The organism is Lentisphaera araneosa HTCC2155, from assembly GCF_000170755.1.
Lineage (GTDB): Bacteria > Verrucomicrobiota > Lentisphaeria > Lentisphaerales > Lentisphaeraceae > Lentisphaera > Lentisphaera araneosa.
Genome location: NZ_ABCK01000006.1, coordinates 57,672 through 115,342 on the forward strand (window position 1 = coordinate 57,672; position 57,671 = coordinate 115,342).

Here is a 57,671-nt window from a genome sequence, read left to right on the forward strand (position 1 = left end):
TGTGCTCAGGAGAGAATACGCATTGAATATATTTTGGTTGCAGAATTTTTAGCATTAGGTGCGACAGTTTTTTGTGGCTTATATCGTTTAAAACAGTGTTTGAAAAAGCCAGGGTCTGTAGAAAAATCTCTTATACCAGCACGACGCGTATTAAAGTTGGCAAGCCCCGTTTGGTTTAATGGTTTATTGCGTTCATTAATGTTGCAATATACCGAAGTTTTTGTTTTAGCATATTGCTTCATGCCGGCGGTTGCGGGTTTCTATGAGTTGGGATATAGCCTTCCGCTCTTAGCTATTACATTTATCCCCATGGCCCTACAAACTTTGTTTTCCTCTGCCTTTGCCGAGGCATATCAAAGAGATAAAAAACTGTTACCAAAAATGGTAAGTTCGATGTTCAAAGTCTTAATTCTCTTATCAGTACCTCTTGCAGCTACAGGCTTTTTATTTTCCGAAGCCTTAGTTCAAAAATTATATGGAGAAGATATGCAAGCGGCAGGAGTTGTTGCGAAGTATTTCAGTTTAATACATATATTACCATTAATATCTATGCCTTTATCTATGGCTGTTACCACATTAGAAAAAAATTCTCGTACAGTGGGCCTTCTTATCTTACAAGTGACCGTAAATATTGCTTTAGATATTATTTTAATTCCACAATATGGACTAATGGGTGCAGTGTCAGCAGTATTCCTAACTTTTATCCTAACAATACCTATTAGATTGAGTGTTATTCGCCGATTAATTGGTGGCATTTGGTTTCCTATGAAGTTTTTTACTAAGGTTATTCTTGTGGTTACAACTTTAACTTATTTAGCTTCTTTATTACCGAGTCATTCCAGCTTATGGGCTAGTTTTGCCCTCGCGTTATTATTTGTAGTGAGTAATTGGTTGGTACTTTGGCGCTTTAATTTACTTGGGCCTTTATTGGAAATGATTAGGAAAAAAGCAAAATCATCTACAGAAAAACAGTGTAACTAAAAAGTGAATTGTGTGTGAATTAGTGCACAATTAATGGTTTTCCAAGCTTCTTATATTTATATATATATTTAATTATTAAGTACTTATGTATTTAATACTAGGCTTTGCACGCGGTCTTATATAATTCCCCTACAAACAATGAATCAAAGAAATAAAGGGAAATTATAAAATGATACTAACATGTACAGATATTTTTGGGATCCCGGTTTCGACTTTAGGTCATAAAGAAACCGTTAAAATCCTTCCGGAACTTCTCAGACGTTATAAGAAAGATAATAAGTCACAATATATAGCGACACTTAACATGGATTTTTTATCCAATTGTTTTCACACTTTTAGCCTGAAAGTTAAAAATAATGAACTCTATGATACTTTAAAAAATGCTGATCTTGTAACTGCAGACGGTATGCCAATCATTTGGTTTGGTAAAATGAATAATTCTAGAATTCATGAGCGTGTTACCGGGGCGGATATGATTTTTGATGTGGCGCGTTATGCGTCTCTTTTAGGACACAAAGTTTATTATATTGGAGAGAGTACACAACTCTGCCGCAAAGCGCATAATAAGTTAAAAACTATTTATCCTCGCTTAAAGTCAGCGGGTTATGCATCACCTATGGTGTCTAATGAGGGGGAAATACTAGATGACGATGAATTACTAAGTAAAATTAATAATTCTGGAGCTAAAATTTTACTTCTTGGACTTGGTAACCCAAAACAAGAAATGTTTTTTAGACGTTACAAAGATCAGTTGGAAATACCGATCACTATTGGTATTGGGGGCACATATAATTTTGTTACGGGTCATGTTAATAGAGCCCCAAAATTACTACAGAAAGTTGGTATGGAATGGGTGTATCGCCTGTGTAGAGAGCCAGGGAAACTATGGAAAAGATATTTTCGTCAAATACTTTTGATGTCATCATTTGCACTTCATGGCCGCTTAAATATAATGCAATATTTGTCCTACAAAGTATTTGGCTTGACGGATCAGTGGGAAGGTTTAAAGGGATCAATTAAAATCATGGGGCGATTCAATGAAAAAATGTTGAATCAAGTTAATCGTTTAGTCAATGAAACATCTTTTAGTCAACTTGATATTAAAGATGTTACAGTGGCAGAAGGAAGGACTTTAGCCGTATTGAAAAAGACTTGTCAGATTCACCAAATTCCCTTGATAAGCAATGACTTAAATGCTGAAAAACAAAAACCAACTCAATGGCTTAGAAGAACGAAGTCAATGATTACTAGACTTATGTAGGTTTCAGTCGTCATGGAATTTAGAAAAAACAATATTGATCGTCCTGTTCAAAAGTCATTAAGCTTCAATAGTTTAATTAAATCTAAGGGACATGACGATTCCCATGAAGGCAGTGTGGTTGATAAAGGTTTAAATATTCCTAGAACTCAACACACTGACATGGGTATGAACTCTACAAAAGATATTTTGACAGATATTTCAGGTCGTCATCCTTTTCAAGATAAAGTGTTTAAGGGTTTCGATAGAAAAAATATTTTTGCCAACTTTGATTGGATGAGCATTCTCATAGATATCAAAAAAAGACTTCCTTACTTGATCGTCTTTATCATTATGATGACTGGGGTAGCAATTTATTTTACTTATACAAAATGGGGAAGTAAACAGGTTTATGTTGCGCATAGTAAAATGCTGTATAAAGAGATTAAATTTGAGAGTAAGCAGGTTCTACCTACTAGTACGAGCTTAGCTATGCTTCAACATAAAGAACTTCTTAAAAATGCACTTATACGTTTGCCGGAATATAAAACAATTAGTGAGTTAAAAGCCGCGATCAATGTAATTTTTGATAAGAAATCAAAACTCATCAATATTGAAGTGACAAGCCGCAATGAAGGTCAAGCTATTAATACGGCGAATATTTTGGCTGAGCTAGGTATTGCATCAAGTAAAAACTACTACTATCGCCACTTTCAAGAAAAATACAGCAATCTCTCTAATCAGGTTAAGCTAACTGAACAAGACATGATTGTACAAGATCGACTGATTGCTCAGGCAATGAAAAAAAATGGAGCACTTAATACGCGTGGTCAATACCGTATTATTATGGAAGCAATGAGCTTACAAGAGCGCAACCTACTCGAAGCAAAAATTGATTATAAGAAGCAACAAGTTCAATTGGAAGTTTTGAAAGCTGAATATGCAAAAATGCCAGATGAAGTGGTACGTAATTCCTATGAAGATAACCCATTAAAAGCCCAATTAACTAATACAAAAATGTCTTTGTTTAATGCGCAATCAATCTACGGTGAAGGCAATCCTAAAATCCTTGCCATTCAAGAAAAAATTGAAGGTCTCAAAAAACAATTGGCCTCCCAGGATATTAAATCGACACTTCAAAAAGTTTATATGCCTAATACCCGCAAACAAGAAGTTTATATGGAAATTGCAAGATCCGAGGGACAGTTGAAATCAGCAATGAATCGCATCGAATCAATTCAGCTAAATTTAGAGCAACAGAAAAAAGAACTCTACGCGGTACCTGAAAAAGAAATGAAACTCGACGATACCCTTCGCAAAAGAGAAGCGACTGCACAACTTTTAGATGTTTTGCGTAAAAAGCAACAAGATGTTGAGATTATGATGAAAAGTGAGATTAAAGATTTAACTCTTTATGAATTTTCAGATCAAGCTTCGTTAATTCAGCCGATAAAGCTTCTTGCCTTGGTGCCAGGAACAGTAGTTTTAACTTGCCTCATCAGCTTTATGTATCTTCTCATTAATTGCGTTTTAGATCAATCGATCAAAACAAAGAAGCAACTAGACATTAATTTCAATATTCCCTGTGTCATGCAATTAACCGAAAGTCATAACTTAGAAAAAAATATGTTCAAAGAATTTGCCAAATTAGTAGGGATGAATAATCCACAGTCTCTTAATAACGTGATCTGCCTTCAATCTCAAACTGATTGTGATGCATCAGAAAACTTGGTGAAGTTTTTGACAGCAAAAAACAAATCAGTATTGATGATCACTTACAGCCATAATTTTGAGGCAAGTGACCGTACGCCTTCATGGGATCTCGCAATGGATTCTAACGAGGAGTCTTTGATTGACACGGCACACATCACCAGCGAAGGACAAGTCTTGTTCACTGGCCTGCTGGACCGTTTAAAGAAATTGAGTTATGACTATGATTTTATCATTGTTTCTTTGACGACCGAAGAAATTGATAAAGCCCAATTAGGAATTATTAACTTTGCAGATTGGTACTTCTATGTGGTCGATGCTTGCCATACTAAGCGTGCAAATTTACTTCAAAAACTTAAAGAAATGGAATTTAAGGGCATCTGCCCAGAAGGCTTCATTTTGGATAAAGTTAAAGAACCATTATTGCAGGTATAAGATGAAAATTATTATGCTCATAGGGACTCTATGTTTTATGTTTTCTTGTACCACACATAGAAAGCCAATCAAGATCACGGGTTATCCTAAACTCCAACAAGAAACAACTATCAAGCGTAAAGCGATTGACCCAAAATTTTTCTCTCCATATAAGACAGAAAGAAATCTAGTAGAAATAGGAGATGCGCTGGAAATTTCGATCTTCGGACAAAGTAACACACTTAGCACTGTGACGGTCGCTCCCGATGGTAAGGTTTATTACCTCTTCGGAGTCACGGTTCAAGGAGAAGGATTGTATGTTGAAGAAATTTCTGAACAAATTAAAAGCAAGGTTTTAAAGTTATTCAATAATCCCGAGGTTTCAGTTCTCCCAGTAAAAAGTACTAGTAGTAGCTTCTCAATTATAGGTAAAGTGAAGTCGCCAGGGCAGTATAATTTATTGAGTTCACTTACTTTAAGACAAGCGGTCACTCAGGCAGGAGGCTTGATGGACGGCGTTTTTCGAGGCACGACCATTCAAGTCGCGTCGCTTAAAAAATCATTTATTATCCGTGAGGGAGAGGCAATCCCCGTAGATTTCCATGCCCTTATTGAAAAAGGTGATGCGAGCCAAAATATATACGTTCATCCAGGTGATTATATTTATATTGCTTCGGGGCTATCTCAAGAAGTCTACATCTTAGGTGCAGTGAATGCGGCTTACCCAGCGGCTTACAACGACGAAATGACAATCATAAGTCTACTTTCTGAAAGTGGTCGTGGCTTGAATAAAGACGCTTATTTAAAACAGGTTTTGATTATTCGTGGCGACCTTCAAGATCCTGAAGTTTATGAGGTAAACCTTGAGGCCATTTTATCGGGAGAAGAACATGATCTTTACCTTCAGCCAGGCGATATCATTTTTGTTCCTGAGAAGCCTTACAAATTCCTTGCGGAACTCACACGCTTGGCCTGCAATGTATTCGCCTCATCATTTGGCCGACGCTTGGGACGTGATTTTTCTGAAGATGTACTTGGTTTGGAGGATGATAGATGAGGCAGTTTTTATTAATAATTTTCAGCTTAGTATTTGTGAGCCTTGCAGCAGAAACAAATACAGAAAAAGTTGAGGCTACTAGTCAGCAACAAGAAGAAATCGCAGGCGAGCAAAAGGCTCAGAAGTCAGAACCAAAGAATCCAAAAGAAGCGGCTCAAACTCAAGAGTATGTCCTTGGCAATGGCGACACCATCAAAGTAAGTATTTACGGTAACTTTCAGGCGGAGAGAAACCTAATCATTGACTCTCGTGGTTACATTTCATTCTTGTTGACTGGACCAGTGAAAGCAAGTGGGAAAACCATCATGCAACTTCGTGAAGAAATTCAAGCCATCATTCAGAAAAAAAGGAAACACATCATTGTTAGCGTTGTGCCCCTTTCCTTTAATAGCCAAAGTTACACAATCGGCGGACAGATTAAATTTCCTGGTAAAAAAGTTTTAAATGGTAATGTGTCCATCTTAGAAGCGATCGCCAATGCAGGTGGATTCAAGAGTGGTGAGTTTCGTAACTCTACAGTAGATTTAGCCGATCTCGAACACGCCTTTCTGATGCGCGATGGTGCACAACTTACAGTGGATTTTAATGCGCTCGTTTTAAAAGGAAAAACAGAGTTTGATTTAACACTCAAAAATGGTGATTACCTCCATATCCCCAGCGCGCTATCGAAGAAAATTTATACATTGGGCGAGGTGAACTACCCAAGGCAGATTATGTACCTTAATAGCCTGACACTTATCCAAGCCATTACTGAGTCAAGAGGGATTAAAGAATATGCCTCTCCCAATGTGGTGGTTATTCGCGGCTCTTTAAGTAAACCCGAAAAATTAGTTTTTAATATAAACGATATTTTACATGGAGATAGCCCCGATGTGCTGCTTAAGCCCGGTGATATCGTTTATGTCCCAGAAGATTCAACTGCAGATCTAGAACGTTTAGCGAAGGTCGCAATCCGAGCCTTTGTCCAAACGGTCGCCTCATCTGCAGCAGCTAATACAATCGATGATAATTATTAATAAAAACTGGAGTAAATAAAATGAAAATATTATTAGGCGGAGTTCCTTTTGGTAGAAACAACATTGGTGATGAAGCAATCCTAGAAGGTATTGTGACAATGGTACGCGAAATTAAACCTGAGGCAGAGATATGCGTAAGCACAGATGACGGAGTTGAAACTCAGAAGCTTTTGAAGGTAAAGACATGCCCTCTCTTTGGTTTTAGTCACGTCAACTATGACCGCCAAAAAGCACAGGATACGATCAAGGATCATGACCTATTTATTTGGAGTGGTGCTACGGGTCTTTCCGATTATCCTGATGATGCCATGGAAATTTTGAGTATGTGCAAAAACGCCAATACACCTTATGTCGTTTTTGGAACGGGAATGAATTCTGAGCTTAACCCCGCAAAATTCACACTGCAGCCAGGAAGAAAGAAAAATCTCTTATCAAACTTAAGTAAACTTACCGCCCATACACTCGATTTTACCGGCCTCTATGAAAATCACCAAGTTAAGAAAATGCATAGCAAAATGCATAGCATGCTCGCAGGCGCCGAGCTGATTGCACTGCGTAATCAGGATAGCTGCAATAACTTAAGCCGTACATGCCCAGGATTAAATATTGCTCGTGGTGCAGACCTAGCTTTACAATTGAGCTCTTCTCAAGGTGCTTTAAGTAGACTTGATGAAACAAGTCGCTTTTTACTTGGTCAAAAACGCAAAAAAATTGCGGTTTGCATCTCCGCTCAACGCTGTGTCAATAATCTCTTAGACCTAGCAAAAAAAATGGATAGCTGGATAGAAAAATTCTCTGCCAACATCTTTTTTATTCCTATGAACCCAATAAGTGATGCTGAATTAATGACTCAGATTAAAGGTCTGATGAATCACAAAGAAAATTGCACTGTGGTAAAGGGATGTAATCAAGCTTCAGAAGTGGTGACTTTGGCCGCTGAAATGGATACAATTATTAGTAGCCGTCTGCATTTACTCATCCTCGGGTCCATTAACCATGTGCCTCTCATAGGCATCAGTCGCGGAAGTAAAGTTGACACTTTTCTAGAACGTTACGATTTGCGCTCATGTGGATCCGTGGAACATGTAGATCTTAATTTGATGGAAGAACAATTAAAAACCTTCTTGAAAAATAAGGCCGATTTTGGGCTTAAAAGTCAAAAAGTTCGTGCAAATATGACCAAAGATTTAAAACTGGCATTGGATATGCTTCACTCTGTTATTGAACTAACAGAGGAGAAACTCCATGCCCGCTCAGCTTGATAGCGTATACCATATTGCCCGACGATTTGTCTTAGACAAATGGGGAGGGACTGAAGCCGTCGTTTATAATTATTGTTCGCAAATGATGAAGAATGGCATCAGTAACCATATTTACACCACGGATATTTTTTGCGATAAAAAAGAAGAGGATTTAGATGGTGTAAAAGTCCATCGTTTTTCCTATATTTTTCCTTGGTTATTTCTAAGCCGTGAAGCCAAAGAAAAATTAAAACTCAAGGGAGGAAGCCCACTCTCTTTACCAATGTTCTTCAGATTACTATTGGGAAAGCGTCCTTCAGTTATTCACACACATGTTCAGCACCGTTTAGGAGGAATAGCTAGGACAGTGGCAAAGTTCAAAAAGATCCCATATGTCGTGAGTTTACATGGAAATTACCTGACGCTTCCAAAATCAGAAGCCACAAAAATGATGAGCCCCTTTGAAGGTAAATTAGAATGGGGCAAGGCTTTTGGTTGGCTTCTGGGCTCTAGAAAAACGGTGTCAGGCGCGGATGCGGTAATTTGCGTTGATCGCAATGAATACCTCAAACTAAAAGAACTTTACCCAAAGAATAAAATTGTCTATTTTCCCAATGGTGTTGAACTCGATAAGTTCGCTAACAAGACGGCCGATGCCTTTAGAAATAAATTTGGTATTGCGGATGACGAAAAATATATCCTCTGCTTATCCAGAATTGATTTTCAAAAAAATCAGCGACTCTTGGTGAAATCTTTCGCGAAGTATAGTCAGACTCATCCCAATTATAAATTAGTGATTGCGGGTCCTATAACAGTCGAAGATTACCACGAAGAAATTTTGCAGGACATCCAAAACTACGATTTAGAAGACAAGGTCATAATTATACCTGGCTTTGAACCTCAAGATACGATGATTGCAGAAGCTTATGCGGGAGCAGATTTTTTTGTATTGCCCTCGCAGCACGAGCCTTTTGGTATTGTGATACTCGAGGCTTGGGCGGCGGGAACACCTGTCATCGCGTCACGCCTCCCGGGCATTCAAGCTTTTAGTCATGACCAGCAGGATATTCTTCATTTCACTGCGAATGATCAAGAAGACCTCTTAGAAAAAATGTGTCAGCTCGATGACGAAAAACTTAAATCTCAACTAAAGACTCAGGCTTCCATTGAAGTAAAAAAATACAGTTGGCAGGCCCTAGTTCAAAACCTGCAAAATCTTTATTGTGAACTCATAGAAAAAAAAGGAGATGTAAAATGAATGTAGCCCTATCATCATTTGTCCTACAAGGCGGACGCAGCGGAGTGGCCAGATACATTATCGACTTAGTAAAAGCTATGGGTGATGTCAAACAAGTTGAAACACTTAAAATGCTTTTGCCCGAAAACGATAGTCACTTAATTGCGAAAAACGACCATTTGAAATTCAATATTTCTACATCGCTCTTTTCGAATCCAGTCTTAAGTATTTTATGGCATAATAGTTATTTGCCCTTATCAGGAGTCTTAAAGAATATTGATTTATTGCACGTTCCGAGTTATCGCAGAATTCCCTATGTGAAAAAGTGTCCACTCATTGCCACAGTTCACGATCTAGCCACATTTAATATTGATGGCAAATACGATAAAATGAGAATGTTTTACAATAGGAAAATCGTCCCATCTTTAATCAAACGCTGTGATAGAATTATTACTGTGAGTGAGTTTTCCAAAAAAGATATTGTGAAATTCATCGGTTATGATGAAGATAAGATTGATGTGATTTACTCGGGGATCAATCAAAATTTATTTTATCCACGCATCAAAGAATATGCAAAGCAACAAGTAAAAGAAGAGTTTGGCATAGATTCTCCTTTCTTGTGTTATGTTTCCAGAATTGAACCCAAAGGGAAAAACCATTTTCGTTTACTCGAAGCTTTTGAGAAATTTAAAAAGCTTCACCCCAGCGACTATAAGCTTCTCTTAGTTGGATCAGACTGGAATGGGGCAGCGGAATTTTATCAACGCGTTGATGAATCACCAGTGAAAGACGATGTGGTTTTTACAGGATTTACCGCGAGCGCAATGCTCCCAGTTATCTACTCGGCAGCAGAGCTTTGTGTTTATCCATCTTTATTTGAGGGTTTTGGTTTCCCAGTGATAGAGGCCATGGCTTGCGGCGCCCCTGTGATTTGTTCGAACACGAGCTCCTTGCTCGAGATCTCTGAAGGTAGAACTCCAAATTTTGATCCTTACAGCGTTGAAGATATTTACTCATGTATCACCAAAACTCTTGAGAGTTCTCATTATCTCCAAGATATTGAGAAGAATTTTGATTATGCTAATAGTTTTTGCTGGGATCGCACAGCGAAAAATGTGTACGCATCATATGAAAAATGTCTTGCGGGACTATAAGGAGAAATCGATGACTGAGAGTATTAAATATCGCCTTAAGTTTTATCTAAACTTTGTCCAAGTCTTCTGTGATCTTTTTCGCCAAGTTCTTTATGATTGGAGTCGTTTCAGAAAATTTTCCTCCTACGCGATTTCTATCTTTTATTTAAAATCTAATGGGAGGGTGAAAACGAGTTATCAATTGTTGGCTCTTATCCAAGCCGATGCACACAAGGTGGAAAAAGCACTCGCCATTACAAAACCGCGACCAGGTTTTGGTGTGGCGGTAGTGAAAAGACTTATTGCTAATGTTGAAGAATACTATCAGCGCTTTGGCTTCAATTCACGTCTAGATATTGCTTATTGCGTCATGCAAAAATATGTCGATTTCAACGTAAAAAATGATAGTTTGGATAAAGATTTAGAAAACTTACTAGAGGATTTGGGGAATACTGTTTTTGAATTTAAAAATTCAAAAAACGAAGCTGCAGGTGTGATCCATTATACTAAAGAAGAATATTTATTTAAAACAAAAATGGACTTGGAAGATTTTTTTATGGGGCGATATTCCATGCGTCAATTCTCCGAGCAAGCCTTAAATCTTAAAGATCTTCAAAAAGCGATTTATCTTGCCTCAAAAACACCAAGCGTTTGTAATCGTCAATGTTATCATGCCTTTATTGCTCAAGGAAAAGAGAAAGCGAGCAGTGTTTTATCCTACCAGTTAGGGAATAGAGGTTTTGGCGATCAGGTTGACTCAGTCATTACGGTTACAGCGGACTTGTCATGTTTCTTTTCTTCATCGGAGAGAAATCAAGCTTGGATTGATGGTGGTCTCTATGCAATGAGTGTAATTTATGCCTTGCATTCACTTGGGATTGCAAGTTGTCCCTTAAATTGGAGCGTCAACCCAAAACGAGATTTAGCTCTGAAAAATGCAAGTGGCATTCCTCATTCTCATTCAATCATAATGATGATTGCCTGTGGTAATCTCAAAGACGAATTTTCCGTTGCTCAATCAAAGAGAAAACCCATGGATGAACTCTGTACCATTATGGATAAACCTCTAAGCCAGTGTGGATTATAATTTGAATGGAGAGTGGTTTTGTGTCGCTTTATGACGCAAATTAATAGATAATTATAAAGCTGACTAAATATTGAGTATGATGATGCTTATGAAGCCAAAAAGGCATATATTACTGCAATTATAGATTCAGATAATAATTCCAGTCAGTCCAAGTAGCACATTTTGATTCTAATTTTGTATTCAATTTATGTATGCTTTCTTCAAACTCTTCATTATCTGTAGTATCGGAAGATATATCTATATACCATTTATAATATTTGCCCTCGATATCGTCCCCACCATAATTTTTTAAAATTTCCACTTTCAAATTATCAGTATTAAAATCTGTAGAATAATTAAAAAAATTAAATCGAGTTTTTATATTCAAAAATTCTTTAATAGTTTGACATAATCGACGTTCAGATATTTTATCGCAAAAGATTACAGCTGTTTTCATATGATCCTCCTCAAGATACTTCAGTTTTAAAAATAGTTTTTGTTAAACATTGCAAGAAATTAATATGTTCAAGAGCTATGATTTCTATAGTGTTTGTAGTCTTATATGATTCTAAAGTTATAAGTGTATTATTTGATCTATATGATTTTACCTTCCCAAAAATAGAAAAAAGAAATGGCTTAACAGCATGTGTTTTCGACAACTCTAGACTCATTTGAGCATTAACTTTGGAAAAAGTAATTTTTAATGACTTGTAGCTATCTTTCACTATTTGTGTAAGATTACCTTGAAAGTAATCCGAGACATTCATGCTAGCTTTCATAAAAACTGTTTCCATTGTTAACCTCTTAAATACGATTCCATATTAATAAACTATTGTTTTACGAGCTCAGTAGCAAGAATCAAAGGAGTTCATTTAGAGCTCAGTTGTTTATAAATGGTCAATCTGTAAAAAGTGAAGTTTAGAATCAGAATCTTGAAAAACACTTAATTTGAGTGGGAGTGGGGAGTCCTCTAAGTCATTCATTAGAGCTATGCAAGAAAAATTAAATTTAGTTCCCTCGTTCATGTACTCTAAATCATGACCAAGAGGAAGATACTTAACATAATGAGTATCTTTAATGAATTGAAGAAAAACTTTGTTAGAAAGTTGACAGAATTCTTTTGTTAATTTTTTCCAAGAGTGGAACGGTGATATTTGTAAAATTTTAATTTTCCCGGGAACATTTTCAGACAGTTCAATCAAGAAAAATCTTATTTTACTTTTTATATAGCGATAGCATCGGAATTTCTTAATTTTATTACACTTGGTGTTAATGCTCTCAGAAAGCGGGGTGTAGTTTTGACCAGTACTTTTTTTAATTTGTTTTTTAAATAGATCGGCTCTGTGAGAGTTAATCGTTGAGAATGATGTCCAATTGCAGCGGGGATCTACTATAGTGGATTGGTTTGCTATCGTACTCATATTTGAAGACTCCTAATATTTTGGAAGAGTTAAAAAAATAATAGTTTTTTATTTAAAACCCAAATTTATTAATGGTTAAGTTAGAGGTCAGATACAATTCCTTTTAGTTCGTGGAATAGAACTGTATGTTTTTCATGTTAAAAAATATCACCTAAAGTTGTAGGTGTTGTTTAAATAAAAAGATGAAATGATTTCAATACTATATTATTATTAGAGTCTATGAGCTAAAGGACTTTGTAATGTTATTGAAAAGAAAGGGGGGTATTACGGTTCTACTGAGTTGAGAAGTGGCTAATGAGGGGATAGATATCAGAATCTTTACAGCCTGGTATAATATTGCGATATGCAGACTAAGTGGGTAATAAGTTGCATGGTTAAGATCTTAAATAAACTAGTATTTAGACTTGTTCCTCAAGCTGATATAGTAAAATACTATGCTTGAATATAGATCAGATGGGAGGGTGATTAGATGCCCCAGCTACCTTCCCAGCGCTTTTTTGATTTTTCTAAAAAAATATTCCATTCATTCTCAGACCTGGATAGTGGGTAGGGAGAGGGTGCTATGGGTTGTTCAGAAGACCATTGGACATGGAATTCTCCATCATTTCCAACTTGAGCTATGTGTGTGTGTCTCCATATATGTTGATTTTTTTCATCGACATAGGCTATGCCACCAGGTCCGTAATAGGTTAAACCTTTAATGGCTTCAGTTATTTTTTCAGGAGAAAAAGTTTTGCATTTTTGAACAGCTTTAGCCCAAAGTTTAACTCCCACATAAGCCGACTCCATGTACCCACTAATGCGTTCATTTTTACCATATTTCGATTTAAATTTTTGTATAAAGTCATTATTGCTATAGTTATCATTATTTTGGAAATAACTAAATATACTATAAAGCCCTTGGCAATGGGTAATAGGAATATGATCAATATCTCTATCTGACAAAACTAAGGAAACTAGATTTATTCTACCATCCTTATTGATGCCCGATTCATGGAATGTTTTTAGAAAAGCTTTGTTACTTTCTATTGAGGCTAATGTTAATATAATTACAGAAGGATTAGCTTGTTTAATACCTTCAATGATATCTTCAAAATCACTTGAACCAATAGGACGATAATCTTCGCCAACTATCTTTCCATCATATTCGTGTACAGCGTCTTTGAGTATTTCATTTGTAACCACTGGATAGACATAATCTGAACCAACAAAATAAAAAGAATCTGCATTAGTTGTATTCATAAGCCAATCAATAATGGGTAAGGCTTGGAGATTGGACGTGGGACCTGTGTAGATGATGTTTTTAGATGACTCTAGGCCTTCGTAATGATAAGGGTATACAAGTAGGCTATTTCTTTTCTCGACAACAGTTTTTACCTGTTTTCTGGTGGATGATGTAGAGCATCCAAAAATACTTGTAATGTGATGATCATTGATAATTTTTTCTGCTTGCTCACGGAATATGTATTCATCTGATTGGCCATCATAAATTTCGTATTCAATACTGTGATCTAGTAGTCCTCCATTTTTATTTATTTCTTCAAAGGCTATTATGCAAGATTTGATCACGCCTTCTTCGTGTTCTTTGAGAGGGCCTGTAACAGAATGTAACAAAGCTATCTTATGTTGCTTCTTTAGTTGGCAATCTGTACTCGGCTGGTGGGGAGAATCTAAGTTTTGAATACTAGTCTTGAATACGCTGGATGTTTGGTATTGAAGTTTAGTATGTGTATTATTGAGTGAGAATGTACATTTTTTTATGTAATTTTGATATTTTTTTATATTATTTACTACCTCAGCACTCTCATTGCCGGTAAGGAGTTTTTTGGCGGCTTCTAAATGTTCTTCAGACAGCTCGAGTCGCTGATTAACCGCATATATTTCTGTGAGTTCGAGTCGAATTTCTAATTTATCTTGCTTGTTTTCAGCTTCTTGTAAAGCTTTTTCTAAATATTGAGTCGCTTTGGCGGGAAGATCAAGAACCTTCAATAAAACCCCTTTTAAATAATACAGAGAATAAAGGTTTTTCTTTCCTGGGAGGGATAAGGCAACATCAACTTGATTTAGGGCTTCACAATAATCGTGTTTTTCATATAGATTTTTAGCAAAATCATTAATTGCACTCAAGGCTTCTTCCACTTGGTGTGCCTTGCGTAAATGGAAAGTGAATTTTAGTTGATCTTTGTCTTTATAAAAAGTTGAGGCTAGTTCATGTAGTTCTTTTTTTAACTCTTCAGTAATATGCTGATAAATACCTTGTCTTATTAAGTCGTGATTAAATATAAAGTGCTTGTCTTTGACTTGTTGAAGAAAATTACAATTGACTAATTCCTGTGGCGTATAGCCTCTAATTTTAAAAATTTCCGCCACTTCTTCTAGTTCAAATTCATGGCCTAAAATGGCCGCGCTACTTAAAAATGTGACTCCATCTTTACTAAGGCGATTCAATTCTTGTTTAATAAGAGAGTTCAAAGATTGTGGGATATTACTCTCGTTATAAATGGTTTTCATATCTATTAAAGATTGAAAGAACAATGGGTTCCCATTGGATAATTTAATATATTTTTCATAGACCTTTTTTGGGAACTTTTTATCTGCGCCAATCATGGATCTGAGTTCATCATCATTTAAAGGTGATAGATTGAATAACTCTAGAGGCGTATTAAGTACGGAGTTGTTCCATATTTCATAAATTGGATTATTTATCAAGCGACTCGATAGTATAATGACAAGGGGCCAATTTCTAGCTTCATGGGTTAAGCTTTGTATAGTAGTGATAATATCTGTAGAGGCCCAGTGGATATCTTCTAAAATAAGGCATATCGGTGACTGTGTATTTCGAATAAGAACAAATAAGAGTTCTAACTCATAACTCTTCCTTTCGTGATAATTAATAGTTTTAAGAATACTTGCACTCTCATCAAAAAGAGCCAATAAAGCTCTTTTGTGTTCGTAACTTAGGTTCTCTTCTTGAGCAAAGCATTTGAGGCATTCGGCATTATTACTGTCACTTTTATGAGAATGACATCTGCTGTGCTGTGTGACTGTCTTCAGTCTGTGATGGATGAATTGTCGAATTAAGTCTTGGAGAATTGTTTTTCTATTTGTTACGTTATCATAAATAGGAAGGCGAAAATTTAAAAAGTTAGCATTTTGTGCATAATCAGTTAAATTATTTATAAAACTGGATTTCCCAATCCCTGCTTCTCCCTGGATGTAGATAACGCTACCTTTCTTTTCGTTATTCACTCGGGCAAGTGTCGTGCAGGCGCGGTGCAATTGTTCGCTGCGAGATAAAGGATTTTTATGGTGACTTTGTTCAGAGGGTGGACTTTCTTTTATTTGTAAGTCATCAAGACTAACCTTAAGAATACTCGCAATATCTTGGGCGGTACGAAAATAAATTTTATTGCTAGATTCGGCTCTTTTTAAAGTAGAAATTGAAAGGTAACAGCCCATTTGCTGACTTTTTGATGAAAACATCTCGCGGCTCAAGCATTGCTGAGCTCTTAACTCTTTTATTTTCTGACCATCAAGTCGAATTCTACCATTCAATTCCATAAGTAGTTGTCACTATCGCTTTTTATTATTTTTAGGTTGGTGATTTGTAGCAAAGAGCCGAGTACTTGCTTTCGTTATCATAAACTATACATATGCGTCTTTTATTTGAGTACTAGAATTTAGGTGGGGTAAGTGTTGTTTTTAGCTGTTTTTTAATATTTCTATTTCAATGCTCAGTTTGATATGTAGTTTCTTTTTTTAATAATTAGCCCTAATTAAAGGATCATAATATTTGTCTGTTAACAAAAACTATTTCAGTTTGGAATAATACTCAGTGAATGGCGTGGTTTTTGATATTCTAAGCCACCCAGAAGTGCAACAATTATCATTTTTTCTTAACATTATATTATCGAATAGATTTTTATAATGAACCCAAAATTGTTTTTGATTACCTTCGTTAACTTCAATTAGTAAAACATTTTCGGTTTCAAAATCATATGAAGCCATAACGCTAAAAGTATCATGCTCAGCTTCTGCGCCATAAAATGACTTTTGGTCAATATTAAAGAGTAATATATCATTGGATTGACTATATGATTTTAAGTGTGATTGAAATAACTTTAGTGTTTGTGAATAATCAATGGTTTTACTTTCATGATATTGTGAGACTAAAAGATTAATAGATTCATGAATATCATTAAAGGAAATCTCTTTATAACTTTTAATTTCTGTACTTAGATTTTTCTGTACAAATTCATTATTTTCTACAACAAGGGATTCAATATTGTAATTTACTATTCTTCCCCGTTTTTCATTATCGCTTATTTCGTTTGTTAAAATCTGAATTTTGTCTCTTTGGGTGTCGTTAGAGTCATATTTAATTAAAGTAAATTGACTATTGTCAGTACTTTCCAAATTGTATGTCTCTATATTATCTGGTTCTTGCTCTTGAATATCATAAGCGTTTAAATTGACGACGTGATCATATTTGTTTAGGGCTAATTTACTAGCTGTTTCATTGATACCACAACTAGTTAAAAACACATTTAAGATTATACCTATAATTACATATTTCATGTTTACCTCCATATCCTTTCTTGCTTTATTTTTCCAATTTTTACTTTCCTAAGTGATTGGTTTATATAAAAAGCTATAAGTCGACAGAGTATGACACAATCATATGATGGGGTCATTTAGAGGTCAGTTTTTAAAATTGGGAATTACATCGAGCAGATATTGTTGTTCTGGAAAGGCGGGTTTGATATAAGTCAAATAAGCATTGAAACACAGTAAGCTTATAAACTAATAAGGTCACAGATTAGGCTGTGACCTTAATGAGTTTCTCAGTGTTTCAATTTTTTTAGTTTACCTAAAAAGAGATTAACTGACCCCTTTCTTCTGATCTTTATTTACCTTGAGAGGGATGCTTTGATTGCTTCGCCCATAATCATCATCATAACGAACGATATCATCTTCTTCAAGGTAATTACCACTCTGAACTTCAATGAGCTCCAAGGGGATTTTACCGGGATTCTCGAGACGATGCAGTGTGCCGATGGGGATATAAGTGGACTGGTTTTCACTGAGTAAAATATTTTCCTCACCATTGGTGACGAGCGCAGAGCCTTTCACGATGACCCAATGTTCAGCTCGGTGAAAGTGCTTTTGTAAAGAAAGTTTTGCACCGGGTTTAACTGTAATATGCTTGACTTTAAAGCCAAAATCTTGATCGATGTTACAATAAGAACCCCAAGGACGATTAACAGTTTGATGCGTTCGTGCTTCAGGTCGTTTGAGCGCTTCTAATTGCGTGACAATTTGCTTGACGTTCTCACTTTCGTCTTTGTGAGCAATCAGTAAAGCATCGTCGTTATTGACAATAATGAGGTCTTTGACACCTACAGTGGCACAGAGTTTTTTGTTTGAGCGGATATAGTTATTTTGACTATTTTGCAGGAGTACATCTCCTATGCAGCTATTGCCGTCCTCGTCGGTCTCACTAATTTTTGCTAATTCTTTCCAAGTACCGACATCCGACCAGGCAGTATTTAAAGCTAACATTTTGATGCGTTTGGATTGTTCCATTATCGCATAATCAATTGATTCACTGGAACAGTTTTCGAAAGCTGCTGTATCCGGAGCAATAAAGCTGCCTTCCACATGTTTAAGTTCATAAGAATCACATACATTTTGATGCATAGCGGGACGGAATTTACGCAACTCAGAAAGCAAGACATCCGCTCGGGCTAAAAACATCCCAGAATTCTAAAAGTAATTTGGCCTATTTAAGTATTCTTCAGCTTTGCTAAGGCAGGGTTTTTCTACAAAGCAATCAACGGTTTTTATGGTGTTGTCAGTCTCTTCACATCGGATATAGCCATATCCAGTAGCAGGGTGTGTGGGTGTGATCCCAAAAGTAATGATAGCACCTTCTTCAGCTGATTGACGAGCCGCTTCTACAGTTTCACAAAATTTATTGTCATCCTGAATTTTATGGTCGGAAGCTAAAACCAATAATAAGGCTTCCGGGTCCGATGCTTGGACTTCCAGCGCGGCGAGAGCGATAGCAGGAGCGGTGTTGCGGGCACTGGGCTCTAAGATGATTTTAGGAGATTCAACATTTATCTGTCTCAATTGCTCTGCAATTAGGTAGCGATGGTCTTTATTGCCAACAACGATGAGGTCTCCCGGCTTATTAATATTCTTGACTCTACTTACCGTTTCTTGTAAAAGGCTTTCGTCCCCACAAAGTGGCAAAAATTGCTTGGGATATGTGGCGCGGGACATGGGCCATAAGCGCGAGCCACAACCACCTGACATAATGACAATATTTAAATTCTTCATACGAATCTCCTCGTTTAAATTTTTATAAAATTCATTCTTGTTTAAGCCAGTTTAGGACAATCATAATGATTGCAGTGACTGAGCTCGTTTATTATGTATTAACTCCTTTGTTGATTTACACAAAGGAAGTTTATTGAAAACAAGAGGCCAGTTTTCATTGTGTATACATAAATAACTTATAATAAAAATCTTAAGGGAATATATGAGGATTTTTCAAAGTTCATTTTTAGGTGAGTTCACATAAACCACACAGTTTATTTACGCTTCTAAATAGTCCACGCATAAAGTCGTCAGATCGCTGCGCTTGCAGATCGTTCGCTACGCTCACTGCAGATCGGCCTTCGGCCTGCAGGTTTTGCTGGGAGCGCAGGAATCCTTCCTGCTATTAAAAAGTGGGTAGAAATTAGAACGCGCTTCGCGCTGAAAGATCGCTGCGCGCAAGAATTAAGAAACTTGACTTAATTTTTTTCCGGGCTTTTCTGAGTGCACTTACAACTAGAATACGAGGTTAATTAACGAATTTCTGAAACCATGCAGGTTGTCTTTTCTCCAATACTTCCAGATAGGTCTTTTCATTATATGGAGTTCTCGTTTTCCAGCAGCGATACATGATACGAATCCATTTGTATGCCAAAGCTCTAAGTATAGTGAAATGAGGTATGTTAAGAGCTTTCTTATGATAATAAAATTCATGTGCCCATATTGACGATCTTATGGAATTATTTGCGAACTCCACAAAACTAAGTTGAGTGAACCTATCACATAAAAAACGTCTTCGGACAATATTCATTTTTCCACTCTGAATTGTCACAGGAGCTATTTCACTGATTTTAAGAACCTCATTTACAGACTTAAATTTATCTCGATCGTCCCCAAAGAAAGCCATAAGACGTGGGCCGATACTAGGGCCTGCTCCTGGGAAAGATTGAAACATTTCATAGTCTTCATTACTGCGATATGCTTGCTCAATTTTTTCGTCATAAGCTTTAATGACCTTATTTAAACTCCTGATTCTGTGGCAGAATTGTTGTATCTCAAATATGTAGTAATCCAACTCATCTTCATCATTAACAACAATTACGGAGGAGCGTAATATTTGAACTCTCTCTTTTGTTTTACTATGATTGGTACTGCGTTTGTTAAAGAATTTGGTAATGCCGATTTGATGAGCATTAATAACATCCTGCGGGCTTGGATATTTGTCTAAAAAGTCTAGAAACATATCTGCATATAAATGATTGCCCACGACTTTGAGGGCGTTTGGGTAATAAATCTTCAATAACGCAGTTAATTGATTAGTTAAACGAGTTCTATCATCTACTAAATCACGCCTTTTTATATTAAGTCGCTTCAGTTTCCCCTTTGAAAAAGATGAGTCTACTTTTTGAACTTTATCAGGATGTTTTAAATACAGTTCAAGTAATGATTTAGTATCTGCTCGGTCACTTTTAGCACCACTCAAATGAAATGTTTTAGCAAACTTTGAAGCAGTCGTAGGATGAACCACATAGATATCAAACTCTGTGAATGATATTAATAAATTCATCAGTGCAGATTGACAGCTCTCGATGACAATGGCAATGGAACCATTAACAGTTTCAAGTATGAGTGTATCAAAGAAGTTTTTGAGAGTAAGTAAATCGCTACTGATAACTTTACATTCTTCTTCACAATCCTTAAGAATTCGTAGGTCATGTTTTTGATCAGCCCAGTCGATCGCAATAATAACTTGATATTCAGATGGATTTTTAGTTCTTGTATTATACATTTTTACTCCTAGGGAATATATAGATTTAAAAAACAGCATGCGAAATTCCTATAGCATTCGTGCCTGAAGCTTTCTGAGTATTCGTCCCGCTGGTAAACATTCCCGGTCGAAATGCCCAGAAAGTCTTTAAAAGACAGGAGCGCCGATTCGTATCGAGAATGATTAAATTTATATGTTCCTTTTTTAATTCTAAAATTTCTACCCCAGACCCCCTCATTATTTTTATCTATTTAATTACTTGGACTACTATAGGAGCGCCGATTGTTAATCGGCATCGAGTCATCGATGGTCTATTTCTTAATGAGGATTGAATTGACAAAGTCCGCTTGCTTGATTTCGGGTGTATGGCCTTTGCATTGTACGTAGACCTTGGCGCCGACTTTATCGGCTTTTTCCTTGAGCATAAGGCCAAACATTCCGTGATGAATCCCGTGTCCAGGGTCTCTGGCGGGGACTTCGGCATCCTTGTAAGTCAAAAACATGGGTGGGTCATCTTTGCTGATGTGGCTAAGCGCGGTGTACTTGTTTGAGAAGGCTTTGTATTTGCTCTCCCAATTCTTCTTGAGCTCCTCAATATTTTCGCCACCAAAGGGTTTATAGAGCATGCCGTGCTTCAAAGTTTCTGGGCCAATGCGTCGTTCAATGAGGAAGGGATCGAGAGTCGTTTGTCCACCACCAGCAAGGGCTCCGGCCACTCGAGTGGATTGCCTCGCAATCGGGTCCTCGCTATTGGGGTCCGCCATATCATCATGAGCGGCGAGCCACATGCTGGAAGCGGCACCTGCAGAGCCACCTGTTAGTAGGATGCGGTCGGGGTCGATTTTCCATTCTTTTGCTTTATAGCGAATAAATTGAATGGCTCTTGCAGTTGAATTTGCCATGGCAGGTTGGATGTCGCCAGATGAAACTAGTGGGTAAGAAATAGAGATGGTATGGTAGTGGTTTTGGAAAACATTCGGGTGTTGTTCATTAGCTTTGTCACCACCGACCCAGCCCCCACCATGAATGTGTACTAAAACACCTAAGGGCTTATCTGTTTCAACAAGCCATAAATTCATGAGGTCTCGTTTATGGGGACCATATTTTACATCGGCTAAAGTGGGAGCGACCTTCTCTTGCGCTACTAAACTAAGCAGAAGAGAAAAGAATAGACTTGCTTTTACTAGGATTTTCATTAATTAAATTCCTTTATGTATTTTTTAAATTCTTGATAATTTACTTAGTGTAAGCCATGAATTCTATTACCTAGCGATAAAAAGATCACTGCTAACAATTTCTGTGATAAGATCTCTAAATCCATATTTTTCAGGAGGGTGTAAACTGGAAATACGTTTGAGTTCTAGGTGGTCTCGAAAAGTCATTTCTCTCCCTTTGGCAAAGGTCATTAGTTTTTCAGTGAGCGCTAAGGCGAATTGGTCTCGGCGTTTAAAAAGTTCTTTTTTAAGGTCGTTAAGGTCCTGTAATTTTTTTCCTGTGTGTAGAACTGAGGTCGGATCAACTTTGGGGCCACCACTTTTCTTTGTGCGCACAGATTTTTTATCCCAGCGCATTTTCTTGGCATAATGAGTTCGATAATTGCCAATGGGATTAAAGTTCTCAAGAGCAAAGCCATAAGGATCTATTTTTGAATGACAGTCGGCACAGGCTTCTACTTTGCGGTGTTTCTCCAAGCGTTCTTTCAAAGTTGTCGCTCCTCGGGTATCCGCATCCAAAGGTTCCACATCTGGTGGTGGGGGAGGCGGAGGCATCCCGAGTATGTTTTCGAGAACCCAAATCCCCCTGATAATGGGCGAAGTTTCGACGCCATTTGAAGAGAGACTCTGAATGCCGGCATGGCCGAGTAAGCCGCCTCGTACGCTATTTTTAGCTAGTTTGACTTTTCTGAAATGGATACCTTTAACGCCTTTTATTTGATAATGACGAGCCAAGTCTGAATTCAAAAAGGTATAGTCACTGTCAAGAAAATCTGTAATAGGACGGTTTTTCTCAAGTGCATTCATTATGAAATGAAAGGTTTCGGAACTCATGGGATCTTTAAGACCCCAACGATAAAACTCTCCGAATTTTACTGGATCAGGAGCCATCACCCCAAATTGATCATAGCGCAGCCAACTCTCCATGAAGTCGCTAATCATTTGAGTTACGCCCGCCTTGTTTTTCAATAACCGCTCAGCTTGAACTCGTCTTTGCTCGCCATTTTTGAGGCCTTCATCAGCACCAAGTAAAGAGTCGGGCATTCTGCGCCAGAAAAAATAGCTCATTCTATTCGCAATCGCAGAATTTTCGAGATCCCCATCTTCATCAGCTTTTTGATTCAGAAAAAGAAACTGAGGAGAAACCAAAATCGCTTTAAAGGCCATTTTTAAAGCGTCTTCACGAGACATGTCGAACTGATTTTCTGCTTTGTTAACTATATCGACAAAAGCTTGGGTTTCTCTTTGACTTACATCTATTCTAAAAGCCAGACGCATTAATTTTTCTATAGCTGCTGAAATATTAAGCTTATTAGCATCATAAGTCCCTGCAAGGATTTGCTTTTGAAATCTTGATTCATATGTCATTTTGAGAGGACCCAGTATTTTAAAACTGTGGATTCTCATAAGAGGCCCTTGCCAAACATCCGAAACTGTCCTGCCGGGTACAAGGTCTTTGCCGACAATATGCCAGGCGGCAGCGCCTTCCTTACCTCTAAACTCAATATCGGTATGGTACTTTTTAAGGATATCTCTCATCCAGTAATCCGAATTTCCGGGGCCATTCTCCCAATTAATAAAGGGGAGAGCGCCCTTATCAAGCCAGACCGTAACTTCAAAATCTTGCCTCTGCTCATCTTTTAACTCGTAAAGGCCTATACGCTGACGTTTCCTTGTTCCACCAGCGACGGTGCCTTCTTTTCCTTTTGCAAGGTAGAGTCCCAATTGCATAGGACGACTTAAGTCGGTAGGGATCATCTTAGCATCATAAGGGTGGCTGAGGCGTCTAATCGCTTCGGCATTTATCTTTATAGTATAGTACCCGGCATGAGTGATGCCTTTGAAACGCTTCGGTACAGTAGCCGTGCCAATTAAGGCGCTGATTGGATGAATGCCGCAACCAACATCAAAATACTTACCCGGGGTATAATGACGGTACATCCATGGTGTGCGTTTTGCTGAACTTGGAGCACCCCAATCTTTAGGCTTGATATCGATAACTGATTCTTTAACAGGGCTTCCCCAATGAATCGCCATATCCAAATATTTATCAGCTGCGGTCAGGTATTGATTAAGATGCTCATCGGAAAGGTTTAAGGCATGGCTGATATTGCTAAATCCATGAACTTTATCATCATCTGGGAAATGGGAGGTAGGGTCAAAAAAACCAGGCTCTACACCTGTGATCTGATTCATAGTATTTCTGTATTCATTTTTATTCAGTCGGCGAATCACGCTTGTATCGTCATCTGAGTGTGCCGCTGTTAGAGTCTCAGTTAACCATGAAATCACATGACGTACATCCTCGGTTGGCGGCGGTTGAATACTCTTTTTATCTGGGGGCATTTCGCCGAGATTTAATTGATCGAGGACATCTTCTAGTAGGTGAAATGTGTTTGAATCACTTAGGTCAATATTCCATCCACCCTTGGTTTTTATAGGAAACTCATGTAAAACACGGTCGCCTTTATCTTTATCGGGACCATGACATGAGATGCAATGATTTTTTATGAATTGGTGAACCCTGTTATCTAGCGGAATAATTTTTTGTTCGGCCCAAATGCTTGTTGACAATAATAGCAAGAGATAGACTAGATTTTTCAAGACTTCAACTCCAAACCATTAAACGTTCCAGTTGAGGTATTGAACTTATCAATTTCGAGGCCAAAATTTTGTAAGAGACTTAAATAGAGATTATTAAGAGGTGCTTTTTTGTCTTGGTAGCCTCCGTGTTTAAAGCCACCCCCAGCTAGAATAATAGGTAGATTTTTATTGCTATGAGAATTGCCGTTACTCATACCACTACCAAAAAGGGCCATAGTGTTGTCTAACATGGTTCTGCCATTTGGCTCTTTAATATCTTTGAGTTTTTTTAGGAAACGACCAAATTCTTCTATCATCGAAGATTCTATAAGTGCTAATTCATCAATCCGTGCATTTACTTTGCCGTGATGAGATAGGGCATGATATTCATTCTTCACTCCGGGAATACCTCCATAAGCATTTCCCAAACTATGAAAAGAAAGGCTAATGACACGGGTGGAGTCTGTTTGTAAGGCCAAAGTCATAAGATCGTAGAAAAGCGGCATCTGTTGCTTAAGTGTCATGTTGTTGGTGTCTTGAGGGAGTTGGTAATTTGTTCGTGGTTTAGCTTTGTTAAGCCATAGTTTCGATTGCGCAACTTTGCCCTCCAGTTCCCTGACGGAGGTAAAATACTGATCCAACTTTTCTTGGTCATTTTTACCAAGTTGATTAGAGAAAGATTTCGCCTGATCATAGACCAGATCAAGAATGGACTCTTTGCTCATCATGTTGGTTTTTATTTTCTTTTTCGCCTGAGCATTTGGTGCTGTAAAAAGAAGATTATATAATTGCTCAAGATCGCTAATCGGCCTGATTTGAGAACCATGCTTCGTCCATGAAATATAGTTTTGGCTATTGGTTTTACAGCCTAAGACTAAGGAGGGATAGCGCGTCGCAGAACCCACATGTAGAGCCGCTTTTTGATCCACCGAAATATTGGCTTCTTTATAGTTGTTAATTTGATCAAGAGGGATGCCACTTAAAAAATACTTTGTGGAATGGTGCCCTGCATTCATACCATGATCCAAGCCATTTAAAATAGAAAAATCTTTTCTAAGCTCAGCCATTGGTTTTAAGAGCCTAGTCATTTCATAATTTTGGCCAGTCTTCTTAGGAAAAAATAAATGAGGCATGAGTCCATAAAAATTTGCAACCGTCACCATTCTTTTAGGAATCGTTTCTTTGTTCGTTTGGGCATCGACTTCCAAAAAGGGAAGTAACATTAAGGCTCCAGCTGAGTTTTTCAGAAAGCGTCGTCGATTAGTACGTAGGTGACTCATTAATTATTCTCTCTCACGAATTGGGTTTGGTGCTTTTGTTATGTTAATCGAAAATATAACTTGTTTTCTAACATCTTTTTTTCATAAATGTTTAACAGATTAAAGAGGTGGGCAGCAAGATTCTTAATTAATTGCAGATATTGAATCGAGTTCTATAATTCATTATGATACAAAATATGAGAATTTAAAAGGAGTTAATCATGGGGATACATAAAATCTATGTTCTAACATTACTTCTGACTGGCTTCGTAAGCTATGGCAGTGAATTGACGCTCAAAACGGGTGTCTTTACTGACAAACTTCCCTTGGGCAAGGGTATGAGTATGAAGTTCAAGGCACGCGTTCCAATGGAACTGCCTACAGAAAAAACACTCGGTCTCATTCTTGCCTTCCATCCTCATGGAGGAAATGAAAATTCCATGATCAACTGGCCAGTGAAAACTTTTTTGGAGCGCCAAAAAGTTCTGGACAAGTACGTGATCATCGGCCTCAAATCGCGAAGACCAGAAAGATACAAAGAACATTTGGGCGATTGGGAAGTCGCCGACCATGAACCCTCATATAAAGTTTTTCAATGGGCTATGAAAAACTACCCTATTGACCCACGGCGAGTTCATATTATAGGGTGGTCAAGAGGTGGCTTTATGACGACTCGTTTTATCTGGAACAACTTGAAAAGCTTCGCCTCAGTGACTGCCTATGCCGGCGCACATAGCCCAGACTGGACTAGAGAGTCGCTTGGAGGCTATCCTAAACAAGACTGGGTGAAGCTCAAATGGAAGGATGGAATTGTCAATGGAACATGGACTGGGAAAAGGTTTGATTATAGCGTTGACTTACCTAATAAACCTTTTGAAGAGCTCATGCTTAAAAATAGTAATAAAGTTAAGTTATCCGAGTTTTTCCCTGAGTTCTATCACGTGCACGGCGACAGTGATTATGTTATCGATGTCAACCTCACACGTTGCTACACACGTGAATTAGCTAAAAAGGGCATCCCTTACATTTACCGCGAATTGGATGGCGTAAACCACGCGCGGGTGTTTCAAGGCAAGCCTGTAAATATGCTCGTTAACGATGACGTTTTTAGCTGGATTCACGCCACACGCAACAAGCTCATTCCCTTAAGCAAAGTTGAACAGAAAAGGTTGGCTTATATGAAGAGCAATATAGCTAAGATGGATCAGGGAAAAGCTCTTAAATACATTAATGAAGCCGCTCGTATTGGTGGGCCACAAGCTGGTGAGGCGCTTATTCATGCCTTTGATTCCAAACACAGCGCTGTTCGAATTGCCGCGGTCACGAGTGCTTACTCTACGTGCTATGGTCATGCCTTTACCGCAAAACTTGGCGAATTCATTACTGATAAAGATTCAAGTATAGACAAGGATGTGAAATTTAATGCGTGTCATGTTCTTGGGCGTTATGCAAAGTGGCGTCAACTCGATGCCCGCAAAATCTTGACTGATGCAGTTCTAGATTCTTCCCTCAGTCAGTATATCAGATTCCAACTACTCACGGCCTTATCGAAAACTTATGAAATGATGGTAATAGGCAATATGTACGATGATAGGGAGGTCGTGCAGACTCTAATCAAGCTCTTAGACGACCCAGATGAGGGAGTTCGTGGCTACGCGCACATGATTCTCATAAAGGGAACTAATGGCCTTGGGGGATTTGCTTATAATGCCGCCGCCAATGCAAAGGATCGCCAGGCAGCTATCAAACTGTGGAATGACTGGGCAAGCAAAACTACGGTTCCGCTCTTGTCCGATGATTTTGTAAAAAAGTAGGTTGGTAGATTTTTGAGGTTTCTCAAGGAAGAGGTGTTTTTATGAGGGGTGAGGAGTGGGCTATGCCGTCCCTTCGGGACTCATTATTTTTTGTTGCGTATAGACCTAGCACTTCCGTGCTAGGCTAATGTATGTCGTGCTTTCAGCACTCAAACTAATGCCAAAGGCATGGTATAATATAGCCCAATGGCGTGAGCCTTGGGAAAAATGTGGGCCTCCCAAAAAGAGGTGCCGAAGGTATGATATAATACAGGCCAATGGCGTGAGCCTTGGGTGATTTATGATAAACAAATTGTGAATGCCGAAGGTATGATATACGGCGCTATGCCGTCCCTTCGGGACTCATTATTTTTGTTACTTATAGACCTGGCACTTCCGTGCCAGGCTAATGTATGTCGTGCTTTCAGCACTCAATAATTAACCGCAGTGAGTACTTCTTACAATTCCGTGCCAGGCTAATGTATGTCGTGCTTTCAGCACTTAAACTGAATGCGGTCAGTATGATTATTCAGCTTCAGATTTTTTCCGGTAATCACCTTTGGGATTGCCGTCAAAGTTCGTACAGATACGGGCTGGATCTATTTTTTGGAGCTTAAAGTCCTGGAGGCGTTTTAAGTCCTTATCTCGTTTCTTTGTTAGCGTAGAAATTTTAGTCTGATCATCGCCACTTTGCTGAATTAACTTTTCATGTTTGGCCTTTATAAGTTCCATTTGTGAAGCGATATTCTTGTATTGGGCATCAAAGACATCGTCAATTTTTTCACCCCCGACTTTCTCTAAATAAGCATCTAGTTCTTTACTAAGCCTTGCCGCAACTTCCGGCATTAGCTTAGCCAGATTGTTTTTCTCGCTTAAATCTTTGTCCATATCAAAGAGTATTTCCTCACCGGTGTTGAGTTGGCGGATTAATTTATATTTACCGCTCCTGATAGCTGTTACAGGTGGCATACGCGCGTAGGGCATATGGAAAATAAAAGCTTCTTCAGGTCGGATAACCTGGCCCTCATTTCCTTGCTCAAAGATACTGCGTAAACTTCCTCCATCGAGGTTCTCGGGTAAGGGTTTTGTGGCCCCAACTAGGTCATGGAATGTGGGTAAGAAGTCCCAGTGATTCAGCATGACGTCGCACTGTGAGTTTTCAGGGATATTTGGGCCAGCAACAATCATAGGAACGCGTAATCCGCCTTCAAAGAGGTTGCCTTTTTTTCCTCGTAAGAGGTCGGGTGTGACAGATACCCACCCACCATTGTCCGAAGTGAAAATGATATAGGTCTTGTCCCTTACTCCCGCTTTATCCAGAGCGTCGAGAACGCGGCCAACGCTGATGTCCATCGACTCAATCATCGCCGCCATTTCTTGCTGTTTCACAGATGTGCGTGCATCACCTTTTGGGAGTCCAGCGGCTTTCTCCTGATATTTTTTTAGACCGGCAGCAGTGCTCGTGATTGGTCCATGCACCGTGTAGTGTGAAAGCATAAGGAAAAAGGGCTGTTTGCCGGCGTACTTTTCAATGAATTTTTCCGATTTCTCAGTCAGCGAAAAAACCTGTTTTAGGTCGTCTGGTCCCACGGTGTCACCATTGTTGTAAAAGAAATTTCCCTGGTTGTCGTTGGTGCCGTGCTGATCGTCTACCACATCATAGCCAAAGCTTGAAACGGGCTCGTGTATACCTTTACCAAACAGTGCGGTAATATAGTTTTTGTTAGTTCCTTTGAGTACGTCTGCCAAGCTAGTTTCATTAGCCCATGATTTTCTTTTACTAATGTTTAAGGGGTTACCATTATAGGTGTAGCCAAGTCGTACCGGAGATTTCCCGATCTGTATACTTTTTCGCGCCGGAGTACAGACGGACGCAGGCGCATAGGCATTTGAAAAACGCATCCCTCTTGCCGCAAGCTTTTCGATATTTGGTGTTTCGTAAAAACTTTGCAATTCATTGCTTATGCTTCGGTCCATCAAGACGCTGGTATTATCCCAGCCAAGATCGTCGATGTAGATAAGAACAAAATTCGGCGCTTCTTCTGCAAAAGCGTTCTGATTAGCAAAGGTACACAGCAGGGATGCCGCCGCTAACAAGCCTATATTTTTTATGCTTCTCATGATTATTCTCCCCAGATTTGTACCTCGGTGAAACCGCACCAGAGGTTTTTGTTGGGAACTAATTTAGTAAATTTGACCCATTTTGTTTTTGGTTGACGAACATTCAAAGTTTTATTCCCTTTTCTAGATAATTGGTAAAGAGGCGTCTACCTATAATAACAGGAGGACTTTAGGATGTGTTTGTTATATGAATTGAGGAGTTGTCTTTATTCTAACATATTTGATAGCAATGATATACATGTTTTTAGGGTGTTTGGTGCAGGCAGTTATTCGAAAAGCGTCTAAATCACCACTGTATGGAAAAGAATCTGTAGTGTCGGCTAATCAGCTAAAGATTAGGTGCAGTCTATCAATTTCTTAAACTTATTTTGCTCCAATTATTCACGGGCAGCGTTCCACGCAGTATCGATGATGTATTGATTTGGGTAGTTATTACCATCAAAAAACCTTTCTGGATGACTTAAAGTATTGGGAAAAGACCGAGTGCTGACATGTCCGTCGCCATGTAGATAATTAAGCTTATAGTTTTTTGGATCATGTGGGAAAAAACCTTTAATTCCACCATCCAGTCCGTGGGTACTATCTGCATTAGTAGGGCCATATTTCTCAGTGATGTAGCCTAGAGTGAAAGTTCCCTGAGTGCCACCATTACCAAGTTGATTCCATTGATTTTGAAATTCAGTCATGCTGATGAAGCGTGAAGGTTTGTTTATTTCAGTAAGCTTTAGAGACCAAGCTACTTTAGGGGTACTAGTATCCCCATCATGATTGGTAAAACTCATCACACCAAGAACTGAACGGTCATTGTTGAAGTGCCTAGATACGCTGTAAGACTTTAGGACGCGAGTTTCGTCAAAATATTGAATATTTGATGGGCATTGATAGAGTTGATAAGCTTTGTTTAAATTATCATCTTCTTGAAAACTACTGGCGTTCATATCAGCTTCAGTTAAGTTTCGACCATCATAAGCTCCTAACAGATCATCCCATGAAACATCATCATCCTCATCTTTCCCTACTGGAAAGTATCCATTGTTATCTTCGTGGTAGAGGGCAAATGCAAAGAAAATTTGTTTTTGTTGATTCATACATACGGCAGTTTTTACAACTCTCCTTGCTCTATTTAAATGTGGAATAAGCAAGCTTAGGAGTATACCGATAATTGCGATGGCGACTAAGAGTTCTAGTAGCGTAAATGTTTTTCTTTTCATCATAGATATTACCTTTTATTATAATATAAATATATATGTAAATTATTATTTTTGACAAAGTTGCAACTTTGTATTTATCTTAATAAACGCAGTGGGCGGAGATTTCTAACATGTTTTATAACAAAAAAAATCTGCCTTTAAAAAATTGAACTCAAGGAACACGGAAGTTGACAGTTTTTGAATTAAATATGGGGAGGGCGCTATGCCGTCCCTTCGGGACTCATTGTGTTAGTTGCGTATAGATCTAGCACTTTCGAGGCTGTGTGAAAAAATTGTCTTTTAGGTGCAACGCACCGACAGTAATTAGCGTGTAGCGATAGCTACACGTATGAGGTAATAGGAAATGGAGGGCTCGCGGATGTGAGCCCTCCATATTATTTCGGACCCAAGCTTGAGCCCTAGCTTAATTAGGAAACCGTTTTCATGCCCCTGACGGAGCATGCTACAATCTGACGGACCTTCAGTCCTAAACCAAATGATACGGTGTTTTTTAGATAGCCTCGAAATTCTAGTCTTATGTATGGCGTGCTTTCAGTACTCAAACTGAACGCCGAATCGCTAGTTTTACTATTCTGGATCAAATGGGTCTTTGCTTTTTGAGTAGCAGTAAGGATTTTAGCCAATTGTAGGTATTGCATTGAGTTCTATAAGTCATTATTATTCAAAGGATTGAAGGGCTGGTCATAGGAAAGGGTCGATGTGTTCTACAAGGATTGAAGGACAGGCCATAGGAAAGGAACAGATGTGTGGGCATCACTTTTTACTCGATCCTACTTTCATTCCATCAAGGTGTTTTGTTAGATCATGAGTGGATTTCACAACACCGTTAATTATTTTAATAACATCAATTTTCGTTTTTATAAGCTTATTATTCTTGATGGTGCCGTGCTCAACAACATTGCTATCTATTTGAGGGGCACTGGAGTTCACGAGAACATTATCAGTAACGACATTATTCCTTGGCTCGTTAGGCGCGTCCTTCTCCAGATTCAACAGATAAGGAAAGCGGCTCTTCCATGGATCTTCTTTATATGGCACCGCTGCAAGTCGCCTCCACATAATACCCTTAGGTTTTTTTAACCATGGTCTCTTTGTGAGTGCCCAGCCTGTCCCACGCGAATCAAATCTCATGGATCTATTATCTGCATTAATGAAAAGGTTGCCTTTCACCGTAAGGTTTCTGCCGCCACCAAGTAGAAAACCCGTTTCAGTCTCACTGATATTGTTGGTGATAGTTACTCCTGAAGCCATGTCATCCATATAGATGGTCTGGTTATGTAATTTTTTTGTGCCGCCAAGGTCCTTAATATAATTACCATGGATAAGATTGCCGCCATATGTCCAGTCACGTCCGCAATAAATTGCGCCCGCATCAGAGGTGTCGAGGCATACGCGTTCGATTCTATTGTGTTTTATATGAATGTCATTGCCCCTGAAAAGGATTGCTGCATGTGGGGCATCGTGAATGTGATTATGCTCTGCGGTAAGCCCCACACCAGTGCAGCGAACTGCGAGATTATATGTTTTATTCAGCCGAGCAAAATGGTGTATCACTGAATTTCTGACATAGTGCCCTGCTGGGGTAAGCGTTTTACGGTCTCCACCAGTGAGAGCTACTCCGCCGGCACCAAACATAGACAGCTCGCAGTTATTCACACCGCATTTCTTGCCGCCAGTTATAGTAATACCATTTTTTGCCCCAAACCGCAGGGCACAATCATCCAAAACCACGTCACTTGAATCTTTGATCGTTACAAATGCATGTTTACCGTATTCGAATAAGATCCCTTTAACAATAATATTCTTTGACTGAGCAATTTGAATGAAAGGGTCGGTTAAGCGCGGAATGACCAATTCTTTATTTTTATCAGATTCAGGCATATAGATAAAAAGTTTGTTGCGTTTAATATCGACAACATATTCACCGGGAGCATCAAGTTCTTCTATCAGGTTGATTGCATAATAGAAGCCACCGGTCATGCCCTTAAGGCCATATTGGGTATTTGAGTCCATTGTGATTGTTTTCTTCTTCGTATCGACCTTTCGCACCCGCACGATTTCATCAAACCACTTTTCTGCAAAGTATCCGTGCAGGTAAATATCTTCGCTGTCGTTCCAGAGTTCTTGTCTACTTTCGACATATTGAAACGTTCCCACACTGTCGTTCTCTAATTTCTTGTCGCCGGTTCTGCTGTGTATCATGCCTCCCATGTTCAGAACTTTTCCAACCTTGGCGTAACCTTGATTAGGCCATCGGGAAAGATGAAGAGGTGTACCGTCCATAAAAACTTCCGGCCAGCCGCCGTAGCCTCTGAATCTCTTCTGCCATGAATTAGCGGTGATGCCAAATTTGGATAGATCGATGGAAACGACTTTGTTCCTACAGCTGTCGGGCAGGCGCTTGAGTATCTTAGGATCTGCAACTGGTTTCAAATCCTTGACCTTGACCGTGCCTCCTCCCGAAAAATAGACCTTTTCTCCGGGGTATGCCATGATCTGAAGATTAGTTACATTGTCGATAGAAACACCATGTTTAAAATTATAGGTTCCACCTCTTAAAAGAATCAGGCCGTTTTTTTTGTCTTTTCCAAGTTTGACGGCTCTTTCCAAAGCAAGATTCAGGTTTGGTAGTGGCGACGTTTTGCTCCCGTTTGCAGAGGCTTTACCTTGTGGTGATACATATAATGAGAAGTCCGCTTCAGGAACGGGTACGATAAGGATATTTTTATTCACTCTTTCGCCAGCAAGCGCTGAGGCTAATGCGCCTATGGAAAAAGCAGCAGCTAGAAAATAATTTTTTAATTTCATTGTTTACCAATTAGTATGGAATCCATGAAGTCTTTTTGGGAGACTTCCGGAGTTCTGTTTTTAAATTGTACGTAGACCTTGGCACCCACTTTATCAGCTTTTTCTTTGAGGATTATGCCGAACATACCGTGATGAATTCCGTGGCCGGCATCTTTGGCCGGGAATTCCGCATCTTTATAGCGCAGGAACATGGGGGGATCATCTTTGCTGATGTGCTGCAGGGCGGTGTATTTATTTGAAAATGCTTTGTATTTGCTTTCCCAGTTTTTCTTCAGTTCCTCGATGTTTTCTACTCCAAATGGCTTAAAAAGCATGTTGTGCTTTAAAGTTTCGGAACCAATTCGTTCTTCGATCAGGAACGGATCAAGTGTGGACTGGCCACCGGTGATAGAGACTCCGGCAACACGTGTGGATTGACGGGCAATGGGGTCGTCGCTCTCGGGATCTGCCATATCGTCGTGGGCTCCCAGCCACATACTTGAGGCACCACCGGCAGACCCCCCGGTAAGAAGGGTTCTGCTTGTGTCAATATTCCACTCTTTTGCTTTGTAGCGAATGAACTGAATGGCTCTGGTAGCGCCATTGGCCATAGCTGGCTGGTTATCGCCATATTTAACTAAGGGATAGTTGATTGAAGCTGTGTGATAGGCCTTCTTGAAAACATCTTTATTTTGTGTCGCGGCCTTTTCGCCTCCGAACCAACCGCCTCCGTGAATGTGGACTAATATTCCCAGTGTTTTATCAGATTTAACCTGCCAGAAGTTGAGGGTATTGCGCTCGTGAGGTCCATATTTCACATCCTTAAAAGTCGGTTCAATTTGACCAGCGGCAAACGCCGATGTACTTAGCACAACGCCTAAAGCCAAAATTAATAGTTTTCTCATCGATTAATCCTATTATATGTTATTTTTTCTCTTTTCGTCTACTTGGAGATATCGTCATGGGTGAAATCAGCCACTGGAAGCCCCAAACCTTTGCGAGTCTGCCATGAACTCTTATGTCCTATTTAACTTGGGCGACATTGCGTCTGGCAAATTCAGCTTCAAAGGAATCAATTATCTTTTTATATTCGGGATTGGCTGCTAGATTTACCGTTTCAAGCGGGTCTTTTTCATAATCAAACAGTTGTGTTGCGACCAATTTTCCTTTCGCAACGCTTTTCCGGTAATCTAGATTCAACCATTTCACATAACGATATCTTTCGCTTCTTAGCGTATATCCCATTGTCTTATTCCCACGCGGGTACTGTCCCAATGCTGCGTAGCGGACCGAAGTGGAAGTGTCTTTCATTACCGGCGCAAGACTCTTACCCGGAAGGTGTGTAGGAATATCAAGACCGGCAAGATCACAAAGTGTCGGGAAGATATCGACCAATTCCACCGGCGCATTGGTGCTATTTGGCTTAAATCCTTTGGGGGCAGCTATAAGTAAGGGTGATCGCACAGCCTGCTCAAAGTTTGTATGCTTCGTCCACATTCCGTGATCCCCCAGATGGAAACCGTGATCGCCCCACAGGCAGATTATGGTATTGTTGGCAATTCCCAATTCTTCAAGCTTATCAAGAAGCAGCCCGAGCTGAGCATCCATATAGCTTGTCGTTGCCATGTAGCCATGAATCAGATGCTTTTGGGTTTCTTGATCAATAGGCCCCTTTTCGGGCATATCGCTATATGCAGCGATTTCCCCAAGGGACTTGTAAGCAATTTTGGTGTCATTCTTAGCGCTTTTCTGATATTCGGCTACTTGTATGTCATGGGAATTATACATATCCCAATACTTCTTAGGGGCGACAAAGGGCAGGTGGGGCTTGGCAAATCCGACTGAAAGGAAGAATGGTTTGTCAGCTTTTGAGAGTTCCTCAAGCAGTTTTGCTCCTACTCGTGCGACCGCGCCATCTTTATAGACGTGATCAGGCACATCCATGCATTCTGTGGCGGGTCTGCATATTGGATCTCCAAGTCGGGCCATGGCTTTATTACGCTGGTATCCCATTTTGAATGTTCTTCCTTTTACAAGTTCGGCAGCTTTTTTCCACGCCTTGGCAACTTCCGGGTTTGCATAGCCTTTACCACCTGCCTTGTGATACGGAATAGACCACGATGGTTTGTCCTGAAATTTTCCGCCATCTACACAGCGGGGATCAAATGTTTTTCCTACACCAGTTGTTTCGTAGCCCTGTTGTTTGAAGTACTGAGGAATACTGAGAATATCCGGATTGATATCGCGCATTTTTGTCGCTAGATCCCATACTTTGGTGTGATCCGGATACATGCCAGTCATCAGGCTTGCTCGTGATGGCCCACAAATTGCCTGTTGGCACGACGCGTTAAGAAAAACAGTTCCCCGTTCAGCGATACGGTCAATATTTGGCGTTATAATAGCCTGATCACCGTAACAGCCAAGCATTGGCTTCAGATCGTCTATCGGTATAAACAGCACGTTCATTTTTTTAGATTTTGCTTCCGCCAGCGGTGATGTCGCCAGGGCCACTTGTGAGGTGATTATAAACATCACCACTAATACACTTTTTATCATCTCATTTACTCCTTTAAAATTATATCGCCAATGAATACACAGCGAAGATCCCATTATTGTTTTATTGAGCACTATCTTACCTGTGGTGTCAAGGGCAGGGTGAAGTTATCTCCCCAAGCGAAGCCCTTTCCAGTTAAGCTTTTCTTCAAATAGATAGTGGCTTGTTTGCTCTTTGACCCCGTGGTGAAGTCGATACTTTTTCGAACCCATTTACTTGAAGAGAGATTAGCAAAAGCACACAGCAAGGATGCAGCCGCTAAGAAGCCTATGTTTTTTATGCTTCTCATAATTATTCTCCCCAGATTTGTACCTCGGTGAAACCGCACCAGAGGTTTTTGTTGGGAACTAATTTAGTAAATTTGACCCATTTTGTTTTTTGTTTAGGGAATTTAAGCTCTTGTGCATCAGCTGTACGATCCAGTGTAAATGAGTGCTTGGAACCATCTGAAAACTCCATGACCCCTGACTTGAAGTAGCTGTCATGATCGATCTTTGCGAAGGGTTTAAACTTTGCACGAACCCAAATAATAGCTTTATCAATTTCTACTTCTTTGCCGAAATCAATCTTGAACCACAGGTCATTGCGCTTGTGTGGTCCCCATGAGGGCATTGTCTTTCCATACCCTATATTGGACGTCTGCCCATTAATGGCATTATTAGCAGCAAAAGTTGTATCATTATATTGACTATTTGTTGTTGCTTGTGGGTACGAACCGTCTCCTGCCTTAGGGTTCAGTGCTACGTTGCGGTAAGTTGAGTCACTCGCGTAGATGTTTACAAGTGATAACAATCCAATCGAAATTAAGATGAATTTTTTCATTCTAAGCCTATTTAATTTTTATACGATGTCTATTTAGCCACGATCTCATGCTTTTTCTGAGGAGAATCGTGTTCGTAGCGGTGTCTTCGGTAAACTCCATTGGACGGCAGTTCATCGAAGTGAACACCCATCGCTTCCACGATGGTTAAATTCACGCCATCGACCTTGCTTTCCATGTAGCTATTTCCGGTGTGAATTGGTTGATTAAAGCGAACGGTCACGGCTTCACCTGGCTGAATCCAGATATTTTGATGAGTTTTATGGCTCTCCAAATTGCGCACTTGAACTTGCACACGCTCGCTAGAATCACTGCGCAAGGTTAAGGTCTCGATAATCGCAGGTTCTCCCTCAAAGCTGTAACATTTCTGATCATTTGGGCTCAAGGTCATGTCAGTAAACATGCTCCTGTAGTAACCCCGTATGAAGGGGTCCAAATCATCTTGTTCCAGGGGGAGTTCTCCAGATTTCTTGAGAAAATTGGCAATGTTCTGCATTTCTTCAGCATGCTGCACCTTACGCTTATTTTCGTAGTAATCATAAAAAGCCATTTCATCTTCAGTCCACGCATGTCCTTCTCGATAGTCTCCGGAAAACGGTACCAAGAGGTCAATCCATGCATAGAGCTTATGAAAATCTTCTTCTGACAACTTAACATCGTGGTGCCCGTCTTCGAGCATTTTTACCAAGGGGCTCTTGGCCGATCCTGCAAAATATGGTGGTAGTTCAGTCGGACGGGACATTTGACTGATCCATGAAACAATTCCCTTCTCTGGAGTCCTAGAGAGATAACTCCCGCGCGGATCTTGTGAAGCTCCTGTTAGATTTAGATACGAGCGTGTCCACTTGCGCTTATTCTTGTTCTTTCCATCAGTCTCAATCCCGCGCAAATCCATACGTTTTTCATCACTGCCATCATGGCATTCGATACAGTTTCGATCCAAGATAGGCTGAATCTCTTTGATAAAACTAAATCCGCGGGGCTTACCATAAAAGGGCTTAAGAGTCTGAATCCCGTGTTTCCACGCCAAGGTATCTTCTTTTTCGTAGGGATAAAAATTTTGATTCGTTTTATCATGGCAGCCGACACAGGACTTCTGTTCACCCGGTCGCAGTGTATCCCAAGTTCGAGTCGTCTGAATCACTTGTCCTTTAGCATTTAGGATTTGGTGGTATTGCGAGACCATAGCAGGTACTTCTACCAAGACTGAGCCATCTTCATGAATATCCGCATCGCCCAGAATGCGTTTCACATCCCAAGTTGCATTACCGATACTCATAGGTGTACTATTCATTGAGCCACCACCTTCGCCCCCATTGATTTTCGCCCCCATCGGAGCAGCACGGTAATCAATCTCGACGACACGTAGTTTCTTAGCTTCGCCACGGGGAATGTCCTCGAGTCCAATTCCTTTATAGACATCATGCACATAGTATGTACCAGTGCCTTTGGTGTAATCTACCGTATCAGGGATGTGTTTAGTCTGAGCTTTTTGCTTCATCGATACCATGCGATAAACACCCAAGTCAGCTGAACGATGCAGTAGCTCGCGATCGCCATCAGCATTCATCCAATACAAACCATAATGATTGGATGAAATGAAGCCTTTGTATCGCGTATAGTGCCAATGGGGATCAAAGCCGTAGTCCGGCTGATAACTAATGAGAAATTCTTCTTCACTGAGTGGGTATGGGTAGCGAAACTGATCGCCTTCTTGCCCCCAACGATCTTTTACCACTGGAGATTTTCTACCGAGGGCTGGATCGTATCCATGTTCACGTTTGGGAGCAATGAGGTGTAAACCATGACCTTCATCACGACCTTCTTTGACATCAATAATCGCCAGTTTGCCATTCTGACCAGTATGGTGCCCAGCGGCAATGGCCATGGTTTTATGTGAACCAGGGATAGGTCGCACGTGGAGCAATGAAGTTGGAAACCATGAATTCCCACCGTAAAATGCCCGTTGTGCCTGCCCGTCGGGATTCATTGTAAAAACAGGATGAGGAAAAAGTTGTGCGCGGTCACTGTAATCCCAGCGAGTGTAAGACAAACGACCATTGGTCAGTAGTTGCGGGTAAATCGTATGCACCTGATCGATCGCTAGACGGCGCACGTAGCGTCCTTCACCATCCATGCGGTAGAGATTACTGATTTCCGATTTCCAACAAGGTACACTCTGCTCTGGACGCGTGGACACGAATACTAAGTCACCATCAGGTAAGTAAACTGGTTCATAATCTGCTCGACCTAAGCCAAAAGTCAGTTGCTTAGTTTTGCCTTCTGCGAGGTCATACTCATAGATATGGTAGTCATCTAGTCGATCTGATTTCTTCCAAGCGAAAGCCAGTTTTTTATGATCAAACGAGAGATCGACATCGCGCATCATACCGTGTGGATCATCTAATAATACTTGGCTGGATCCATAGCTCGAGCCAGGTTCAAAATTCAAAGTAGTGAGTCGTGCTCCAGCATCAAAAAAGCGCTCCGCACGGGCATCGGATAATCCTTCGGTGTATCCAAAAAAGCTATTGCGAATCGTTTCACCCTCGGTAAATACAAAAGGTGCCCATTCTTTTACTACTGAAGAAAGGCGTTCAGTTCGTCGTTTATTACAGAGTTCCAAATAGTCCTTAAGTGACGATGCTTGGCTAACACCATGGGCCTTAAACAAACGACTAAGCACTTCGTCCCGTTGCTCTGGAATCACGATCTTCCAAGCATCTTTACCACCGTCTTGTAGCACCCAATCGGTGAGTATTGGAAAGTCGATACTGAGTTGAAAAAAAGTTTTTTGATAGGCTTCGCTTAGCTCCTCGTTCTTCAGGTCAGCGTACTCTTTTGGCGCTGCTGTCAGAGCTTGGGTAAAATCCTCTACTGAGGGTGCTGAAAATGCGATTGGAGTCGTCAATAAGTAAGCAGCTAACAAACCTATAGTTTTTATGATGCTCATGTTTCCTCTCTACGGTTTTGTCGGGGGCAGAAGAATTTCTGCTCCCCAGGTTAAAATACGTACTAATTTAGTATTCAATGCTGCCTTATTCACCTCTTGGTCGAGCGTTCTTCTTGATGTCGGCTTTGAGGTCATCATAGACTTTCTGTAGTCTTGCGACAATTTCCGGATGTTGGTCGGCCAAATTGTTTTTCTTCTCGCCAAGATCTACAGAGTTGAATACTCCCATTATGCAGGGCTTCTTCTTATGCTTGTTTTCTGCATTCGTCACAGTACACAGCGTGGCAGCCACCACACATATAATCATTGTCTTTAAAATAGTATTCATTATTATTTCTGACCTTTCTTGGCAGGGTCCTTGGCAGGATCGTAGCCCGGGTTCTCGGTGGGCATATTGGCATCGATCGTCTCGAGATACGTCATCATCGTCTTCTTCAGTTCCGCGGCCTTCTCGGGCATCGCCGGTGCCAGGTCGTTTTGCTCGGCGAGATCCTTGCCCAGATCGAACAACATCGACTGCTTCGTCTCGTAAAAGTAGTGAAGTTTCATGTCGTCTCTGCGGATGGTGGTTGCAGGGGTGCTGTTCTTGCGGTGCTGATAATGCGGCCAGTGAAATACAAGAAAGTCGTGCGGGCGCTTCACGGGAGTGCCGTCCGGCGCCCTGAGCAGATGCTTGAAACTCCCGCCTTCGACCTTCCCCGGCAATTTCCCTATACCCAGTATGTCGCAGATCGTCGGGTAGATGTCGTAACCGATGACCGCCCGCCGCGAAACACTGTCGCCTGCTATACCCGGGCCGGCGACGATGAACGGGACACGAATACCCGCTTCCCAGACTGTAGCTTTGCTGCCCCGCAGCGGACCATTGATGTTTGATGCGTCGAAGGTCGGGAACGTACCATTGTCGGCCGTATAGATGACATAGGTATTGTCCTGTATACCGAGCTCCTTGATCTTGTCGAGTGTCTGACCAATTGCCGCATCCATGTCGTGAATCATCGCCGCGAATCGTACATTCTGGTGCCGCTTACCGACAGGGGTCTGCTCAAACGTCTTCGTTGTCTCTGGCTTTGACTGATAGCCGAGGTGCGTGGCGTAGTGCGAGATCTGCAGATAGAACGGCTTGCTTGCCTGTACTTGCTTTTCCATCCATTCGTTACCGCGTTTCGTGATACTGAATGCGCGCTTGGGATCGTCCGGCAGGTTGCCTTTGCCTTGTCCATTTTGCGTCGCACCGTCGCCGGCATCGAATCCATGCGCTTCGGGCCCGCCACCACTCAGATGCCACTTGCCAAAGTGCGCGGCCCTGTATTGCGGCAGGTTCTGTTTGATGATCTCGGGCAACGTAACATCTTCGCTCGGCAAGGCATTGATCTTCTTTGCCGGGATCATGCGATTCCCCTCATAGAACGGACCCACGTGGCGGGCAATATCGGTGAACTTCAAGCCTGCGGGACTCCGACCGGTCAGCAGCGCAGCACGCGATGGCGAGCAATTGGGGTGCGATGCATAGCCGTCAGTGAAGCGCATGCCCATCTTTGCCAGGCGTTCGAGGTTCGGCGTCTGAAAGAAGTCGCTCTTCGATTCTGAGACGTCGGGATCATACAGAATCGACGTCGTTCCCCAGCCCTGATCGTCGGTGAGGATTACGACGAAGTTCGGAAGCTCCGCAGCATGGGCAGTAACGGCAAAATTACCAAGAGCAAACAGAAACGAAACAACTAACAATACTAGATTTTTTATAATACTCATGATTACTCTCTATGTTTTTGTCGTTGTTTGTTCTTTGGTATGGCGCGTTCGGCCCATTCGTCATATTCTTTGATCAGTTCACGCATCACTTCGGGATGTATCTCAGCCAGATCATCCAGCTCGCACGGATCCTTTTCAAGATCGTATAATTCCCACTTCGGCGGCGTAGGCTCTTTCTTCGTGTAAACAATCTTCCACTTACCACGCTGAACAGCCCTCGCACCCTGGTGATAATAGCAAAGCGTGCGCGGAGCCAACGACTTGCCCAAAAAAGTCGGAACCAAGCTCACGCCTTCCATCGGCTGAATGTCGTTGTCGTTGTAGCGTTTTGGATACTTCGCACCCGACAACTGCAGCATCGTCGGCATCAGATCGATAATATGCGCCGGATCGCGCACCCAACGGTTTACTTTCTCTATCTTCGGCCAGTGAATAATAAAAGGCGTTACGATGCCCCCCTGATGCGTAAAATGCTTGTACATTCGATACGGCGTGTTTCCAAGGTTTGCCCAGGCCGAGCCATACGACATGTAGGTTCCCGGTTGCCCTGACTGATCCAACTCTTTGCCTGTGCGCAGGATATTCTTTCCAACTCGCGATCGGACATCAAAGCCAAAGGGCCCCCACTCATAGCAGGCACCGTTGTCCGATAAAATCATGATGACCGTATTTTCGTACTGCCCGCTCTTTTTCAGCTGCTCGACAATCCGACCCATGCCATCGTCCACATGCTTTACCATCGCCGCATAGATCGCCATGCGATAGGCAAGATCTTCCTGACGATCTTTGTCTAAGGAATCCCAAGCCGGGTTCGGCTTCCCGGGAAAGCCATTGGCAATCTCATTCTTATCGGTCGGCACGAGCGAACGTGGCGGAAGCTTCCAGCTATCGCTATCGATCAGCCCGATCTCCTTCAATTTTTCAAACCGCTTTTCGCGCAATTCATCCCAGCCCTTGCGATAGGTCGGAACAAAGGACTTCACCGACTCAATTGGAGCATGCAATGGAAAATGAGGCGATGAGTGTGCCAAATAAAGGAACCACGGCTTCCTCTTCTTTTCGGCCTGTCCCATGAACTCGATGGCATAGTCTGTAAAAACATCCGTCGCATAGAATTCACCGTCGTCATATTTTAGTTCCGGCTTCCGCCCTCGTGGAAGCCGCCTATATCTTTCCTGAATCCATTGGTCCTGCGAATGGCCACCCGGATAGCCATAAAACTCGTCAAAACCGCGATCCGTCGGCAAATGGCCAACATGCCACTTTCCTACTCCATAGGTTGAATAGCCATGGTTTCCAAGCACCTCTGCCAGCGTCACGCAATCCGCCACCAGCTTGCCGCTCCCGTTCAGAAGTCCTGCCTGTCCCGGATGTAACCCCGTCAACAAAGACCCCCTGGTCGGAACGCAACGCGCCGAGTTGGTCATGCCAGTGAAGCGCAAACCCTTCTTTGCCAAACGGTCGATGTGCGGCGTCCGAATCTCACTGCCATAGCAGCCGAGGTCACTGAAGCCCAAATCATCAAACAATACCAATAAAATATTGGGCCGCTTGGCAGCCATAATCGCTGCTTCAGCTTTTTGCAGTTCCTCTGCAGTGGGCGGCACGAGAACTTTTGGCGGCTTCGGTGCTTTTTTAACTTTCTTCTTTTTAATCGTCTCCTGAGCATTTGCGAAAAGCGCAAAGCTCAAAAATGCTAGTACTAAAAGTTGAGTTCTCTTTTTCATATTTATCGTCATTCTATAACAAAATTGTTCTAATTCATGTTATACGAATCGGCAAAATTGCTCCCTTCTAACAAGCAATGCGAAATAATGTTGAATAAATATTCTATTCAGAACTGATACTAAGCTTGTGCGTCACTCAGTAGCAGAAATCATTTGTTCGCCAGGTTGAGGCATTTTGAGTGTGGGTTCACCTTCGATTAGACCTAGCTTAGCTAAGAATTTATCTGATTCAATGAGCAGGATATCTGACCATGGTTGATAAATCCAAAAGGCATGACCCTCGTTTTTAGCGATCTTAAGTTCGACATTTTTTACACCCATTTGAGTGAGCTTTTTATGAGCTTGATTCCAGCCCTTTAACCAAGGATCTTGATCGCCAAAGAGAATCAGTGAGGGTGGGAACTTATCATTTAAATGACAAAGTACATCAACTTGTGGATCTTCATGATCGCGCTCAGTGAAAGCGGGATTATAGCCGATGTAGGCCACGATAGAAGTGTCGATATTTTTCGAGTCTGTGGGATCATTTAGACCTTTTGTATTCAAGGCCGCCAAGAGGCTGATGTGACCGCCCGCCGAATCTCCACCTTTAATCATATACTGTTGATGATCTTTAATGGCTGTTTTAGAAATGAGTTTCCCTACCTCATTACCAGCTGGCCAGAAGAAACTATGGCCCATAAAAAGAGAATTGTATCCTGTCTTTCTTTTTGAATCTCCAGCAAGTAAGGATAGCGTTGAAAGTACTACTAGAAATGTGATAATATGGATGCTTTTTCTTTTCATCTTAAATTCTCCAGCTTATTAATTGTTTTAATTTATATTAAATGAAGCTTTGTGGGGCAAAACCTGCCAGGTCTCCGTTTTTTTTTGATAAAATTAGTACTACTCCTCAGCTGCATTCCACGCAGTATCGATGATGTATTGATTTGGGTAGTTATTACCATCAAAAAACCTTTCTGGATGACTTAAAGTATTGGGAAAAGACCGAGTGCTGACATGTCCGTCGCCATGTAGATAATTAAGCTTATAGTTTTTTGGATCATGTGGGAAAAAACCTTTAATTCCACCATCCAGTCCGTGGGTACTATCTGCATTAGTAGGGCCATATTTCTCAGTGATGTAGCCTAGAGTGAAAGTTCCCTGAGTGCCACCATTACCAAGTTGATTCCATTGATTTTGAAATTCAGTCATGCTGATGAAGCGTGAAGGTTTGTTTATTTCAGTAAGCTTTAGAGACCAAGCTACTTTAGGGGTACTAGTATCCCCATCATGATTGGTAAAACTCATCACACCAAGAACTGAACGGTCATTGTTGAAGTGCCTAGATACACTGTAAGATTTGAGGACGCGTTTTCCATCAAAATATTGAATATTGGCGGGACATTGATAGAGCTCATAAGCTTTGTTTAAATTATCATCTTCTTGAAAGCTACTGGCGTTCATATCAGTTTCAGTTAAGTTTCGACCATCATAAGCTCCTAACAGATCATCCCATGAAATATCATCATCCTCATCTTTCCCCACTGGAAAGTATCCATTGTTGTCGTCGTGATATAGGGCAAAAGCAAAGAAAATTTGTTTTTGTTGATTCATGCAGACTACAGTTTTTGCAACTCTCCTTCCTCTATTTAAATGTGGAATAAGCAAGCTTACGAGTATACCGATAATTGCGATGGCGACTAAGAGTTCTAGTAGCGTAAATGTTTTTCTTTTTATCATAGATTTTTCTTTTTATTTTAATATAAATATATATGTAAGTTATTTTTTAAAAAAAAGTTGCAACTTTGTATTTATATAAACAAACGCAGTGGGAAAAGCTTTCTAACATGTTTTATAACAAGAAAACCTATCTTTAAAAAATAGAACTCCAGGAACATTAAAGATGGTAGTTTTTGAATTAAATATTGAGAGTGAGTTATGCCGTCCCTTCGGGACTCCTTATTCTTTCAATGACGCATAGACCTAGCACTTCCGTGCCAGGTTAATGTATGGCGTGCCTTCGGCACTCAACAATTAACCACAATGAGTTCTATTAGCACTTCCGTGCTAGGCTGAGTTATATCGTCACGCTAGGACTCTCAAATTATTGTTGTATTTGAATGCCGAAGGCATGATATAGTACGCCTATGCGTACACAACATCAGCGAGGTGAAAGACCTCGTCAGGGTTGACCGTCAGCCCTGTAGTCGAAGTCAACTGCGTCGTTGTGAAACGGGGTGGGTAGTAGGGCCTAGACGAAATATCAGTCCGTAGGATGACGAACGCGTTTCGGCCGGTCAGGGTGTCGAGCCTGCTATATCATGGCGAAGACCAGAGAGCGGGAGGAAGAGCTGCGTAGCCTGAGGGCGAAGTAAGCCAACTGCTCAAGTTATACACGCTGAAGAAAGGCGGAAAGAAAAGCGGTGTATAGACGCTGACAGGTGTTTGGTGACGGAATGGTGTGAAGGTGTTGTGGATCAAGTAGGGAGACCTGTGTGGGCAGTACGGATTAATCCGCCACGCAGGAGTCAGAGCCCTCATAGTAGCGATGAAGGTGGTGAAAGTCACTGGAGCAAAGGGGGGCAGGAAGGTGAAACTGAGAAGAAAAGAATAGAAGGAATATAAGAATGTCAGAAATGGCTAAACAAATATTACGACGAGATGAACGCTTTGTTGAAATACAAGCGTGGGCGTCACCTTCTGTCTGGACGGATCAGATGCTGAAAACTCTTCATAGAGGAGTTGAAAGAGGCAAGTGGTACAGCTTATCAGATAAGCTGATGCGTAAGAATAATATTATGGAGGCTTGGGAGAAAGTGTGTTCAAATAAGGGCAAACATGGAGTGGACATGGTATCAATCGAGCGCTACGAATCAGAGCTGGAGTATAATAATGCTAAGCTTCTCGAAGAACTGCAAGATGGAAGGTATGATCCCAGTGCAGTGCGCCGAGTGGAAATCCCAAAAGGTGATGGTCGAAAGACCAGACCTCTGGGAATACCCACAGTGCGTGATCGAGTAGTCAAACAGCTCTGAAACATGTGATAGAGCCGATATTCGATATCGACTTCTCGCCCTACAGTTTTGGATTTCGTCCAAAGCTGGGTTGCAAGGATGCACTTAGACGAGTGAATGAATTGTTAAAGCAGGGCTATCTCTATGTTATGGATGCCGACATCCAACGCTACTTCGATACTATACCACATGAGAAACTCATGAGTCGAGTCAAGGAAAAGATCATTGATGGTAAAATTCTTGATCTGATCGAACAATTCCTCAAAGCCAATATCTTTGATGGTCTCAAACATTGGGAACCTGAAGAAGGTACACCGCAGGGAGGAATTATCAGTCCTCTGTTAGCAAATATCTATCTTGATCCCTTTGATCACAAGATGACCGAGGCTGGATTCGAGATAGTGCGCTATGCAGACGATTTCCTGATCATGTGTAAAAGTAAAGAATCAGCCAAAAGGGCATTGCGCAAAACGCGAAGATGGATGAAAGCCAATGGGCTGAAACTTCATCCAGAAAAAACGCGAATTGTCGACATGACAGAGAAGTGCGAGTACTTCGAGTTTCTCGGATACCATTTCGAGAGAACGCGAAATACACATCGCATTAAACGTTGGCCAAGGAAGCAGAGCCTGAAGAAATGCAAAGATGCCATACGCAAGAAAACGAGGAGAAGCAATAAGGACTCAATAGAGGACATAATTGCTTACCTTCGGCCAAATCTTCTCGGATGGTATCAATACTTCAAGCACTCCACTGTGTATGCAATGCGAGGTATAGATGAATTTACACGCAGAAGACTGCGCAGTATTATAGCCAAATATAATCGCAAGAAAGGTTCTCATCGCATGATTGATACTCGTAAATACAATAAAGCCTACTTTACAGATCTAGGCTTCTTTTCACTGGAGGAAGCCTGGAAACTGGAATTTCAGTCTCTTCGGAGTAAGCACTGACTGGAGAGCCGTATGCGGGAGAACCGCACGTACGGTTCGGAAGGAGGGGAGACTCCGCAAGGAGTCTTCCCTACCCTTATGTACGCCTATGCGTACACAACATCAGCGAGGTGAAAGACCTCGTCAGGGTTGACCGTCAGCCCTGTAGTCGAAGCCAACTGCGTCGTTGTGAGACGGGGTGGGTAGTAGGGCCTAGACGAAATGCCAGTCCGTAGGATGACGAACACGATTCGGCCGGTCAGGGTGTCGAGCCTGCTATATCATGGCGAAGACCAGAGAGTGGGAGGAAGAGCTGCGTAGCCTGAGGGCGAAGTAAGCCAACTGCTCAAGTTATACACGCTGAAGAAAGGCGGAAAGAAAAGCGGTGTATAGACGCTGACAGGTGTTTGGTGACGGAATGGTGTGAAGGTGTTGTGGATCAAGTAGGGAGACCTGTGTGGGCAGTACGGATTAATCCGCCACGCAGAAGTCAGAGCCCTCATAGTAGCGATGAAGGTGGTGAAAGTCACTGGAGCAAAGGGGGGCAGGAAGGTGAAACTGAGAAGAAAAGAATAGAAGGAATATAAGAATGTCAGAAATGGCTAAACAAATATTAGGACGAGATGAACGCTTTGTTGAAATACAAGCGTGGGCGTCACCTTCTGTCTGGACGGATCAGATGCTGAAAACTCTTCATAGAGGAGTTGAAAGAGGCAAGTGGTACAGCTTATCAGATAAGCTGATGCGTAAGAATAATATTATGGAGGCTTGGGAGAAAGTGTGTTCAAATAAGGGCAAACATGGAGTGGACATGGTATCAATCGAGCGCTACGAATCAGAGCTGGAGTATAATAATGCTAAGCTTCTCGAAGAACTGCAAGATGGAAGGTATGATCCCAGTGCAGTGCGCCGAGTGGAAATCCCAAAAGGTGATGGTCGAAAGACCAGACCTTTGGGAATACCCACAGTGCGTGATCGAGTAGTTCAAACAGCTCTGAAACATGTGATAGAGCCGATATTCGATATCGACTTCTCGCCCTACAGTTTTGGATTTCGTCCAAAGCTGGGTTGCAAGGATGCACTTAGACGAGTGAATGAATTGTTAAAGCAGGGCTATCTCTATGTTATGGATGCCGACATCCAAAGCTACTTCGATACTATACCACATGAGAAACTCATGAGTCGAGTCAAGGAAAAGATCATTGATGGTAAAATTCTTGATCTGATCGAACAATTCCTCAAAGCCAATATCTTTGATGGTCTCAAACATTGGGAACCTGAAGAAGGTACACCGCAGGGAGGAATTATCAGTCCTCTGTTAGCAAATATCTATCTTGATCTCTTTGATCACAAGATGACCGAGGCTGGATTCGAGATAGTGCGCTATGCAGACGATTTCCTGATCATGTGTAAAAGTAAAGAATCAGCCAAAAGGGCATTGCGCAAAACGCGAAGATGGATGAAAGCCAATGGGCTGAAACTTCATCCAGAAAAAACGCGAATTGTCGACATGACAGAGAAGTGCGAGTACTTCGAGTTTCTCGGATACCATTTCGAGAGAACGCGAAATACACATCGCATTAAACGTTGGCCAAGGAAGCAGAGCCTGAAGAAATGCAAAGATGCCATACGCAAGAAAACGAGGAGAAGCAATAAGGACTCAATAGAGGACATAATTGCTTACCTTCGGCCAAATCTTGTCGGATGGTATCAATACTTCAAGCACTCCACTGTGTATGCAATGCGAGGTATAGATGAATTTACACGCAGAAGACTGCGCAGCATTATAGCCAAATATAATCGCAAGAAAGGTTCTCATCGCATGATTGATACTCGTAAATACAATAAAGCCTACTTTACAGATCTAGGCTTCTTTTCACTGGAAGAAGCTTGGAAACTGGAATTTCAGTCTCTTCGGAGTAAGCACTGACTGGAGAGCCGTATGCGGGAGAACCGCACGTACGGTTCGGAAGGAGGGGAGACTCCGCAAGGAGTCTTCCCTACCCTTATATATAGCCCAATGGCGTGAGCCTTGGGAAAAATGTGTGTCTCCCAAAAAGAGAATGCCGACGGCATGACATAATATAGCCTAATGGCGTGAGCCTTGGGAAATCTGTGATAAAACAAATTGTGAATGCGGCCGGTATGATATAGGGCCCTATGTCGTCCCTTTGGGACTCGTTATTTTTGTTGCGTGTAGACCTAGCACTCCCGTGCTAGGCTAATGTATGTCGTGCCTTCAGCACTTAAATTGAAAGTGGTCGGTATGATTATTCAGCCGCAGATGTTTTTCGGTAATCACCTTTGGGGTTGCCGTCAAAGTTCGTGCAGATACGAGCTGGATCTATTTTTTGGAGCTTAAAGTCCTGCAGGCGTTTTAAGTCCTTATCCCGTTTCTTGGTTAGCGCAGAAATTTTAGTCTGATCATCGCCACTTTGCTGAATTAACTTTTCATGTTTGGCCTTTATATCTTCCATTTGTGAAGCGATATTCTTGTATTGGGCATCAAAGACATCGTCAATTTTTTCACCCCCGACTTTCTCTAAATAAGCATCTAGTTCTTTACTAAGTCTTGCCGCGACTTCTGGCATTAGCTTAGCCAGATTGTTTTTCTCGCTTAAATCTTTGTCCAGATCAAAGAGTATTTCCTCACCGGTGTTGAGTTGGCGGATTAATTTATATTTACCGCTCCTGATAGCTGTTACAGGTGGCATACGCGCGTAGGGCATATGGAAAATAAAAGCTTCTTCAGGGCGAATAATCTGGCCCTCATTTCCTTGCTCAAAGATACTGCGTAAACTTCCTCCATCGAGGTTCTCGGGCAAGGGTTCGGTAGCCCCAACTAGATCATGAAATGTGGGTAAGAAGTCCCAATGATTCAGCATGACGTCACACTGTGAGTTTTCTGGGATATTCGGTCCGGCAACAATCATAGGAACGCGTAATCCGCCTTCAAAGAGATTGCCTTTTTTTCCTCTTAAGAGATGAGGCGTAAGAGATACCCAACCGCCATTATCAGAAGTAAAGATGATATAGGTCTTGTCCCTTACTCCCGCTTTATCCAGAGCGTCGAGAACGCGGCCAACGCTGATGTCCATCGACTCAATCATCGCCGCCATCTCTTGCTGTTTCTTATTTGTGCGTGCATCACCTTTTGGTAGGCCAGCAGCTTTCTCTTGGTATTTTTTTAGACCAGCAGCAGTACTGGTGATGGGCCCATGTACTGTGTAGTGTGAAAGCATAAGGAAAAAGGGCTGTTTACCTGCGTACTTTTCAATGAATTTCTCCGATTTCTCGGTCAGCGAAAAAACCTGCTTTAGGTCTTCCGGTCCCACGGTGTCACCATTGTTGTAAAAGAAATTTCCCTGGTTGTCGTTGGTGCCGTGCTGATCGTCTACCACATCATAGCCAAAGCTTGAAACGGGCTCGTGTATACCTTTACCAAACAGTGCGGTAATATAGTTTTTGTTAGTTCCTTTGAGTACGTCTGCCAAGCTAGTTTCATTAGCCCATGATTTTCTTTTACTAATGTTTAAGGGGTTACCATTATAGGTGTAGCCAAGTCGTACCGGAGATTTCCCGATCTGTATACTTTTTCGCGCCGGAGTACAGACGGATGCAGGCGCATAGGCATTTGAAAAACGCATACCCCTTGCCGCAAGCTTTTCGATATTTGGTGTTTCGAAAAACTTTGCAATTCATTGCTTATGCTTCGGTCCATCAAGACGCTGGTATTATCCCAGCCAAGATCGTCGATGTAGATAAGAACAAAATTTGGAGCTTCTTTTGCAAAAGCGTTTGGGTGACCAAAAGCATACAGTAAGGCGACCGCCGTTAAGAAGCCTAGGTTTTTTATGATTCTCATGATTCCTCTCTATGGTTTTTGTCTAGAGCAGAAGCATTACTGCTTCCCAGCTTAAAGTATGGATTAAATTTGTATTCAAAAAGGCCCCCTTTTAACTCCTCACCACAAAGAGAAAAGAGGGGGCACAAGGAGATTTATTTCTTTTTTTTCTTAGTTTTCACTTTTTTAATTTTTGATAGGGTCAATTCTTCTATAGTGTAGGGCTTCTCTCTTTTTTTGGACCAGCCGCGAATTTTTGCGGTTTCCGCAATCGTAACGGGCTCTGCCGTATTACCAAAAGAGCGACGTACATAAGTTGAAATGGCGGCGATCCACTGATCATCATTATTGCCCATGGCGGCCATGGGGCCTGGATAATTTTTACCATCAATCGGGCCAGTTAAGCCCTTGAGTAAGATTTCTACAAAAGGTCGAGCACTCTTATCATTCACTCTTGTGGAACCCGCTAAAGGTGGTGCCATGGTCATTTTCCCACCGGGGATGGCGATGCCCTTGGCGTCGCCACCATGACAACCAATACAAAGGCTAGTATAAATGCTTTGTCCTTGGGCAAAAAGCTCCATTTCTGTCTTGTTGAGAGGTCTTAAAGACACGCTATTGGCGAACTTTGCTTCACCCGGCCAGGTAAGGCAACCATGGAGGGGGGATAATTCTACAGCGTCGTAGTTTGCCGCTTTGATTTCTGCTAAGGCCTTTGGCTGCTTTTTTAATTTGATTAAAGGCAAGGGAATAGGGCGCATTTTCTGCCCAATATAGCTATTGCCAACTGTCAGCCCCTTGAGCAAAGACTTGCCAAAGGTCCTGTCCGCCACGGCGATTAATTCTAGGTATTCTTCGACCTGCTTAGCTTGAGCGTTAGAGACAATATATAAACTGAGGTATTGGGGTAGGAAATGTTCCTGCTTAGTGAATTTTTCATCATTGCTGATCGCTTTTAAAAGGCTCATTGCCTCAGTGGAATTTAAAGTAATGAGTACCGACTTCGCCACTACTTCACTGCCGTGGTTTTTACCCAAAGCCGCTAAGACCCGCTGATTCATTCCCTTTCTTGAGGCATTTCCTTGTTGGTAAAGGCTCAGGCTCATTAGTTTTTGTGCGGTGATCGCAATAGAATCCGTGGCCGAGGCTTTGGTGAGCTCTTCGATAAAAGCCGAGTCAGAATCATCGATCAAAGCGTCACTGGCTCTCAGAGCAGAAAGTACGACTTCCTCACTGGGATCCTGAACCATTTTCAAAGCTAAATCCTTGCTCCAAGCACCCAGCCCCTCTAAGGCCCAAAGAGAATGAACTCTTGACCATTCATTATCGCTCGTTTCAAGATTTTTCTTTAAGAGCTCAACTGAATCTTCTTTATTTCTGAGGATTAAAAGCTTTTGAGCTTCATCACGCCACCAGCCATTGGGATGCCCTAAGGCTGCAATGAGATCCTCTGTGGAGGCCGTCGAAAACTTGGGTAATGGCCCTGGTTTAATGTCATTGTTGGTGAGGCGGTAAATTCTTCCTTTGCCGACAAACTTTTCAAAACCTCGACGTTCGATCTCTTTTCTTAAATAGGAACCTTCGCGCGTCCAATTACCCTGTTGAATGATGCCGCGATACATATCGGCGAACCAAAGAGTACCATCGGGAGCAGTGTAGGCATTTACCGGACGGAATAAAGGATCTCTGGAAGCAATAAATTCGGCGCCCTCAAAAAGATTACTTATGTAGTTGTAGCCATCCTTATATTCGACTTTTGAGCCTCTGATCAAGCGACCAACGGGCTCGCAGGCCCAGTAAGTATTCTCCAGTTCTTTGCCGAGGCGATCGCCTCTAAAAAAAGTTTGGCCACAGACTGCGGTGAAGTAGCGCAAGGTCCCTTCTTTGTCTCTATTGATGCCACGTCCGCCTTGGGTATCCAGAGTTCCAGTCATAGGGAAAACAGCTTGATAGTTCTCATCTTGACGGACAGAGCTATAGATATGCGGATGCTTGCTGGCAAATTTACTTTCTTGTAAATAATGAGTTTTGACGATGTCGGAAATAACGGGAACGGTATTGGTTGTATTGAAGCGTTCGCCGCGGTTATTTGTCGTGTGTCCCCACTGACCTCGAAAAGGAACTCTACCTTCGATGAGTTTACCATCTTTATAGCGGTAGCGGATGGATGATTTACCATTGTAAATCCAATTGTCTAAAGTCCACTGCAAGCCATTAATTATATGCTCAACATTCTGCTCTTTTTTACCAAAGTTTTCTGAGATAAGATCCTTTTTGTCAGCGATGCCATCCCCATCTGTATCTTCACAAAGCCACAAGTTGGGCGGTTCACCAATAATGACTTTTTTGTCTAATACGAGTATGGCTCTAGGTAGAGTTAGCTGGTCGAGATAAACTGTTCTCTTGTCCATTTTGCCATCGCCGTTGGTGTCGACTAATTTAGTGACTCTAGACTTAGGTGTTTTTTCATCGCGGGCATTCGCGTCGAGCATGTAGGTCAGCATTTCTGCAACATAGAGTTCACCATCGGGGCCCCAGGCCATACAGACGGGTTCTTCCACCATGGGTTCAGCCGCCACTAAGTCTAATTTGAACTTGCTGGGGACTTCGATCTTGGCCATAGATTCCTTGGCATCGAGATGAACTGGGGTCGGATCTTTAATGACATTTTCAGTATTTACGGTGCCGAATTCTGCAGCAGATACCGAGCTCAAAAGACTCGTGATTAATAAATGGGCTAATTTCATGTATGATCCTCTACTTATTGGACTGAGTCTGCTGTGTCATCAGCTTCTCTGTCACCTAGTGCATACTGTAAGCCACGTATGTAATGATCGACAATTTTTGGATTCCAATAAGCCGATTCATTGTGTCCAAAAGTGGCATAGAAAACTCGGCCTTGATCCAATTTTTTGCACCATGAGGTAGGGTACTCACGACTTAGGTCGAGATCAACTCTTGCTCTCTTGCCATCGGGGCCTCGATCACCAGGGACTGTTTTGAGCTTGCCATTGGAATTATGAGTGTTGACTTTTTCTTTGAGGTGAATTCTGGTGAGAGTTTTGAAGTTCCCTTTTTTATAAGGTCCTTTATGGAGATAGAGCTCATCCTTTATAGCGAAATTTTCGCCGTGAAAACACTTATTCAATGGATTGCTGTGATCGCAAACTTCGATCTTCCAGGTCCCGGTTTTTCCCCATGGGTGACAGTCAAAATGACCACCCCACATTTCTGAATACTCAGGCCATTTTTCTTTGCCGCCATCAGTGGCAGCATGACAACCAAAAAGCCCGCCGCCATTTTTAACAAAGTTGATGAAAGCCTGGCGATTTTCGTCTTTTCTAAAAGCATGCTCAAGGCCCGTGGCGTTTAATACGCAAATGGCATCGAATCCACTGAGGTATTCTTCGGTCCATTCTTCGGGATTGTTATTGATGGTAACTTTGAAGAGCTTGAGTTTCTCCTCGATGAGCTTGAGCATTTCTTCCCCGATTAGGCGAGAGTTATGCTTAAAGCCATGACTTTGACTATAAACAATGATTTTTCGTTCTTTTTTAGGCGTCTTAATGTCTGCCGCAAGGATAGCTTGTTCGACTTTTTTTAATTCCTCCGCAGTGGGAGGGACGAGGACTTTTGGTGGCTTCGGTGCTTTTTTAACTTTCTTCTTTTTAATCGTCTCCTGAGCATTTGCGAAAAGCGCAAAGCTAAAAAATGCTAGTGCTAAAAGTTGAGTTCTCTTTTTCATGTTTATCGTCATCCTATAATATTCTTTGTTTCAATTCATGTTATATGAATCGGCAAAATTGCTCACTTCTAACAAGTAATGCGAAAAAATATTGAATAAATATTCTAGTCAGAGCTGATGCTAAGCTTGTGCGTCATTCAGTAGCAGAAATCATTTTTTCGCCAGTTTGAGGCATTTTTAATGTTGGTTCACCTTCGATTAGACCTAGCTTAGCTAAGAATTTATCTGATTCAATAAGCAGGATATCTGACCATGGTTGATAAATCCAAAAGGCATGGCCCTCGTTTTTAGCGATCTTAAGTTCGACATTTTTTACACCCATTTGAGTGAGCTTTTTATGAGTTTGATTCCAGCCCTTTAACCAAGGGTCTTGATCGCCAAAGAGGATGAGTGAGGGTGGAAAATCCTTCTTTAAATGTTCTATAACATGTACTTCTGGATCTTCCTTGTCGAGCTCAGTGAAAGCGGGATTATAGCCGATGTAGGCCACGATAGAAGTGTCGATATTTTTCGAGTCTGTGGGATCATTTAGACCTTTTGTATTCAAGGCCGCCAAGAGGCTGATGTGACCGCCCGCCGAATCTCCACCTGCAATAATTCTGTTGGGATCAATTCCGAGTTTATCGGCATTCTTTTTCACCCAGCGAATCACGCTCTTGGCATCTGTTACGCCCATACGTTTATCGGAGGCGACCTTGCGTTTGACGGGAACGCGATAAGAAGCTGTGATGGCCACTAAACCACGCTTGGCAAAGTAATCACACAAGTAGCGGTGGGCACCCCTCGTCCCACCTACCCAACCACCGCCGTGGAAAAAGATGATAGCAGGGACTTTCTTTTTTGAAGCTTGGTGATTTTTCGGGTAAAAAACCTCTAATTGATTACGCACTTCGCCACGTGGTGTTACATAGCCCGGAGTTTCTTTGTAGGTATGCGTCTCGCCTTTATCAGGCCACTTGTAAAACTCTCTTTTTTTCTCTTCTGCAGGACTAAGGCAAGCCAGTAAAATAAAAGCGAGGATGGGGATAAGTTTTTTGATTTTGAACTCCTAAGTTTTAATAAGTAATAATGAGTAATAAGATTTGCCCTTTGCTATTTATAAAGTTGGAAACTCCGTAATACGGAGGTTCGTGCAGCCGTAGGGAATAAGGGTGAGTTCTTGCGGGATCGTGTTGGTGAGGCGCTCCTTTTCTACAGGGCTAATGGGAGTGTTGCCTGCCCAACCATGCTGCAGGTTCCATTTGATGGGTTTTCCCATAAGCGAGGCACTTACGGGAGCACCTTCAGGAGAAAAGGGGCAATCACCGATTGCATGTTCCGCAAAATCAATGGATTCATGCAGCCTTTCTTCATCGATATCTAAGGCGTATTGCCAAGGGCTCAAAGGCAGCACTTCGTAATCGCTGTGGGGAGCGTCGCGGTAGGGGAGGTCTTCGTTATATTTTTTCCATTCTTCCTCAATTTTCAGTGAGTAAACCAAGGGGCCACGCTCAATCGCTAGGGCATTTCGGTAGCGTCGAGAACTACGAGCTTGCATGGGCATGGTGAGTCGAACTTCTGTCTCTCCAGACCATTCGCGAAGCAGTGGGTAGTAAGTGCCTGCCTCGGGAAGGATGCTTTCATCATCTACTTGAATGGTGGCGCGTGTGGCCCATTGCGGAATGCGCAATTTGAGTGGGAAAGTCACGGCTTGATCACTAGTGATTTTAAAACGTACGCTATCGCGGAAGGGGTATTCGGTGATGACTTCGATTTTGACAAGTACTTGGTCGATTTCAAGACTAGTGCTACAGGGGGCATAAGCCACTGCGGCGACGCCATCATCAGCTGTTTTCATGAGTAGTGAAGCTGCAAACTTGGGCCAGCCCTGATGCATATTTGAGGTGCAGCAACCGAAATGAGGCTCGAGGCCAAAGGTGTTCGAGGCATCGCCATTCGTTGTCCACATGTGTTCTTTATTATCGGTAGCCTGTACTTGATTGACTTGCTGATCGTATTGGTGGGTCCACATATCGGGCCCAAAGGTGGCGGGCAGGGCGTTGAAGGCAATTTTTTCGAGACGATCCCCTATGGCAGGTGAAGCGAGAACGGTCTGGACTTGTTCCAAGGAAAACATGTACTCCACCACGGCGCAAAGCTCGGTGCCCTGAACAGGATTTTTACCGCTGAGGCATTCATCACCCGTGAAAACACCTGTGACCATACCGTGAAAACGATCGAGTACGGCAATCATTTCCGGAGCAAATTTCCGATCGGAGGCATCGCTAGAAACTCGCCACCAAAGTGCATTAGCTTTCACCGCCATGGCGTTGTTGACCACATGCTTTTCGAAGTTCCAATCACCGCGTCGGGCATTCGGTGTGCGGACTTCATCACTTTGATAAAATTCTTTCCAATCAAAGCCTTGTTTAAAGAACTTTCGTGCGAGTTCAATGAGCCAGCCTTCTTGAGTGATTTCGTAGACATAATAAATAGAAATGAGACTCTCGAACCAACGAAATCTACTCCAGTTAAAAAGTGGCGTTTCATCCATGTGACGATCCATCATCTGCAAGCAAGATTTGAGTGCCCCTAGCACTTTTTCTTCTTGGCTCACTTGGTGATATTGAGCAAGGACTTTGAGCGCTAAAATCAAGCCCCAGGGATCGTATTCATCAGTTGCTTCAATATTTTCCACATTGGCTTCTCGTGGGCCCAACCAACCATCGGCATGTTGATGTTCAATAATATAATCCATATAGCCTTTGATACGGCTGATGAGGGCTTCATCTTCAA

Annotated in this window: 44 protein-coding genes (2 of these 44 cut by a window edge); 15 read left to right on the forward strand and 29 right to left on the reverse strand. The window is 41.4% G+C overall.

Annotated features, from left to right (window positions below; translation table 11 throughout):
* The 9 genes from LNTAR_RS07350 to LNTAR_RS26565 all read left to right on the forward strand — a co-directional run.
* Window positions 1-981, forward strand: partial view of an LPS O-side chain biosynthesis protein gene (locus tag LNTAR_RS07350; RefSeq protein ID WP_007278036.1) — the 3' portion only. It extends 516 nt beyond the left edge of the window; only the last 981 of its 1,497 coding nucleotides appear in the window; its start codon lies off the left edge, out of view; it ends in the stop codon at window positions 979-981.
* A 169-nt stretch (window positions 982-1,150) separates the two neighbouring features.
* Window positions 1,151-2,242, forward strand: coding sequence for a WecB/TagA/CpsF family glycosyltransferase (locus LNTAR_RS25345; protein WP_007278037.1), 1,092 nt, complete (start codon window positions 1,151-1,153; stop codon window positions 2,240-2,242).
* Window positions 2,243-2,254: 12 nt separating this feature from the next.
* Window positions 2,255-4,363: a GumC domain-containing protein gene (locus LNTAR_RS27535; protein ID WP_007278038.1), complete on the forward strand. Its 2,109-nt coding sequence runs from the start codon at window positions 2,255-2,257 to the stop codon at window positions 4,361-4,363.
* A 1-nt stretch (window position 4,364) separates the two neighbouring features.
* Window positions 4,365-5,399: a polysaccharide biosynthesis/export family protein gene (locus LNTAR_RS07365; RefSeq protein WP_040914463.1), complete on the forward strand. Its 1,035-nt coding sequence runs from the start codon at window positions 4,365-4,367 to the stop codon at window positions 5,397-5,399.
* Window positions 5,396-6,415 (forward strand): polysaccharide biosynthesis/export family protein, encoded by a 1,020-nt coding sequence (locus LNTAR_RS07370; RefSeq protein ID WP_007278040.1) that lies wholly within the window; start codon window positions 5,396-5,398, stop codon window positions 6,413-6,415. Before LNTAR_RS07365 ends, LNTAR_RS07370 begins: the two co-directional genes overlap by 4 nt.
* Window positions 6,416-6,435: 20 nt before the next feature.
* Window positions 6,436-7,677 carry a polysaccharide pyruvyl transferase family protein gene (locus LNTAR_RS07375; protein ID WP_007278041.1) on the forward strand — a complete coding sequence of 414 codons (1,242 nt, stop codon included), beginning with the start codon at window positions 6,436-6,438 and terminating at the stop codon, window positions 7,675-7,677.
* Window positions 7,661-8,914: a glycosyltransferase family 4 protein gene (locus tag LNTAR_RS07380; protein ID WP_007278042.1), complete on the forward strand. Its 1,254-nt coding sequence runs from the start codon at window positions 7,661-7,663 to the stop codon at window positions 8,912-8,914. The genes LNTAR_RS07375 and LNTAR_RS07380 overlap by 17 nt, the downstream gene beginning before the upstream one ends.
* Window positions 8,911-10,047, forward strand: coding sequence for a glycosyltransferase family 4 protein (locus LNTAR_RS07385; RefSeq protein ID WP_007278043.1), 1,137 nt, complete (start codon window positions 8,911-8,913; stop codon window positions 10,045-10,047). Before LNTAR_RS07380 ends, LNTAR_RS07385 begins: the two co-directional genes overlap by 4 nt.
* Window positions 10,048-10,057: 10 nt before the next feature.
* The gene (locus LNTAR_RS26565) at window positions 10,058-11,113 is read left to right on the forward strand and encodes a nitroreductase family protein (RefSeq protein ID WP_007278044.1); all 1,056 of its coding nucleotides are present in this window, start codon (window positions 10,058-10,060) and stop codon (window positions 11,111-11,113) included.
* Window positions 11,114-11,231: 118 nt separating this feature from the next.
* Here LNTAR_RS26565 and LNTAR_RS07395 read toward each other — a convergent pair whose 3' ends face one another.
* The 11 genes from LNTAR_RS07395 to LNTAR_RS07445 form a co-directional block, all read right to left on the reverse strand.
* A complete protein-coding gene (locus tag LNTAR_RS07395; RefSeq protein ID WP_007278045.1) occupies window positions 11,232-11,549 on the reverse strand; it encodes a hypothetical protein in 318 nt (105 codons plus the stop codon).
* Between the two features lie 10 nt (window positions 11,550-11,559).
* Window positions 11,560-11,886 (reverse strand): hypothetical protein, encoded by a 327-nt coding sequence (locus LNTAR_RS07400; RefSeq protein WP_007278046.1) that lies wholly within the window; start codon window positions 11,884-11,886, stop codon window positions 11,560-11,562.
* 93 nt (window positions 11,887-11,979) lie between these two features.
* Window positions 11,980-12,513: a hypothetical protein gene (locus tag LNTAR_RS07405; protein WP_007278047.1), complete on the reverse strand. Its 534-nt coding sequence runs from the start codon at window positions 12,511-12,513 to the stop codon at window positions 11,980-11,982.
* Window positions 12,514-12,978: 465 nt separating this feature from the next.
* Entirely contained in the window at window positions 12,979-15,996 is a 3,018-nt protein-coding gene (locus LNTAR_RS25350) for a transporter substrate-binding protein (protein ID WP_162026370.1), read from the reverse strand.
* 327 nt (window positions 15,997-16,323) lie between these two features.
* Entirely contained in the window at window positions 16,324-17,091 is a 768-nt protein-coding gene (locus tag LNTAR_RS07415) for a phytochelatin synthase family protein (protein ID WP_007278049.1), read from the reverse strand.
* Between the two features lie 303 nt (window positions 17,092-17,394).
* Window positions 17,395-18,270 carry a cupin domain-containing protein gene (locus tag LNTAR_RS27700; protein ID WP_007278050.1) on the reverse strand — a complete coding sequence of 292 codons (876 nt, stop codon included), beginning with the start codon at window positions 18,268-18,270 and terminating at the stop codon, window positions 17,395-17,397.
* A 9-nt stretch (window positions 18,271-18,279) separates the two neighbouring features.
* Window positions 18,280-18,858: a mannose-1-phosphate guanylyltransferase gene (locus LNTAR_RS27705; protein WP_007278051.1), complete on the reverse strand. Its 579-nt coding sequence runs from the start codon at window positions 18,856-18,858 to the stop codon at window positions 18,280-18,282.
* Window positions 18,859-19,366: 508 nt separating this feature from the next.
* Window positions 19,367-20,626 carry an IS110 family transposase gene (locus tag LNTAR_RS07425; RefSeq protein WP_083799925.1) on the reverse strand — a complete coding sequence of 420 codons (1,260 nt, stop codon included), beginning with the start codon at window positions 20,624-20,626 and terminating at the stop codon, window positions 19,367-19,369.
* A gap of 290 nt (window positions 20,627-20,916) precedes the next feature.
* Window positions 20,917-21,801, reverse strand: a complete 885-nt coding sequence (locus LNTAR_RS07435) for an alpha/beta hydrolase (protein WP_007278053.1) — start codon at window positions 21,799-21,801, stop codon at window positions 20,917-20,919.
* A gap of 66 nt (window positions 21,802-21,867) precedes the next feature.
* Complete coding sequence (locus LNTAR_RS07440; RefSeq protein ID WP_007278054.1) at window positions 21,868-24,423, reverse strand: DUF1588 domain-containing protein; 2,556 nt, start codon at window positions 24,421-24,423, stop codon at window positions 21,868-21,870.
* On the reverse strand, window positions 24,420-25,682 hold the full coding sequence (locus LNTAR_RS07445) for a DUF1552 domain-containing protein (RefSeq protein WP_007278055.1): 1,263 nt from the start codon (window positions 25,680-25,682) through the stop codon (window positions 24,420-24,422). Before LNTAR_RS07445 ends, LNTAR_RS07440 begins: the two co-directional genes overlap by 4 nt.
* Window positions 25,683-25,882: 200 nt before the next feature.
* On the opposite strand from LNTAR_RS07445, the gene LNTAR_RS07450 reads away from it, so the two are divergent.
* Window positions 25,883-27,475: a prolyl oligopeptidase family serine peptidase gene (locus tag LNTAR_RS07450; RefSeq protein WP_007278056.1), complete on the forward strand. Its 1,593-nt coding sequence runs from the start codon at window positions 25,883-25,885 to the stop codon at window positions 27,473-27,475.
* 504 nt (window positions 27,476-27,979) lie between these two features.
* On the opposite strand, the gene LNTAR_RS07455 is transcribed toward LNTAR_RS07450, so the two are convergent.
* The 13 genes from LNTAR_RS07455 to LNTAR_RS07515 all read right to left on the reverse strand — a co-directional run bounded on the left by LNTAR_RS07455 (window position 27,980) and on the right by LNTAR_RS07515 (window position 45,101).
* The gene (locus LNTAR_RS07455) at window positions 27,980-29,575 is read right to left on the reverse strand and encodes a sulfatase (protein WP_007278057.1); all 1,596 of its coding nucleotides are present in this window, start codon (window positions 29,573-29,575) and stop codon (window positions 27,980-27,982) included.
* Window positions 29,576-29,952: 377 nt separating this feature from the next.
* On the reverse strand, window positions 29,953-30,789 hold the full coding sequence (locus tag LNTAR_RS07460; protein ID WP_040914466.1) for a type II secretion system protein: 837 nt from the start codon (window positions 30,787-30,789) through the stop codon (window positions 29,953-29,955).
* Between the two features lie 750 nt (window positions 30,790-31,539).
* A complete protein-coding gene (locus LNTAR_RS07465) occupies window positions 31,540-33,594 on the reverse strand; it encodes a right-handed parallel beta-helix repeat-containing protein (protein WP_007278059.1) in 2,055 nt (684 codons plus the stop codon).
* Complete coding sequence (locus LNTAR_RS07470) at window positions 33,591-34,478, reverse strand: alpha/beta hydrolase (RefSeq protein ID WP_007278060.1); 888 nt, start codon at window positions 34,476-34,478, stop codon at window positions 33,591-33,593. Before LNTAR_RS07470 ends, LNTAR_RS07465 begins: the two co-directional genes overlap by 4 nt.
* A 118-nt stretch (window positions 34,479-34,596) precedes the next feature.
* On the reverse strand, window positions 34,597-36,129 hold the full coding sequence (locus LNTAR_RS07475; RefSeq protein WP_007278061.1) for a sulfatase: 1,533 nt from the start codon (window positions 36,127-36,129) through the stop codon (window positions 34,597-34,599).
* A gap of 71 nt (window positions 36,130-36,200) precedes the next feature.
* Entirely contained in the window at window positions 36,201-36,416 is a 216-nt protein-coding gene (locus LNTAR_RS07480; protein WP_007278062.1) for a hypothetical protein, read from the reverse strand.
* A gap of 2 nt (window positions 36,417-36,418) precedes the next feature.
* Window positions 36,419-36,949: a DUF7402 domain-containing protein gene (locus tag LNTAR_RS07485; RefSeq protein WP_007278063.1), complete on the reverse strand. Its 531-nt coding sequence runs from the start codon at window positions 36,947-36,949 to the stop codon at window positions 36,419-36,421.
* A 29-nt stretch (window positions 36,950-36,978) separates the two neighbouring features.
* Window positions 36,979-39,900 carry an HzsA-related protein gene (locus LNTAR_RS07490; protein ID WP_007278064.1) on the reverse strand — a complete coding sequence of 974 codons (2,922 nt, stop codon included), beginning with the start codon at window positions 39,898-39,900 and terminating at the stop codon, window positions 36,979-36,981.
* 85 nt (window positions 39,901-39,985) lie between these two features.
* Entirely contained in the window at window positions 39,986-40,228 is a 243-nt protein-coding gene (locus LNTAR_RS07495) for a hypothetical protein (RefSeq protein WP_007278065.1), read from the reverse strand.
* Window positions 40,229-40,230: 2 nt separating this feature from the next.
* A complete protein-coding gene (locus LNTAR_RS07500; protein ID WP_007278066.1) occupies window positions 40,231-41,652 on the reverse strand; it encodes a sulfatase in 1,422 nt (473 codons plus the stop codon).
* Between the two features lie 2 nt (window positions 41,653-41,654).
* Window positions 41,655-43,379 (reverse strand): arylsulfatase, encoded by a 1,725-nt coding sequence (locus LNTAR_RS07505; protein WP_007278067.1) that lies wholly within the window; start codon window positions 43,377-43,379, stop codon window positions 41,655-41,657.
* 132 nt (window positions 43,380-43,511) lie between these two features.
* On the reverse strand, window positions 43,512-44,165 hold the full coding sequence (locus LNTAR_RS07510) for an alpha/beta hydrolase (RefSeq protein WP_007278068.1): 654 nt from the start codon (window positions 44,163-44,165) through the stop codon (window positions 43,512-43,514).
* A 99-nt stretch (window positions 44,166-44,264) separates the two neighbouring features.
* Window positions 44,265-45,101 (reverse strand): type II secretion system protein, encoded by an 837-nt coding sequence (locus LNTAR_RS07515; RefSeq protein WP_083799986.1) that lies wholly within the window; start codon window positions 45,099-45,101, stop codon window positions 44,265-44,267.
* A gap of 708 nt (window positions 45,102-45,809) precedes the next feature.
* Between LNTAR_RS07515 and LNTAR_RS27120 the strand changes: the two genes are divergently transcribed.
* The 5 genes from LNTAR_RS27120 to ltrA all read left to right on the forward strand — a co-directional run bounded on the left by LNTAR_RS27120 (window position 45,810) and on the right by ltrA (window position 49,237).
* On the forward strand, window positions 45,810-45,986 hold the full coding sequence (locus LNTAR_RS27120) for a hypothetical protein (RefSeq protein WP_007276686.1): 177 nt from the start codon (window positions 45,810-45,812) through the stop codon (window positions 45,984-45,986).
* 2 nt (window positions 45,987-45,988) lie between these two features.
* A complete protein-coding gene (locus LNTAR_RS27920; RefSeq protein ID WP_007278070.1) occupies window positions 45,989-46,396 on the forward strand; it encodes a reverse transcriptase family protein in 408 nt (135 codons plus the stop codon).
* 5 nt (window positions 46,397-46,401) lie between these two features.
* Window positions 46,402-47,328 (forward strand): reverse transcriptase domain-containing protein, encoded by a 927-nt coding sequence (locus tag LNTAR_RS07520; protein ID WP_238527741.1) that lies wholly within the window; start codon window positions 46,402-46,404, stop codon window positions 47,326-47,328.
* A 389-nt stretch (window positions 47,329-47,717) separates the two neighbouring features.
* Window positions 47,718-47,894: a hypothetical protein gene (locus tag LNTAR_RS27125; protein WP_007276686.1), complete on the forward strand. Its 177-nt coding sequence runs from the start codon at window positions 47,718-47,720 to the stop codon at window positions 47,892-47,894.
* Between the two features lie 2 nt (window positions 47,895-47,896).
* On the forward strand, window positions 47,897-49,237 hold the full coding sequence (gene ltrA, locus LNTAR_RS07525) for a group II intron reverse transcriptase/maturase (RefSeq protein WP_007278072.1): 1,341 nt from the start codon (window positions 47,897-47,899) through the stop codon (window positions 49,235-49,237).
* 340 nt (window positions 49,238-49,577) lie between these two features.
* Here the strand turns inward: ltrA and LNTAR_RS07530 are convergent, their stop codons facing one another.
* The 5 genes from LNTAR_RS07530 to LNTAR_RS07555 all read right to left on the reverse strand — a co-directional run.
* The gene (locus LNTAR_RS07530) at window positions 49,578-50,954 is read right to left on the reverse strand and encodes a sulfatase (RefSeq protein WP_007278073.1); all 1,377 of its coding nucleotides are present in this window, start codon (window positions 50,952-50,954) and stop codon (window positions 49,578-49,580) included.
* A 352-nt stretch (window positions 50,955-51,306) separates the two neighbouring features.
* The gene (locus tag LNTAR_RS25355; RefSeq protein ID WP_007278075.1) at window positions 51,307-53,898 is read right to left on the reverse strand and encodes a DUF7133 domain-containing protein; all 2,592 of its coding nucleotides are present in this window, start codon (window positions 53,896-53,898) and stop codon (window positions 51,307-51,309) included.
* A 14-nt stretch (window positions 53,899-53,912) separates the two neighbouring features.
* The gene (locus LNTAR_RS07545) at window positions 53,913-54,896 is read right to left on the reverse strand and encodes a ThuA domain-containing protein (protein WP_007278076.1); all 984 of its coding nucleotides are present in this window, start codon (window positions 54,894-54,896) and stop codon (window positions 53,913-53,915) included.
* A gap of 133 nt (window positions 54,897-55,029) precedes the next feature.
* Window positions 55,030-55,785, reverse strand: a complete 756-nt coding sequence (locus LNTAR_RS25360) for an alpha/beta hydrolase (RefSeq protein ID WP_007278077.1) — start codon at window positions 55,783-55,785, stop codon at window positions 55,030-55,032.
* 207 nt (window positions 55,786-55,992) lie between these two features.
* Window positions 55,993-57,671 carry the 3' portion of a beta-L-arabinofuranosidase domain-containing protein gene (locus LNTAR_RS07555; RefSeq protein ID WP_007278078.1) on the reverse strand. 220 nt of this gene lie beyond the right edge of the window, so the window shows 1,679 of its 1,899 coding nt (coding positions 221-1,899); its start codon lies off the right edge, out of view; the stop codon is at window positions 55,993-55,995.

Coding starts and splice junctions, on each gene's coding strand:
- LNTAR_RS25345 (WP_007278037.1), top strand. CDS start 1,151: ATGATACTAACATGTACAGATATTTTTGGGATCCCGGTTTCGACTTTA.
- LNTAR_RS27535 (WP_007278038.1), top strand. CDS start 2,255: ATGGAATTTAGAAAAAACAATATTGATCGTCCTGTTCAAAAGTCATTA.
- LNTAR_RS07365 (WP_040914463.1), top strand. CDS start 4,365: ATGAAAATTATTATGCTCATAGGGACTCTATGTTTTATGTTTTCTTGT.
- LNTAR_RS07370 (WP_007278040.1), top strand. CDS start 5,396: ATGAGGCAGTTTTTATTAATAATTTTCAGCTTAGTATTTGTGAGCCTT.
- LNTAR_RS07375 (WP_007278041.1), top strand. CDS start 6,436: ATGAAAATATTATTAGGCGGAGTTCCTTTTGGTAGAAACAACATTGGT.
- LNTAR_RS07380 (WP_007278042.1), top strand. CDS start 7,661: ATGCCCGCTCAGCTTGATAGCGTATACCATATTGCCCGACGATTTGTC.
- LNTAR_RS07385 (WP_007278043.1), top strand. CDS start 8,911: ATGAATGTAGCCCTATCATCATTTGTCCTACAAGGCGGACGCAGCGGA.
- LNTAR_RS26565 (WP_007278044.1), top strand. CDS start 10,058: ATGACTGAGAGTATTAAATATCGCCTTAAGTTTTATCTAAACTTTGTC.
- LNTAR_RS07395 (WP_007278045.1), bottom strand. CDS start 11,549: ATGAAAACAGCTGTAATCTTTTGCGATAAAATATCTGAACGTCGATTA.
- LNTAR_RS07400 (WP_007278046.1), bottom strand. CDS start 11,886: ATGGAAACAGTTTTTATGAAAGCTAGCATGAATGTCTCGGATTACTTT.
- LNTAR_RS07405 (WP_007278047.1), bottom strand. CDS start 12,513: ATGAGTACGATAGCAAACCAATCCACTATAGTAGATCCCCGCTGCAAT.
- LNTAR_RS25350 (WP_162026370.1), bottom strand. CDS start 15,996: ATGTTTTCATCAAAAAGTCAGCAAATGGGCTGTTACCTTTCAATTTCT.
- LNTAR_RS07415 (WP_007278049.1), bottom strand. CDS start 17,091: ATGAAATATGTAATTATAGGTATAATCTTAAATGTGTTTTTAACTAGT.
- LNTAR_RS27700 (WP_007278050.1), bottom strand. CDS start 18,270: ATGTTTTTAGCCCGAGCGGATGTCTTGCTTTCTGAGTTGCGTAAATTC.
- LNTAR_RS27705 (WP_007278051.1), bottom strand. CDS start 18,858: ATGAAGAATTTAAATATTGTCATTATGTCAGGTGGTTGTGGCTCGCGC.
- LNTAR_RS07425 (WP_083799925.1), bottom strand. CDS start 20,626: ATGTATAATACAAGAACTAAAAATCCATCTGAATATCAAGTTATTATT.
- LNTAR_RS07435 (WP_007278053.1), bottom strand. CDS start 21,801: ATGAAAATCCTAGTAAAAGCAAGTCTATTCTTTTCTCTTCTGCTTAGT.
- LNTAR_RS07445 (WP_007278055.1), bottom strand. CDS start 25,682: ATGAGTCACCTACGTACTAATCGACGACGCTTTCTGAAAAACTCAGCT.
- LNTAR_RS07450 (WP_007278056.1), top strand. CDS start 25,883: ATGGGGATACATAAAATCTATGTTCTAACATTACTTCTGACTGGCTTC.
- LNTAR_RS07455 (WP_007278057.1), bottom strand. CDS start 29,575: ATGAGAAGCATAAAAAATATAGGCTTGTTAGCGGCGGCATCCCTGCTG.
- LNTAR_RS07460 (WP_040914466.1), bottom strand. CDS start 30,789: ATGATGAAAAGAAAAACATTTACGCTACTAGAACTCTTAGTCGCCATC.
- LNTAR_RS07465 (WP_007278059.1), bottom strand. CDS start 33,594: ATGAAATTAAAAAATTATTTTCTAGCTGCTGCTTTTTCCATAGGCGCA.
- LNTAR_RS07470 (WP_007278060.1), bottom strand. CDS start 34,478: ATGAGAAAACTATTAATTTTGGCTTTAGGCGTTGTGCTAAGTACATCG.
- LNTAR_RS07475 (WP_007278061.1), bottom strand. CDS start 36,129: ATGATAAAAAGTGTATTAGTGGTGATGTTTATAATCACCTCACAAGTG.
- LNTAR_RS07480 (WP_007278062.1), bottom strand. CDS start 36,416: ATGAGAAGCATAAAAAACATAGGCTTCTTAGCGGCTGCATCCTTGCTG.
- LNTAR_RS07485 (WP_007278063.1), bottom strand. CDS start 36,949: ATGAAAAAATTCATCTTAATTTCGATTGGATTGTTATCACTTGTAAAC.
- LNTAR_RS07490 (WP_007278064.1), bottom strand. CDS start 39,900: ATGAGCATCATAAAAACTATAGGTTTGTTAGCTGCTTACTTATTGACG.
- LNTAR_RS07495 (WP_007278065.1), bottom strand. CDS start 40,228: ATGAATACTATTTTAAAGACAATGATTATATGTGTGGTGGCTGCCACG.
- LNTAR_RS07500 (WP_007278066.1), bottom strand. CDS start 41,652: ATGAGTATTATAAAAAATCTAGTATTGTTAGTTGTTTCGTTTCTGTTT.
- LNTAR_RS07505 (WP_007278067.1), bottom strand. CDS start 43,379: ATGAAAAAGAGAACTCAACTTTTAGTACTAGCATTTTTGAGCTTTGCG.
- LNTAR_RS07510 (WP_007278068.1), bottom strand. CDS start 44,165: ATGAAAAGAAAAAGCATCCATATTATCACATTTCTAGTAGTACTTTCA.
- LNTAR_RS07515 (WP_083799986.1), bottom strand. CDS start 45,101: ATGATAAAAAGAAAAACATTTACGCTACTAGAACTCTTAGTCGCCATC.
- LNTAR_RS27920 (WP_007278070.1), top strand. CDS start 45,989: ATGTCAGAAATGGCTAAACAAATATTACGACGAGATGAACGCTTTGTT.
- ltrA (WP_007278072.1), top strand. CDS start 47,897: ATGTCAGAAATGGCTAAACAAATATTAGGACGAGATGAACGCTTTGTT.
- LNTAR_RS07530 (WP_007278073.1), bottom strand. CDS start 50,954: ATGCGTTTTTCAAATGCCTATGCGCCTGCATCCGTCTGTACTCCGGCG.
- LNTAR_RS25355 (WP_007278075.1), bottom strand. CDS start 53,898: ATGAAATTAGCCCATTTATTAATCACGAGTCTTTTGAGCTCGGTATCT.
- LNTAR_RS07545 (WP_007278076.1), bottom strand. CDS start 54,896: ATGAAAAAGAGAACTCAACTTTTAGCACTAGCATTTTTTAGCTTTGCG.